This is a genomic window from Streptomyces sp. MUM 203J (assembly GCF_022414595.1).
Classification (GTDB): Bacteria; Actinomycetota; Actinomycetes; order Streptomycetales; family Streptomycetaceae; genus Streptomyces.
Window position 1 is genome coordinate 56541 of record NZ_JADWYO010000013.1, and the last position, 54480, is coordinate 111020.

The window sequence follows — 54480 nt, forward strand, 5'->3', positions numbered from 1 at the left end:
GGACGGTGACGAGCGACTCCCCGACGAGGACCGCGTCGGCCCCCGTGTTGGCGTAGGCGATCAGGTCGTGCGGACCCCGCACGCCGGACTCCGCCACCTTCACGACCGACGAGGGGATCTCGGGGACGACCCGCTCGAACGTGGAGCGGTCGACCTTCAGGGTCTTCAGGTCGCGCGCGTTGACGCCGATGACCCGAGCGCCCGCGTCGACCGCGCGCGCGACCTCCTCCTCGTCGTGGACCTCCACGAGCGGAGTGAGCCCGATGGACTCGGCGCGCTCGATCAGCGAGACCAGCGCGGGCTGGTCCAGCGCCGCCACGATCAGCAGGGCGAGGTCGGCGCCGTACGCCCGCGCCTCCCACAGCTGGTACGCGGTGACGATGAAGTCCTTGCGCAGGATCGGGATGTCGACCCGGGCGCGGACGGCCTCCAGGTCGGCCAGCGAGCCGCCGAAACGCCGCTCCTCGGTGAGGACGGAGATGACGGCGGCGCCGCCCGCCTCGTAGTCGGCGGCGAGACCGGCCGGGTCCGCGATGGCGGCGAGGGCCCCCTTGGAGGGGCTGGACCGCTTCACCTCGCAGATGACCTTGACGCCGTCGCCGCGCAGCGCGGCGACACCGTCACGGGCCTGGGGCGCCTTGGCGGCCCGCTCCTTGAGCTCGTCGAGGGAGACCCGCGCCTGCCGCTCCGCGAGGTCGGCGCGCACTCCTTCGATGATCTCGTCGAGCACACTCACGCGAGAGGCCCCCTTCCGGGAGGGTGTGATGCTGATCAGGCCGGACACCTCGATGGTATCCGCAGGGGCGCCCAGGACGCGCACCGGCGTCTCAAGGGGCGAGCACGGCGCCGAACGGCAGGTTCCGTACGACGCTGAAGACGGCTCCCGCCGCGCCCAGGCTCCACAGGGCGACGGGCGGCAGGTACAGCTCGAACCGTACCCCCCGCACGGCTCTGACCAGCCAGACCGTCATGACCACGAAGAACGCGAAGTAACCGGCGACGGCCATCGCATTGGCCGAGAACGCGGCGGCGAGGTCGCCGTGCACGAAGGCGTGCGCGCTGCGCAGGCCGCCGCAGCCGGGGCAGTACAGCCCGGTGAACTGGAGCAGGGGGCAGACCGGGTAGTGGCCGGGCTCGTTGGGGTCGACCGCCCCGACGTACGCCCAGGCGGCGGCGACCCCGGCGAGGATGCCCGCCGGTGCGGCGAGGCGGCGGGCGAGCGGGGGTGGTGCGGCGGCGTTCGTGGTGGCGTCCATCCGGCGATTGTGACCGCTGGTACGGGGCGGCGCAGCCCGGCCGGTACGGAAGACGGAGCTGCCGTACGGGTGGAGGAGGGGAGGGCGCAGCCCGGCCGTGCCGGACCGCGCCCCGCACCGCTGTGGCCCACTCGGTGGGCCGGGAGGTGCCGGTGGGTCAGGAGGCGAGCTGGGCCCTGGCGGCGCTCTCACGGAGCTCGCGCTGCTCGTCGCTCTCCTTGGCCTTGCCGAGACCCATCATCTTCATGATGAGGCCGACGACCCCGCCGAGCACCACGATGCCCATGCCGGCCCAGAACCCGAGCGGGTTGTTCGCCACCATGAGCACACCGGCGACACAGAAGCCGATGAAGGAGATGGTGACACCGGTCCAGGCGGCCGGGGTGTGTCCGTGGGCGCTGCCCGCCATGAGTTGCTCCTCGTTGATGTTGCTCTGTGGTGAGGCCCCGCCGAGTGCGGACGCTCGTCGCCATTGTTCCGCACGCGCGCGGGCGGGGTGATCCGGGGGTGCCGGTGCGCGCGTCGGGGCGCGTGGTGCACGGGCCCGGTCAACCCCGTCCGCCGGGGGCACCGGTCTCGTCGGGGTCGGTGGGGTCCTCGCCCCGGTCCAGGGCCTTCCACAGGTCCTCGGGCCGGTCTGGGCCGGTGGTCCGGCGGCGGACGGCCCGCGCGCGGGGGCCGCCTTCGCGCTCGTACCGGCCGGACATGGTGGGCCAGGCGGAGCCGTACCGCAGGGCGATCAGCCCGGCGGCGAGGATCAGCAGGGCGGCGGTGCCCGCGACGGCCGGCCAGGCCGTCTGGGTGAGCGTCCCGACTCTGGCAGCGGTGTCACCCGTGGTGCGCGCGGCCTCGGCGTCCAGGGCCGCGCTGTCGGAGCCGCCCAGGAAGGCCGCCAGGGACGCGCCCGCGCCGCTCAGGGCCAGCAGCAGGGCGACCAGGCGGCGGCCCGGGCCGCGGGCCGCGAGGACGGCCACCAGGGCGGCGAGGCCGACGATGGCGAGGGCGGTCGGGGCGCCGGTGACCTCACCGCCGGCAGCGTCGAGGCTGATGCTCCCGCCGGTCGCCGTGACCGTGCCCCTGGTCCAGGTCTGGCCGGAGGCGAGGAGGACGACCGTGGCGCCGAGGGCGCCGAGCAGCAGGGCGACGGCGAGGCTGCGGCGGCCGCCGGTGGCGACCGCCGCGTCACCCGCGCGCGTGGGACGGGGCTGGGGTACGGATGCGGCACTCACGCCCCCCACTATCCCCCATGCCTCCGCGAGTGCGACGGTCAGACCCGGTTCATCCGATTGGCGGTGTGTACGGCGCGGAGCACGGCCGCCGCCTTGTTGCGGCACTCGGTGTCCTCGGCCACCGGGTCGGAGTCCGCGACGACGCCCGCGCCCGCCTGGACGTAGGCGGTGCCGTCGCGCAGCACGGCCGTACGGATGGCGATGGCCGTGTCGGAGTCGCCCGCGAAGTCCAGGTAGCCGACGGCACCGCCGTACAGGCCGCGCCTGCTCGGCTCCAGTTCCTCGATGATCTGCATGGCGCGCGGCTTGGGCGCACCGGACAGGGTCCCGGCGGGGAAGCAGGCGGTCAGCACGTCGAAGGCGGTGCGGTCGGGCGCGACCCGGCCGGTGACGGTCGAGACGATGTGCATGACGTGCGAGTACCGCTCGATGGACATGAAGTCGACCACCTCGACGGAACCCGGTTCGCAGACCCGGCCCAGGTCGTTGCGGGCGAGGTCGACGAGCATGAGGTGCTCGGCGCGCTCCTTGGGGTCCTCGACGAGTTCGTCCGCGAGGGCCTGGTCCTCCTGCGGGGTGGCGCCGCGGGGGCGGGTTCCGGCGATGGGGTGGACCATGGCGCGGCCGTCCTCGACCTTGACCAGTGCCTCGGGACTGGACCCGACGACGTCGAACCCGTCGAAGCGGAACAGGTACATGTACGGGGACGGGTTGGTGGCCCGCAGGACCCGGTAGACGTCCAGGGCACCTGCCGTGCAGGACGTCTCGAACCGCTGCGAGGGCACCACCTGGAAGGCCTCACCCGCGCGGATGCGCTCCTTGATGTCCTCCACGGCGTCCTGGTAGGCCGCCCCGCCCCACAGGGCGGTGGACTCGGGCAGCTCGGACGGCGGCAGGGCGGCCGGAGCGGAGGGGACCGACCGGGTGAGGTCGGCCTGCATCGCGTCCAGCCGGGCGACGGCGTCGGCGTAGGCCTCGTCGACTCCGGTCTCCAGGTCGTTGTGGTTGATCGCGTTGGCGATCAGCAGGACCGTGCCGTCCCAGTGGTCCAGGACGGCCAGGTCGGAGGTGAGCAGCATGGTCAGCTCGGGCAGCCGCAGGTCGTCGGTGCCGTGCTCTCCGATGCGCTCCAGGCGGCGCACGATGTCGTAGCCGAGGTAGCCGACCATGCCGCCGGTGAACGGCGGCATGCCGGAGGCCAGGTCGTGCGGGGTGTGGAGGGCGGCGACCGTGGCGCGCAGGGCCTCCAGCGGGTCGCCGTCGACGGGGACGCCGACGGGCGGGACGCCGAGCCAGTGGGCCTGGCCGTCCCGGACCGTGAGGGTGGCGGCGCTGCGCACCCCGACGAAGGAGTACCGGGACCAGGAGCGGCCGTTCTCGGCTGACTCCAGGAGAAACGTGCCGGGGCGTTCCGCGGCGAGCTTGCGGTAGAGGCCGACCGGGGTGTCGCCGTCCGCGAGCAGGCGGCGGCTGACGGGGATGACACGGCGGTCGGCGGCCAGCTTGCGGAAGGTCTCGAGGTCCATGGCGCCCGACCCTACCGACCGAGGGGGAGCACGTCGGCGTCGAAGCAGGTCCGGGCGCCCGTGTGGCAGGCGGCACCGGTCTGGTCGACCTTGACGAGGACGGTGTCGGCGTCGCAGTCGAGGGCGACGGACTTGACCAGCTGGACGTGCCCGGAGGTGTCGCCCTTGACCCAGTACTCCCGGCGGCTGCGGGACCAGTAGGTGCAGCGGCCGGTGGTGAGGGTGCGGTGCAGGGCCTCGTCGTCCATCCAGCCCAGCATCAGCACCTCTCCGGTGTCGTACTGCTGAGCGATGGCCGGGACCAGCCCGTCGGGGCTGCGCTTGAGGCGGGCGGCGATGGCCGGGTCGAGATTGCTGGTCATGCGGCCATTGTGCCGCGCCCGGCGGGGCGGTCCGCGCCGCGTCCACTGGGCGGACCGGCCCCGGCGGCCGTACGCTGGCGGACATGTCGACCCATGCGAAGCGTGAACGACTGCTCCTTGCCGATCTGTTGGAGGCCGCTGGACCGAACGCACCCACCCTCTGCGACGACTGGTCGACCCGTGATCTGGCGGCCCACGTGGTGGTGCGGGAGCAGCGCCCGGACGCGGCCGTGGGGGTGCTGGTGAGCGCGCTGCGGGACCGGATGGAGCGGGTCCGGACGGAGTTCGCGGCGAAGCCCTACGAGGAACTGGTGCAGATGATCCGGAGCGGGCCGCCGCGGATGTCGCCGTTCTCCCTGAAGCAGGTGGACGAGGGGGCGAACACCGTCGAGTTCTACGTCCACTCCGAGGACGTGCGGCGGGCCCACCCCGACTGGAGCCCGCGGGAGGTGGACCCGGTGTTCGCGGACGCGCTGTGGACGCGCCTGGAGAAGATGGCGCGGCTCGCGGGGCGGCGGTGCCCGGTGGGCCTGGTCGTCCGGCGGCCGAACGGCCAGACGGCCGTGGCGCACCGGGGCACGCCGGTGGTGACGGTGACCGGAGAGCCGGGGGAGCTGGTGCTGTTCCTGTACGGGAGGCAGTCCGCGGCGCAGGTGGAGCTGGAGGGCGACAAGGACGCGGTGGCCCGGGTGATGGAGGCGGGACTGGGCGTCTGACCCGGCGCGAGGACGGGGGTCCGGGGAGAGCCCCCGGACCCCGTCACCGGACCGGGTGGCCCGCCTCCCGCAGCGTGGACTTCACGTCTCCGATGCGCAGGTCGCCGAAGTGGAAGACCGACGCCGCCAGCACCGCGTCCGCGCCCGCGTCGATCGCCGGGGCGAAGTCGGACAGCCGGCCCGCGCCGCCCGAGGCGATCACCGGCACGGTGACCTCGCGGCGCACCGCCGTGATCATCTCCGTGTCGTAGCCGTCCTTCGTGCCGTCCGCGTCCATGGAGTTCAGCAGGATCTCGCCGGCTCCCAGCCCGGCGGCCCGGTGGGCCCACTCGACCGCGTCGATGCCGGTGCCCCGGCGCCCGCCGTGGGTGGTGACCTCGAAGCCGGACGGGGTTCCCTCCGCGCGCCGGGCGTCCACGGACAGCACCAGCACCTGGCGGCCGAAGCGCTCCGCGATCTCCCGGATCAGTTCGGGCCGGGAGATCGCAGCGGTGTTGACGCCCACCTTGTCCGCGCCCGCGCGCAGCAGCCTGTCGACGTCCTCGGCGCTGCGCACCCCGCCGCCGACGGTCAGTGGGATGAAGACCTGTTCGGCGGTGCGGCGCACCACGTCGTAGGTGGTCTCGCGGTTGCCGGAGGACGCGGTGATGTCGAGGAAGGTCAGCTCGTCGGCGCCCTCGGCGTCGTACAGCTTGGCCATCTCGACGGGGTCCCCGGCGTCCCGCAGGTTCTGGAAGTTGACGCCCTTGACGACCCGGCCGTTGTCCACGTCCAGGCAGGGGATGACTCGTACGGCGAGCGTCACGACACGGCTCCTCGGAATGCTTCCAGCTCTACTTCCACCATGATGCGCGGGTCGACGAAGCCGGACACCACGACCAGGGTGGTCACCGGACGGACGGCGTCGAAGAACTCCTTGTGGGCACGGCCCACCTCGTCCACGTCCCGCGCGTGGGTCACGTACATCCGGGTGCGGATCACGGACCCGGCGCCCAGCCCGAAGGCGCCCAGCGCCTCGACGGCGTGTGCGAAGGCCGCCCGGGTCTGCTCGTACGGGTCGCCCTCGCCGTGCAGGACCTCGCCCTCGAAGGCGGTGGTGCCGCCGACCAGGACGCGGTCGCCCGCCGCCACGGCGCGGGAGAAGCCGAAGGGCTCCTCCCAGGGGCTGCCGCTCCGCACCCGCCGTACGGCGCCGTCCGGCGCCGTCACGGCGCCACCGCCGCCAGCGCCTCCTGCAGCGTGAACGCCTTGGCGTACAGCGCCTTGCCGACGATGGCGCCCTCCACACCCTGCGGGACGAGCCCGGCGATGGCGCGCAGGTCGTCCAGGGAGGAGACGCCGCCGGAGGCGACGACGGGGCGCTCGGTGGCCGCGCAGACGTTCTTCAGCAGCTCCAGGTTGGGGCCCTGGAGGGTGCCGTCCTTGGCGATGTCGGTGACGACGTACCGGGCGCAGCCCTCGTTGTCGAGGCGCTCCAGCGTCTCGTACAGGTCGCCGCCGTCGCGGGTCCAGCCGCGTCCGCGCAGGGTGGTGCCGCGGACGTCGAGGCCGACGGCGATCTTGTCGCCGTGTTCCGCGATCACCTCGGCGACCCACTCGGGGGTCTCCAGCGCGGCGGTGCCGAGGTTGACACGGGTGCAGCCGGTGGCGAGGGCCGCGGCCAGGGAGGCGTCGTCGCGGATGCCGCCGGACAGTTCGACCTTGATGTCCATGGCTCCGGTGACCTGCGCGATCAGGTCGCGGTTGGTACCGGTGCCGAAGGCGGCGTCGAGGTCGACGAGGTGCAGCCACTCGGCGCCCGCGCGCTGCCAGGCCAGGGCCGCCTCCAGCGGGGAGCCGTAGGACGTCTCCGTGCCGGACTCGCCATGGACGAGCCGTACGGCCTGGCCGTCCCGGACGTCGACGGCGGGGAGGAGTTCGAGCTTGGTCATCTCAGCGGTCCTAGCGTCTAGCGGAGTTCGAAGAAGGCGAAGAAGACGGGATCAGAAGGAGCGGAGCCAGTTCGTGAGCAGCTGGGCTCCCGCGTCGCCGGACTTCTCCGGGTGGAACTGGGTCGCCCACAGGGCGCCGTTCTCGACGGCGGCCACGAACCGCTCGCCGTGCTCGGCCCAGGTGACCTTGGGGGCGCGCATGGCGGGGTTGGTGATCTCCAGGTTCCAGTCGGTCACCGCGTACGAGTGCACGAAGTAGAACCGGGCGTCGGCGTCGAGTCCGGCGAATAGTTCGCTGTTCTCGGGCGCGTCGACGGTGTTCCAGCCCATGTGGGGGACGACGGGGGCCTTGAGGGGGCCGACCGTGCCGGGCCACTCGTCGAGGCCCTCGGTCTCGACGCCGTGCTCGACGCCGCGCTCGAACAGGATCTGCATGCCGACGCAGATGCCCATGACGGGGCGACCGCCGGCGAGCCTGCGGCCGACGATCCAGTCGCCGCGGGCCTCCTTGAGGCCGGCCATGCAGGCGGAGAAGGCTCCGACGCCGGGGACGAGGAGTCCGTCGGCGTTCATGGCCTTGTCGTAGTCGCGGGTGATCTCCACGTCGGCGCCCACGCGCGCGAGGGCCCGCTCGGCGGAGCGGACGTTGCCGAAGCCGTAGTCGAGGACGACGACGTTCTTGGCGGTGGTCATTCCGGTCACTCCCAGATTCCCTGGATCCGCAGGACACCGGCGACCAGGCACATCGCGGCGGCGCCGGCGAGCAGGACGACGACGCCCTTGGGCAGCTGCTGCCTGCCGAAGGAGTACGCGCCGCCGGCCAGGAACAGGCCGACGGCGATGAGGATGGTGGACAGCCCGGTCACCGCGTCGCCTCGTTCGCTTCTCCGCACGCCCGGCGCACCTGTGCGGCCGTCGGCGTCCGCTGGCCGGTGTCCCGTCCGTCTCCCGCCACCGCCCGCAGCCGACCGCGCTGCGCGCAGGCTGCTCCGGTCCGTGCGTCGCTCACAGGGCGCCCTTCGTCGACGGGATGATCCCGGCCGCGCGGGGGTCGCGCTCCGAGGCGTAGCGCAGGGCGCGGGCGAGGGCCTTGAACTGGCACTCCACGATGTGGTGGGCGTTGCGCCCGTACGGGACGTGGACGTGCAGGGCGATCTGCGCCTGGGCCACGAAGGACTCCAGGATGTGCCGGGTCATCGTCGTGTCGTACGAGCCGATCATCGGCGCCATGTTCTCGGGCTCGGTGTGCACGAGGTAGGGGCGGCCGGAGAGGTCGACGGTGACCTGGGCGAGGGACTCGTCCAGCGGGACGGTGCAGTTGCCGAAGCGGTAGATGCCGACCTTGTCCCCGAGGGCCTGCTTGAAGGCGGCCCCGAGGGCGAGGGCGGTGTCCTCGATGGTGTGGTGCGAGTCGATGTGCAGGTCGCCGTCGGTCTTGACCGTCAGGTCGAACAGCCCGTGGCGGCCGAGCTGGTCCAGCATGTGGTCGTAGAAGCCGACTCCGGTCGACACGTCGACCTTGCCGGTGCCGTCGAGGTCGATCTCGACGACGACGGACGTCTCCTTGGTGGTGCGCTCGACCCGTCCTACGCGGCTCATGAGCTCTGCTCCTTCTTGACTGCGCGAACCGCATCCAGGAACGCGTCGTTCTCTTCGGGCGTGCCGGCGGTGACCCGCAGCCAGCCCGGTACGCCGTTGTCGCGGACGAGGACACCCCGGTCGAGGATCTTCTGCCACGCCCGGTGGGTCGCCCCCTCGCCGTCGAACCGCCCGAACTGGACGAAGTTGGCGTCCGACTCGGTGACCTCGTAGCCGATGCCGCGCAGCTCCGTGACGAGCCGGTCCCGTTCGGCCTTGAGCTGTTCGACGTACCCGAGCAGCGTATCGGTGTGTTCGAGTGCGGCGAGCGCGGTGGCCTGGGTGACGGCGGACAGGTGGTAGGGCAGGCGGACCAGCTGCACGGCCTCGACGACGGCCGGGTGGGCGGCGAGGTAGCCGAGGCGCAGTCCGGCGGCGCCGAAGGCCTTGGACATGGTGCGGGAGATCACCAGGTGGGGGCGGCCCTCGATGAGCGGCAGCAGGGACGCTCGGTGGCTGAACTCCACGTACGCCTCGTCGACCACGACCAGGGACGGCTTGGCGGCCTGGGCGGCCTCGTACAGGGCGAGGACCGTGTCGGCGCCGACGGCGGTGCCGGTGGGGTTGTTGGGCGAGGTGACGAAGACGACGTCGGGCCGGTGCCGGGCGACCGCCTCGGCGGCGGCGGTGGCGTCGAGGCCGAAGTCCTCACGGCGGGGGCCGGAGATCCAGCCGGTGCCGGTGCCGCGCGAGATCAGGCCGTGCATCGAGTACGAGGGTTCGAAGCCCATCGCGGTCCTGCCGGGCCCGCCGAAGGCCTGGAGGAGCTGCTGGAGCACCTCGTTGGAGCCGTTGGCGGCCCAGACCTGGCCGGTACCGACCTCGTGCCCGGTGGTGCGGGTGAGGTAGCGGGCGAGCGCGGTGCGCAGTTCGACTGCGTCCCGGTCGGGGTAGCGGTTGAGGCTGCGGGCGGCCTCCCGGACGCGCTCCGCGATGCGCTCGACGAGCGCATCGGGCAGCGGGTACGGGTTCTCGTTGGTGTTGAGGCGTACGGGGACGTCGAGCTGGGGCGCGCCGTAGGCGGACTTGCCGCGCAGCTCGTCGCGGATGGGCAGGTCGTCGGGCCGGAGGTCCGCGGGGTTCTGGGAGGTCACTGCTGCGGCACCTTCCATCCGAACCGCGCCTTCATGGCGGCTCCGTGCGCGGGCAGGTCCTCGGCCTCCGCGAGGGTGACCACGTGGTGGGTGACCTCCGCGAGCGCGTCGCGCGTGTAGTCCACGATGTGGATGCCGCGCAGGAAGGACTGGACGGACAGGCCTGAGGAGTGGCAGGCGCAGCCGCCGGTGGGCAGCACGTGGTTGGAGCCGGCGCAGTAGTCCCCGAGGGAGACCGGCGACCAGGGGCCGACGAAGATCGCGCCGGCGTTGCGGACGCGTTCGGCGACCGCGGCGGCGTCGGCGGTCTGGATCTCCAGGTGTTCGGCGCCGTACGCGTCGACGACACGCAGGCCCTCCTCCAGTCCGTCGACGAGGACGATCGCGGACTGCTTGCCGCCGAGCGCGGGCAGGATGCGGTCATCGACGTGTCTGGTGGCGGCGACCTGCGGCTCGAGCTCGCGCTCGACGGCATCGGCCAGCTCGGGCGAGTCGGTGACCAGGACGGCGGCGGCGAGCGGGTCGTGCTCGGCCTGGCTGATCAGGTCGGCGGCGACGTGCACGGGGTCGGCGGTGGCGTCGGCGAGCACGGCGATCTCGGTCGGGCCCGCCTCGGTGTCGATGCCGATGCGGCCGGTGAAGTAGCGCTTGGCCGCGGCGACCCAGATGTTGCCGGGGCCGGTGACCATGTTCGCGGGGGCGCAGGTCTCGGTGCCGTACGCGAACATGGCGACGGCCTGGGCGCCGCCGACCGCGTACACCTCGTCGACGCCGAGCAGCGCGCAGGCGGCGAGGATGGTCGGGTGCGGCAGGCCGCCGCACTCCTGCTGCGGCGGGGAGGCGAGCGCGACGGACTCCACGCCGGCCTCCTGGGCCGGGACCACGTTCATGATCACGGACGAGGGGTAGACGGACCGCCCGCCCGGTGCGTACAGGCCGACGCGCTCGACGGGCACCCACTTCTCGGTGACGCTGCCGCCGGGTACGACCTGGGTGGTGTGCGGGGCGCGGCGCTGCTCACGGTGGACGGTCCGGGCGCGCCGGATGGACTCCTCGAGGCCGGCGCGTACGGCGGGGTCGAGTTCTTCCAGGGCACGGGCCAGTGCGGAGGCCGGTACGCGGACCTGGTCCAGTTTCACGCCGTCGAACCGTTCGGCGTAGTCGATCAGCGCGGCGTCTCCCCGATGATGTACGGCCTCGCAGATGGGCCGCACCTTCTCCAGGGCGGCCTCGACGTCGAACTCGGCTCGGGGCAGCAGGTCGCGGAGGGCGCCGCCCTTCGGGAGGGCGTCACCGCGCAGATCGATTCGTGAGATCACAGGTCAATTCTCGCAGACGGTTTCCCGCCGCTGGTCGCCCGTATCACTGGCTGATACACGCCACAGCGCCCCGGACTGTCACACCTGACCGTTAGCGTTCAGTCAGTCACACAGCGGGAAGAACGGCTGTACGAACCGCTGGGTGTGCGGCAGTGAGGGGGCGGCGGTGACCGAGGGGCAGGCGGGGCGGGACCAGGAGGACACCGATGTGCCCGGTGGCCTCACGCCCGCGGAGCTGACGATGTGGCGGGCGTTCCGGGTCGGCACGTGGTGCGACCTGGCCGAGGAGCATCCGGTGCTCGACGACCCGTTCGCACCGCGTCCCTGGCCGGAGGGACGGCGGGTGCGGGCGGAGGTGGTGGCGCGGCTGCTGCTGTCCGGGCCGCCCGCGCAGGCGGGCAGGGTGCCGGCGCTGAAGCTGCGCGGTGTGGTGGTCACCGGGACGCTGGATCTGGCGGGCGGGCACATAGGGCCGTACGTGGAGTTCCGGAGGTGCCGGTTCGAGGAGGAGGTGGTGCTGCCCGAGTCCCGTTTCAAGACGCTGCGGATGGTGGGCTGTGCGATCCCCCGCCTGGAGGGGGCGAGGCTGCACACGGAGGGGGACCTGCACCTGCCTCGCTGCCGGGTGGACCGGGGCGTGCGGCTCACCGACGCGCAGATCGGCACGGACCTGCTGATCAGCCAGATCCATGCGGAGCCGGACCGGCGCGGCAGGGCGATCGTCGCGGACGGTCTGTCGGTGGCACAGGACCTGCAGGCCGAGCTGATCGAGACGTACGGGGAGTTCAGCCTGCGCGGCGCGAAGGTGGGCGGCTCGCTGAGTCTGCGCGGCAGCAGGCTGCGCGGGGCGGAGGGGCGGAGAGCGTTGAACGCCCCGCAGCTCTCGGTGGAGCGGACGCTGTACATGACGTACGCATGGGTGAGCGACTCCGTGGGCGGGCCGGGCGACTCGCTGGGGGGTACTCCGCCGTACGGGCTGGGCGACGTGCACACGCCGATGCGGGGGACGCGGATGCGGGCCTTCGAGTGCCACGGGGCGGTGCGGCTGGACGACGGACGGTTCCAGGACGCGGTCGACCTGCGGCACGCCCGGTTCCTGCTGTCGTCGGCCCGCAAGGAGGAGCTGTCGATGCGCCGGATCGTCACGCCGGAGCTGCGGTTCATCTGCGAGCGGCCGGAGGAGGGACGGGTGGTGCTGAACGGGGCGAAGGTGGTGACGCTGGTCGACCAGGCGGTGAGCTGGCCGGGCCCGGGCGGGCTCGCGCTGAGCGGCTTCGTGTACGAGAACCTCGTGCCGTACGGGCCGTTCCCGCTGTCCCGGCGGCTGGAATGGGTGGCGGCGGCGACCCCGGAGTACGGGCCGGAGCCGTATGAGCGGCTGGCGACGGTGCTGCGGGCGAGCGGGGAGGACGCGGACGCCCGGGAGGTGCTGCTGGCCAAGCAGCGGCGGCGCCGCGAGACACTGCCGCTGGCAGCGAAGCTGTGGGGCTACCTCCAGGACTGGACGGTGGCGTACGGCTACCGGCCGGGGCGGGCGATGGTGTGGATGGCCGTGCTGTGGGCGGCCGGTGCGCTGGCCTTCTCCTGGTACGAACCGGTGCCGATCAAGGACGACGAGGCGCCGCACTGGAACGGGGCCCTGTACACGCTGGACCTGCTGCTCCCGGTGATCAACCTGGGGCAGGAGGGCTACTGGCGGATGCCGGGCGGATGGCAGTGGCTGTCGGCGGGGCTGGTCCTGGTCGGCTGGATCCTGGCCACGACGGTGGCGGCGGGCGCGTCCCGACTGCTGCGGCGAAGCTGAGCGAGCGGGCACCACGAGGGGGTGACCGGCCCGGGAAGCCGGCCCCGGGGAGGCGCGGGCGCCACCGGCGGGGGGGCCACGAGGGCCCGGACACCGGGGGCACGGGCTGCGGGCACTCCGGGTCGAGGGGCGATCGGGGCCGGGGGCGGAGTCACGTCGCTCGGGCGGCCACAGGGGCCCGGAGGCCAGGAGTGTCCCGGGACACCACGGGGCCCGGGGCCGCGGCGGCCCTCGTGTCCTCAGCGAGCCCGCTCACGCCCCGGGGGGGCCACAGGCCACGGGGACGTGGGAACGAGGCACCGCGGAGGAAGAGCGGAGGCGGAACCACGGGCCGCGGGCGACCACGCTCACCGAGTCCCCGGACGCCGCCACGACGCGGGCACCGCGAGTGCCCGCATGTGGTGCGGGGTCCCGGAGGCCGCAGGCACACGGGAACCACCGGTGCCACGGGCCCGGGGGCGCTGCGGCCCGGGTGCCGCGGGGGTCCTCGCACGCGGCATGGCAGCCCGCCACCACCCGCCGCGGGGCCCGGGAACCACGGGGGCGCCATGTGTGATCGGGGCGGCCATTAGGCTTGGCCGCTGTGACCACCGCTCGCCTGCCCCTCTTCCCGCTGAACGCGGTGCTGTTCCCGGGCCTCGTCCTGCCGTTGAACGTCTTCGAGGAGCGGTACCGCGCCATGATGCGCGAGCTTCTGACGGCCGACGAGTCGCAGCCCCGCCGCTTCGCCGTGGTGTCGATCCGCGACGGGCACGAGGTCGCGCGGACCGCACCCGGCCTGCCCGACCCGACGGCGCTGCCGGAGAAGGGCCCCGCGGCCGGCTTCGGGCCCGACCCGATCACCTCGTTCCACCGGGTGGGGTGCGTCGCGGACGCGGCGACCATCCGGGAGCGGGCGGACGGCGGCTTCGAAGTGCTGGCGACCGGCACGACCCGCATGCGGCTGCTGTCGGTGGACGCGAGCGGCCCGTTCCTCACAGCGGAGCTGGAGGAGCTGCAGGAGCGGGAGGGGGAGGGTGCCGGCGCGCTCGCGGAGGGTGTGCTCAGGGCCTTCCGCGCCTACCAGAAGCGGCTGGCCGGGGCCAGGGAGCGGTCCCTGGCGACGAGCGCCGAGCTCCCCGACGAGCCGTCGGTCGTGTCGTACCTGGTCGCCGCGGCGGCGGTGCTGGACGGCCCCACGAAGCAGCGGCTGCTGGAGTCCCCCGACACGGCGACCAGGCTGCGCGAGGAGCTTCGGCTGCTGCGCGCCGAGACGGCGCTGCTGCGGCACCTGCCGTCGCTGCCCGCGGTGGATCTGACGCAGAACCCGACGAACCCGAACTGAGCGGAGGACGGCGGACGGTGGCGAAGAAGACGAGGAAGCAGTCGGCGGGAACCCCGGCGACGGTGGCGCTGACCGCCGCGGGCACGCCGTTCACGGTGCACACCTACGCGCACGACCCGGCGTCCGCGTCGTACGGCGAGGAGGCGGCGGAGGCGCTGGGCGTGTCGCCGGACCGGGTGTTCAAGACCCTCGTCGCGGACGTGGACGGCACGCTGACCGTGGCGGTGGTGCCGGTGGCCGGCCATCTGGACCTGAAGGCCCTGGCGGCGGCGGTGGGCGGCAAACGGGCGGCGATGGCCGACCCGGCGGCGGCCGAGCGCACGACCGGCTACGTCCGGGGCGGCATCTCCCCGCTGGGCCAGCGGAAGCGCCTCCCGACGGTCCTGGACGCGTCGGCCTCCCACCACGAGACGATCTGCGTCTCGGCGGGCCGCCGGGGCGTGGAGGTGGAGGTGTCGCCGCGTGATCTGGCGGCGCTGACGGGGGCGGTGCTGGCGGAGATCGGCCGGGGTTAGGGGATCGGGCGGTTCGCCTGCACCCGTATGGCGCCCGCCCGTCACGCAGCGGGATCCCGGCGGCCGAGGGTGTCGCCCGGGGAGCCGGAACGGCCGCGAGCTGAGCCGGCGGCGTTCGTCGCGGTGTGCCCGCCTCGTCGCCATGCCGGGTCTGGGTGGCGGTGGCGGTCCCGGACGGCCGGCGCACGTCGGTCCCGCCGGTGGCGGAGCGGCTGCCGAACGGATCCGCGCAGACCTCGCAGCGGTCCGCGAACGGGTCGGGGCCGCTCGTGGGCCGGGGCACCGCCGGAACGGGCCCGACCGGCGTCCGGGAGCACACTCCCCCGAGGTGCGGAAGAAAGGGGAGGTCCGGAGGCACTGCCCCGGTTCGGGAAAGGGACGGGGTGGGGTGGGGGCTAACCGACCGGCGGCCCGCCCCAGGGCTCCGGGTCCCGGATGGTGAACAGCGCCGTCAGGCCCAGGTGCGTGACCATCGCCGCGACCGGCCACGCCAGCAGCGCCCCGTAGGCCCGCAGCTCCAGCGGCGCGTCGAACACGACCCCCTCGCCCACCGCCTCGGCATGGGCGACCACATCCTGGGTCGGCCCCAGCAACGTGCCCGTACCCCAGCCCAGCAGCGACCCCAGCAGCCCGCCCAGCGCGAGCCCCACGACGACGGCGACGCCGCCCTGCCGCCGCGCCAGGTACACCCCGGCCGCGGTGACGACCCCGAAGCCCAGCGCGAGCAGCACGAAGACACCGTCCGCGCCGACCGCGCTCTCCCCTTCCGTCTCCTTCAGCAACACGGCCGTGCCGTTCGAGACGAGCGGGATACGCGGCGCCAGCCACACCCACAGCAGGCCCAGCAGGAAGCCCGTGACGGCGACCGCGAGCAGCACCAGGGCGCCGGTCCGTACCTCGGCGGTCATGTCCGGCGCCGGTGCCTCGCCCTCGCCGTGCGGATACGCGGCCCCGGGACGGCGCGGCGGCCAGCCGGCCGGGCCGTCGTTCGGAACGTCAGGGTTCTCGTGGTGCACGTCGTCACTCGGTGGCTGGTGGGGTGGGGTCAGGGGTGCCGTCACTCTGTCATCCTGCCAGGCGACGACCGGGCCCGCCTCAACGGAGCAGCGCTCAACGGACCGCCGCCCTGCGGTACGCCCAGGTCGCGACCGCCAGCGAGGCGACACCGACGGCCGCGCAGACCGACAGGTCCAGGACGACAGCCGTCCAGTCGGGGTGGGCGTCGAAGGTACGGGCGAGGGCCTCCACCCCGTATGTCGACGGCAGCAGGTCCCGCGCCCAGTCCACCGGCCCCGGCAGCCGCTCGGGCGGCAGCACCCCGAGCAGCAGCGCGGCCGACATGCCGAGCTGGCCGAGCAGCGTGGCCAGCTCCGGTCGCGGCGCCAGCAGCCCGAGCGCGGCGCCCAGACCGGCGAGCGCGGCACCGGCCAGCGGCACCACGGCGGCCAGCACCCACAGGTGGGTGAGCGGCAGCCCGAACAGCAGGGAGCCGACGACGGCCGTGACCGCCGTGCCGGGCGCCGTGAAGGAGGCGTACGCCCCGGCCGCGCCGAGCACCACGGCGGCGGGCGGCACGGGCAGGGTGGCGTAGTGGTCGAGCCCCCCGCTGGCCCTCAGCTGCCCGAAGTACTGGGCGAGCAGGTTCAGCGCGACGAACGCGACGACGAGGACGGACGACCCGGCGACCACCGCACGGGCCTCGGCGCCCCCGTCGACGACGCCACGCATCAGGACCATGATCCCGACGGACTGGAAGGTGGCGACGAACAGCAGCGGGATCCGGGCGACGCGGGCCCGGGAGAGCTGGGCCCGGTACACCGCGGCGAGCGCGGGCAGCAGCCGGGCCCGCGGGGCGAGCGGCGCGGCGGAACGCTCACGTACCGCGGCGGCGGCCGGTCTCGCGGCCCCCGCCGAAGGCGCCTCCACAGGCAAGGTGCTCACAGTTCCTCTCTCCCGTTCTCGTACCCGGCCCGTACAGGGTGCCCGGGTCGGCCGAGCCACCCTGGGCGTCCTGGGCACTCCAGCCGTCCATACGGCCCGGGGCGCCCTGCTCGTTCAGGCCGCTCCGGTCGTCGCGTCCGCCCGAGCCGTCCGCGCAGGCCTCGGAGCCCCGGGAGCCGGGAGCACCCCGGCTCCGCAGCCCGACCCGGCCGTCCACCGTGCCCCGGTGCCACGCCGACGTCCCGCCCCGTCACGCCTTGACCAGCCCCTTCGCCGTCTCGCCGCCGAGTGCGAGGTACACGTCCTCCAGGCTGGGCGTGGCGAGGGTGAAGTCGTCGAGGGCGGCGAAGGCCGCACCGCCGGTGACCGCGGCGACCGCCGCGCGGGCCTCGTCGGGAGAGAGGCGCAGGACCCAGCGGCGGCCGGACTCGTGGGCGGAGGCGCGCAGCGCGGCCACCTCGGGGACGTCGAGCGGGGCACGCTCGCGCCACACGAGATCGACGCGGACCTCGTCGGCCACGCGTTCCTTCAGCCCGGCCGGACTGTCGCAGGCGATGACCCGTCCCCGGTCCAGCACGGCGACCCGGTCCAGCACGGTCTCCGCCTCGATGACGTTGTGGGTGACCAGCAGCACGGTCGTTCCGTGCTCGGCGCGCCGCCGGTCGAGGGCCGCCCAGACGGCGCGACGGGCCACCGGGTCCATGCCCGTGGTCGGCTCGTCGAGGACCAGCAGAGGCCGCTCCCCCACCAGCGCGGCGGCGACGCAGGCGAGCCGCCGCTGGCCGCCGGACAGTCTCCTGAGAGGCCGGGAGGCGAGCGGCCCGAGCCCCAGTTCGTCCAGGACGGCGTCCCGCTCGGCGCGCGCGTCGCGGGCGGTGAGGCCGCGCAGCCGCCCGGTGGTCTCGGCGGCCAGGGCGACGGTCAGCTCGTCGAGCGCGGTGGATTCCTGGCCCAGGTACGCGATGAGGCGGGCGGCCCGTTCCGGGTGCCGTACGAGGTCGTGCCCGAGCACCTGGACGGTGCCGGAGTCGGGGCGCATCAGCCCGGTGAGCTGGCGGACGAGTGTGGACTTTCCGGCACCGTTGGGGCCGAGCAGGCCGAAGACCTCGCCGCCCCGCACCTCCAGGCCGACCCCGTCGGTGGCCCGCACCTCGGGGGTGGCGGGCGCTCCGCGCCTGCCGCGCGCGGCGGGGTACGTCTTCACCAGCTCCCGCACCACGCACACCGTACTCACGAGGGACGAGCCTAAGGGGTCGGACGGCCCCGGCTGCGCGCGGGTCGGCCCCTGGCGGGCCGCTACTGCGGGGCCGACGTGCTTCCGCCTCCTCCTGACCCGCTGCTCCCGGCAGTGTTCGCGGCTGCGGCGCGGACGTCGATCTCGCGCCAGAATCCGGCCCGGATGGCGTAGCGGTCGTGCTCGTCGATCTGGTCGTCCTTGTGGGCCAGGAGGCCGAAGCGGGCGGCGTAGCGGAGGAGTTCGCCGTCGATGCGGTGCGGGATGCGGGGATACATGCTGGACAGGTTGTCCACGTGGTGGGACTCGGGGAGCCGGTCCATCCAGCGGCGCGCGAAGACCTGGCCGACCTCGAAGGGATCGCCGCCGACGGTGGTGATGTCCTCCTCGCGGTCGGCCCAGCGCTGCTCCGCGCTGGTGAGCTGGGCGAGGGTGGGAAGGGAGGCGGTCTCGGCGGGTTCGCCCAGGGCACCGGGGCGGTCGATCCAGCCCCGGTCGGAGGACCACCGGAGGGTCGCGTTGGCGGGGGCGGGGGCGGACTGGTGGCCGGGGGCGCGCAGTCCGGCCAGGTCCTTGGGGGTGGGAACGCCCCTGGGCGCGCCGACGGCGGCGGAGGTGCTGCCGGAACCGGAGGAGGTGCCGTCGGCGGCCGCACCGTCGGAGGGGGCGGTGCCGGAGGCGGGGGCGGTGTCTCTCGGTGGGGTGCCCGGGGGGTGGGTCGGGGTGCCGTTGCCGGAGCCGCCGCGTTCGCCGGAGGCGGCGAGGGCGGACTCGGGCAGCGGCGCGGCGAGGATCGCGGCGATCTCGGGACGGGGCGCGGGAGGCGGGGCGCAGGGCCCGGTGAGGTCCTTGGCGCGGACGGCGCGGGTGATCCAGGCCCGGTCGAGGACGCGTCGCTCGTCGGCTTCCGCGACGAGGTCCTCCGACTGGTTGTAGTCCCCGTCGGCGGCCTGCACGGCCCACAGGTGCACGGCGACGCCGTGTTCCTTGGCGGACATCAGGCCGGGCAGCAGGTCGCCGTCGCCGGTGACCAGCACCACGTCGGAGCAGGCGCGGTTGCGGGCCAGCTCGGTCAGTTCGGCGTGCATGGCGGCGTCGACGCCCTTCTGGGCCCAGCGTCCGTCGCTTCGGGTCAGGGCGCCGAGCCGGACGGTGACCCGGGGCATGACGCGCAGCCTGCGGTGCTCGGGCTGCGGGACGCGGTCGGGGGCGCCGTCGAACCAGTAGATCCGCAGCAGCGGCTGCCGGGTGTCGGCCTCGGCGCCTTCCCGCAGTGCGTGGACGAGGGCGGCGTGGTCGACGGTGATCCGGGAGCGCGCCGGCTCCCCGGCGATGAGGCTTGCTGCGGCGCCGAGCAGATAGCCGGCGTCCACGAGCACGACGCAGCGGTCCACGTGTTCCACCCTCTTTCGGGAACCTCGGGATCGGGAGGTTGCTTCGGGTTTCCTTCGAGTCTGCCCGACTACCGGAGTCTTAACGGCCGGAACGCGATCTTCGGCGTGGCGCCTCACCGTACGCGTTCGGCGGCGTTCTGACCACGCCTTCGGAGCACCTCGGGGACGAACGCCGCGTGACCACGCTCCGTAGTGATCCAACATGCGGGGTTTGTACGGGTGTGTGAGGCTGACAGCGGCCCTGGCCCCTAGCACCCCCCACAGGAGGCACCACCATGGCCAAGAACAAGAAGCAGGACCGAAGTCAGAAGGGCGCGTCGCAGGCCGAGCGGGAGGCCCAGCAGGCGAAGAGCGCGTCGATGGAGGAGCGGGCGAAGAGCGCCGTGGAGGCGACTCCGGGCGATGTCGCGCGCAAGCACCGGGAACGCCGCTTCGGCCACAACTGACGCGCCCGGAAGACGTACGCACGCCAGAGGGGCGCGCCCGTGGGTGACGGGCGCGCCCCTCTGGTGTGTCCGCGCGGGGGGTACGGGGCCGGGGGTCAGCCCGCGAGGCAGGACGGCCCGAGCAGCCCCTTGAGGTCGCCGTAGAGGGCGGGGTCGGGCTGGACCCGGTGCCGGTCGAGCCGCAGGACGGTGGTCTTGCGGGGGCCCTGCAGCTTGATCCGCACCTCGGTGTTGCCCTTGTGGTGGGTGAGGATCTCCCCGAGGCGGCTGACCATGGGCGGGGTGACCTTCAGGGCGGGGATGGTGATGGTGACGGGCGCGTTGGTGCCCGCGTCGCTGAGGTCGGGGACCATCAGCTCCATGGCGACGAGCCGGGGGACGTCCTCGCGCTTGTCGAGCCGTCCCTTGACGAAGACGACCGCGTCCTCGATGAGCTGGGTGGAGACCAGCTGGTACGAGGCGGGGAAGAACATGCAGTCGATGGAGCCCGCCAGGTCCTCGACGGTGGCGATGGCCCAGGCGTTGCCCTGCTTGGTCATCTTGCGCTGGAGCCCGGAGATGATGCCGCCGATGGTGACGATGGCGCCGTCGGAGAGGTCCGCGAGCTGGGCGATGGAGGCGTCGGCCTTGTCGGTGAGGATGTGCTCGATGCCGAACAGGGGGTGGTCGGAGACGTAGAGGCCGAGCATCTCCCGCTCCTGGGCGAGCAGATAGGCCTTGTCCCACTCGTCCTCGGAGAACTCGACGTCGAGGCCGAAGCCGGGCTCGCTGCTGGTCTCCTCCCCCATGCCGCCGAAGAGGTCGAACTGCCCGATCTCCTCCTTGCGCTTCACCGCGACCACGTTGTCGATCATCGGCTCGTGCTGGGCGACGAGGCTCTTGCGGGTGTGGCCCATGGTGTCGAAGGCCCCGGCCTTGATCAGCGACTCGACGGTCCGCTTGTTGCAGGCGACGACCTCGGCCTTGTCGAGGAAGTCGGGGAAGGAGGAGTACTTCCCCTTCGACTTGCGGGTCCTGATGATCGACTCGACGACGTTGGTGCCGACGTTCCGCACGGCGGAGAGGCCGAAGAGAATCACGTCGTCGCCCTGGGCGGCGAAGTTCGGCTCCGACTCGTTGACGTCCGGCGGGAGGACCTTGATCCCCATGCGGCGGCACTCGTTGAGGTAGACGGCCGACTTGTCCTTGTCGTCCTTGACCGAGGTGAGCAGCGCCGCCATGTACTCGGCGGGATGGTTGGCCTTGAGGAAGGCGGTCCAGTAGGAGACGAGTCCGTACGCGGCGGAGTGCGCCTTGTTGAAGGCGTAGCCGGCGAAGGGGACCAGCACGTCCCACAGGGCCTGGATGGCCTCGTCGCTGAAGTCCTTCTCCCGGGCGCCCTTCTGGAAGAGGACGAAGTTCTTCGCCAGCTCCTCGGGCTTCTTCTTGCCCATGACGCGGCGGAGGATGTCGGCTTCACCGAGCGAGTAGCCGGCGATGATCTGGGCGGCCTTCTGCACCTGCTCCTGGTAGACGATCAGGCCGTAGGTGACGTCCAGGACCTCCTTGAGCGGCTCCTCCAGCTCGGGGTGGATCGGGGTGATCTCCTGCTGGCCGTTCTTGCGCAGCGCGTAGTTGGTGTGCGAGTTCATGCCCATCGGGCCCGGCCGGTAGAGGGCCGAGACGGCGGAGATGTCCTCGAAGTTGTCGGGCTTCATCAGCCTCAGCAGGGACCGCATGGGGCCGCCGTCGAACTGGAAGACGCCGAGGGTGTCGCCGCGCTGGAGCAGCTCGAAGGTCGTGGGGTCGTCGAGCGGGAGGCTCAGGAGGTCGATGTCGATCCCCTTGTTGGCCTTCACCATCTTGACGGCGTCGTCCATGATCGTGAGGTTGCGCAGGCCGAGGAAGTCCATCTTCAGCAGGCCGAGCGACTCACAGCTCGGGTAGTCCCACTGGGTGATGGTGACGCCGTCGGTGTGCCGCACCCAGACCGGGACGTGGTCGGTGATGGTCTCGCTGGACATGATCACGCCGGCGGCGTGCACACCCATCTGGCGGACCAGGCCCTCCACACCGCGGGCGGTGTCGATGACCTTCTTCACGTCGGGCTCGTTCTCGTACATCCCCCGGATCTCGCCGGCCTCGCCGTAGCGCGGGTGCTGGGGGTCGAGGATGCCGGAGAGCGGGATGCCCTTGCCGAGCACGTCGGCGGGCATGGCCTTGGTGAGCCGGTCGCCCATCGCGTAGGGATAGCCCAGGACGCGCGCGGAGTCCTTGATCGCGTTCTTGGCCTTGATGGTGCCGTACGTACCGATCTGGGCGACCTTGTCGGCGCCGTACTTCTCGGTGACGTACCGGATGACCTCACCGCGCCGGCGCTCGTCGAAGTCGATGTCGACGTCGGGCATGGAGACGCGCTCGGGGTTGAGGAACCGCTCGAAGATCAGGCCGTGCGGGATGGGGTCGAGGTCGGTGATGCCCATGGCGTACGCCACGATCGAGCCCGCCGCGGAGCCTCGTCCGGGGCCGACGGCGATGCCGTTGTTCTTGGCCCACATGATGAAGTCGGCGACGACGAGGAAGTAGCCGGGGAACCCCATCTGGATGATGACGTCCATCTCGTACTCGGCCTGCTTCTGCCGGTCCTCGGGGACGCCGCCCGGGAAGCGGCGCTCCATGCCGCGGCGCACCTCCTCCTGGAACCAGGTGACCTCGGTGTAGCCCTCCGGGATGTCGAACTTCGGCATCAGGTCGCGCTTCTCGAACATCCCGGCGGTGTCGACCTGCTCCGCGACCAGGAGCGTGTTGCGGCAGCCCTCCTGCCAGGCGTCCGAGGAGTCGATGGCGTACATCTCGTCGGTGGACTTGAGGTAGTAGCCGGTGCCGTCGAACCTGAAGCGGTCTGGGTCGGAGAGGTTCTTGCCGGTCTGGATGCACAGCAGGGCGTCGTGGGCGGTCGCCTCGTGCGCGTAGGTGTAGTGCGAGTCGTTGGTGACCAGGGGCGGGATGCCGAGTTTCTTGCCGATCTCCAGCAGGCCGTCGCGGACCCGGCGCTCGATCTCGATGCCGTGGTCCATCAGCTCCAGGAAGTAGCGGTCCCTGCCGAAGATGTCCTGGTAGTCGGAGGCCGCCTTGAGGGCCTCGTCGAACTGGCCGAGGCGCAGCCTGGTCTGGAGTTCTCCGGAGGGACAGCCGGTGGAGGCGATCAGGCCCTCGGACCACTGGGCGATGGTCTCCTTGTCCATCCGCGGCCACTTCTGGAGCCAGCCCTCGGCGTACGCGTCGGAGGAGAGCCGGAAGAGGTTGTGCAGGCCCGTGGCGTTCGCGGCCCAGATCGTCTTGTGGGTGTAGCCGCCGGAGCCGGAGACGTCGTCGCGCTTCTGGTGCGGCTGGCCCCAGGTGACCTTGCGCTTGTTGCGCCGGGACTCGGGGGCGACATAGGCCTCGATGCCGATGATCGGGGTGACCCCGGCCTTCTTCGCGGAGTGGAAGAAGTCGTACGCCCCGTGGAGGTTGCCGTGGTCGCTCATGGCGATATGGGTCATGCCCATCTCGTTGCAGGCGTTGAACATGTCCTTGAGCCGCGCGGCACCGTCCAGCAGGGAGTACTGGGTGTGCACGTGAAGGTGCGTGAACGGCGGCTTCGACACGGTTGCGGCCTCCGGGGGTCCTGGGCTTGCGGAGATGAGGGGTCAGCTCGGAAGTCTACGGCTCCGCAGTGACACCGGAGGCGCGCCGCGATCCGTAACGGTCACATTCCGGGCCGCCGCCGGGGGCCCGTTTTTAGGGGGCCCTTACACGCGCGCGTGGCACACTCTCGGACTGATGGAAGACATGGCCGGGACCCAGCTGAGGGGGGTGCGGGCGGCGTTCTTCACGGCGCTGGTCGTGACGCTGTCCGTCGCCTCCCATGTGCTGCTGTCCGGTGTGCCGCTCCCGCTGACCGCCGTGCTGGCGGTCGCCGGGGTGGTGTTCGCCGCGGCGTACGCGCTGGCCGGGCGGGAGCGCGGCTTCTGGGCCATCGCGGGCCTGCTGGTGCCGCTCGAACTGGCGGCCGACACGGTCTTCACCGTCGGCCAGGACACCTGTTACGGCCCTTCGGGCGGCCCCGTGGCGGGCTCGCTGCGGGCGGTCGGGCTGGACGTGCTGTGCGGCGACGCGGTGGGGACGCCCCTGCCGGGGGTCGCCGTGCCGGACTCCGCGGTGGCCGCGCTCGTGCACTCCCCGGACCCGGCGGTGCCGTGGCTGCTGCTCACCGCCCATGCCGCGGTCGGGCTGGCCGCGGCCGGCTGGCTGCGGCGCGGTGAGGCCGCGCTGGCCCGGCTGCTGCGCGCGGTGGCGACGCTGACGTTCAGCCCCCTGCTGGTCGCGTGCGCGGTGGTGGGCGCGGCGGTACGCGGCGACGGCGGGCCGCGGGGCGGGGCCGTACGCGGGCGGGAGCGGGCCCGGGTGTCCCGGGCCCGCCTGCTGGTGCATTCCGTGGGGCGGCGGGGCCCGCCGTACCGGGCCGCTCTCACCTGAGCGTCCGCCCCGGAGCCGTGCCGCGGCTCCGGCGGACCCGTACGGCATCACCCCACCGACGTTTTCCTGAGACGGAGAGACATCACCATGAGCGCACGCAACAGCAGGGCCAACAAGGCCGCGGCACGGGAGCGCCTGCGGCAGGAGCGGGAGCTCCAGGCGAAGCGCGACAAGCGCCGCCGTCAGCTCACGGTCGGCCTGGTCGGCCTGGGCGTCCTGGCCCTCACCGGCGGCATCGGCTACGCGGTCGTCCAGGCCAACAAGCCGGCCCATTGGGAGGCGGCGAGGAACCAGTCGCTGGTGAAGCCCGCCAACACCTCGGGGGAGAACGGCACCACGATCGTCATCGGCAAGAAGGACGCCGAGAAGACCCTTGAGATCTACGAGGACGCACGCTGTCCGGTCTGCGCGGGCTTCGAGCAGGCCGTCGGCGACGAGCTCCACAAGGATGTCAAGGAGGGCAAGTACAAGCTCCAGTTCGTCGGCGCCACGTTCCTGGACGGCGACGACCTGTCCGAGGACAGGGTCGGCGCCTACGGCGAGGGCTCGAAGAACACGCTCAGCGCGCTGGGCGCGGCTCTCGACGTGAGCACCGACGCCTTCCTCGACTACAAGGCGGCGTTGTACTCGGCCGAGTTCCACCCGGAGGAGTCCGACGACAAGTTCAAGGACGACGCCTACCTGATCAAGGTGGCGGACACCGTGGACGCGCTCAAGGACAACAAGGAGTTCCGGAAGAACGTCGAGGACGGCACGTTCGACCGGTGGGCTCTTGAGATGTCGAAGAAGTTCGCGGAGAGCGGCGTAAGCGGCACGCCGACGCTGAAGATGGGCGGCGACAAGCTCACGGCCGAGGGCACGGACAACCCGCCGATGACCGTGGCCCAGTTCCGCGCGGCGGTGGACAAGGCGCTGGCCAAGTAGCGCGGACGGAGGCCGGGAACGGCGTGCCGGACGGCGGACGGACCGGACGGCACGCCGCGGTCCCGTGACACGGGCCGCGGACGCTCCCGAAGGGGATCACCGGCCCTCGCATGTGAGGGGGCCCGGACGCTCGACCACGCGTTCTGACCACACACGGGGCCGGGCACCCATGAGAGGAGAACTCGTGATCCCGCAGAAGGAAACCATTCATGTCATGACCATGACTGATTTTGCCCGCCACCGGGACCACCCCGGCCATCGCCGCCAGGAACGACCACGCGTTCACCACGGGCTCCGGGCCCGGCGGGCGGGCGGAACTCCGGGCGGGCGGCGAGCACATCGGGACCTGCGGCATCCGGGCGACCCCGAGGGCACGAAGGTGACCACCAAGGCCCGCCTCAGGGACGGCGCGAAGGGCGTCCCCGGATTCTGCGGCTCCAGCCGGAACGGCGCGGCCGGCGGACGCGGGGACGGCCGCCGCGGCGGGGGAGGCGGCGTCGCGGAGACGCCGGACGGCCCCGGCCCGCCGACGGCTTCCGCTCCGGTGGAGCCCAACCCGCGGCCCGTTTCCGGCGAACGGACCTCGACCACCCGGCCAATTCCTTCACCGAGGGCTTACTCGTCGGTAATGTGACAGGTAGTCTGACCGGCCGTGACCAGTCGAAACACCCTTCCTTCCGCTGCCCCCAGCCGCCGCACGCTCGTCAAGGCCGCAGCCGTCACGGCTGTCGCGGCGCCCGCTCTCGTCGCCGCCGCCTCCCCCGCCGCGGCGGACGGCCACGCCCCCGCCTTCCTCCACGGAGTCGCCTCCGGTGACCCGCTGCCCGACGGCGTCCTGCTCTGGACCCGCGTGACGCCCACGCCCGACGCCGTGCCCGGTTCCGGCAAGGGCCCCGACACCGAGGTGAGATGGGAGGTCGCGGAGGACAAGGCGTTCTCCCGCACGGTCGCCCGCGGCGCCGTCACGGCGACCACCGCGACGGACCACACCGTGAAGGTGGATGTACGGGGCCTCCGCCCGGAGACCTCGTACTGGTTCCGCTTCGCGGCCGGCGACTCCTCCACCGGCGTCGCCGAGACCCTGTCACCGGCCGGCCGGACGCGGACCACCCCCGTCTACGACGCCGCCGTGCCCGGCATCCGGTTCGGCGTGGTCTCCTGCTCCAACTGGGAGGCCGGCCACTTCGCCTCGTACCGCCACCTCGCGGCCCGCGCCGACCTGGACGCGGTGCTCCACCTCGGCGACTACATCTACGAGTACGGCACCGGCGAGTACCCGAAGACCAGGCACGTCCTGCGGGCACACGAGCCGCGGCACGAGATCGTCTCCCTCGGCGACTACCGGACCCGGCACGCCCAGTACAAGTCGGACCGCGACCTCCAGGCACTGCACGCCGCCCACCCCGTCATCGCGATATGGGACGACCACGAGTTCGCCGACGACACGTGGTCGGACGGGGCCGACAACCACAGCCCGGACAGCGAGGGCGCCTGGGCGCAGCGCATGGCGGCGGCCAAGCGCGCGTACTTCGAGTGGATGCCGGTACGGACCTCCACGGAGGGCACGGTCTACCGGCGGCTGCGCTTCGGCAGGCTGGCCGATCTGCACCTGCTGGACCTGCGCTCGTTCCGCGACCAGCAGGTGCGGACCGGCAGCGGCAAGGTCGACGACCCGGAGCGGACGATCACGGGCCGCGCCCAGCTCGACTGGCTGAAGGCCGGGCTGGCGTCCTCGGACGCCTCCTGGAAGCTGGTGGGCACCTCGGTGATGATCTCGCCGGTGGCCTTCGGCTCGCTGCCGTCCCATCTGCTGGGGCCGGTGGCCGAACTGATGGGGATTCCGTCCGGCGGGCTGGCCGTCAACACGGACCAGTGGGACGGCTACACGGACGACCGCAGGGAGCTGCTGACGCACCTGAAGGACCGGGGGGTGCGCAACACGGTCTTCCTCACCGGTGACATCCACATGGCCTGGGCGAACGACGTGCCGGTGACGGCGGCGACCTACCCGAAGTCCGCCTCGGCGGCCACGGAGTTCGTGGTGACCTCGGTGACCTCGGACAACCTGGACGACATCCTGCACGTCCCGGCGAACACCGCCTCCTACATCGCGTCGGCGGCCATCAAGGCGGCCAACAGGCACGTCCACTGGATCGACATGGACCACCACGGGTACGGCGTCCTGGACGTGACGGACCAGCGGTCGCAGATGGACTACTACGTACTGTCCGACCGCGAGGACCCGGCCGCGTCGTCCAAGTGGACCCGCTCGTACCGGACGCTCAGCGGTACACAGAAGGTCGAGCGGGTGTACACGCCGGTGCGCTGAGCCTACGCAAGGGCGCTTTTCAGCCATACACCGGCGTGTTAACCGAAGATCACAGACGGATGGCGGGCGGCGTGTTCCGGAGATCGAATCCGGACACACCGCCCGCTCGCGTCAGCGCACACGTTACGTACACGTCTCAACTACCGGACCCGGCAGAAGGATTTCTTCCTGTTGTCTCCATTCCCCCAACGATTGATTGGGCTGGAACGCTCCTCCTCCAGTTCTGACATGGCCACGTAATCTCCTCGGCCGGTGGTGAGGAGAGCCCTCCCACAGCCCCCCGCGAGGAGTCACCCATGCGTGCTCTTGCACGAATATCGCCGCGTACGCACCGCCGCGTCCTCGGCGCCACGGTCCTGGCCGGAACCCTGGCCCTGGCCCCCTTCTCCGCCCCCACCGGAGCCTCCGCCGCCACGACTTCGGCCGCCGCCACGGCCGCCGAGGAGTGCCTCGACGACGACCACGGCACGAGTGCCGGCGCCCGTGTCGCACGTCCTCAGGGTGACGTCCACAAGCACGAGCCGAACGACGTCACCGCGGCCAAGGCCGAGGCCATGGAGGCCGACCTCAAGAAGAAGCTGAAGGACGCCAGGTCCCAGGGCCGGGACAGCGGGCGCTTCGGCTCGGCCGCCGCCGAGGCCGCCGCGACGAGCATCCCGGTCTACTTCCACGTCGTTCACGACGGCACCAAGGGCAAGCTCTCGGCCACCGACATCAACGCCCAGATGTCCGTGCTGAACTCCGCCTTCGGCGGCCAGGGTGACGGAAACACCGACTCCGGCTTCCAGTTCACGCTGGCCGGAACCACCTACACGGACAACGCCGCCTGGTACAACCTCTCCTCCGGTTCCGCCGAGGAGAAGGCCATGAAGTCCACGCTCCGCCAAGGCGGCGCGAACGCCCTGAACTTCTACACCGCCAACCTGGGCGGCGGGCTGCTCGGCTGGGCGACCTTCCCGTCCTCGTACAGGTCCAGCCCGGACATGGACGGCGTCGTCGTCCTCGACGCCTCGCTGCCCGGCGGTTCCGCGGCCAACTACAACCAGGGCGACACCGCCACGCACGAGGTCGGCCACTGGATGGGCCTGTACCACACCTTCCAGGGCGGCTGTAACGGCAAGGGCGACTACGTGGACGACACCGCGGCCGAGAAGAGCCCGGCCTACCAGTGCCCCGAGGGCCGTGACTCCTGCACCCGCAAGGCGGGCGTGGACCCGATCCACAACTTCATGGACTACACGTACGACGCCTGCATGTACCAGTTCACCTCGGGCCAGGTGCAGCGGATGCAGGACCACTGGATCGCGTACCGCGCCTCCTGACCACGCATGACATCCCCTTGATGTCCCCGGACGGTCCGGCCGCCACTGCGGCCGGACCGTCCGTCGTGCACAGGGACCGCTCGGGGGGCTACAGACTCTCCAGGAACGCCAGGCTCGTCGCCCAGGTCCGCTCGGCCGCCCGCTCGTCGTAGTCCGGCAGGTCCGGGTCGGTGTACAGATGCCCGGCCCCCCGGTACCGGTGCATCTCCACCTCGGCACCGCCCTCCCGCATCTTCAGGTACCAGGAGTTCAGCCAGTCGTCCGGCTCGTAGGCGTCCGGGTCCGCGACATGCAGCTGCACCGGCAGCCCGTCCACGGAGTCGTCCTCCGACACGTCGTAGGTGCCGTGCAGCAGGAGCAGCCCTCGCCGCTTCTCGTCCGCCGCGGCCAGGATCTGGGCGAACGCGGCGCCCAGCGAGAACCCGGCGTAGACCAGGCCCTTGTCCGAGTGCGGGGCGGAGGCCACGACGGCCCTCCGGAGCAGCTCGTCCCAGCCGATCCGGTCCTTGATCGCCATACCCGCCTCCGCCGTACCGGCGGTCTCGCCCTCGTAGAGGTCGGGCACATGCACCTGGTGCCCGGCGGCACGCAGTCGCTCCGCGGCGGCGTGCACTGCCGGGCGCAGCCCGTACACCGAGTGAAACAGCATGATCTCCATTCGGTCATCCTGCCACTCCCGGTCTAGCGTTCGGGGTCATGGAGAACGTTCTGCGTCCGTTGATCGTCCTTGGCGGTTCGGTCCTGCTCACCCTGCTGGTCGGCTGGGTGACCGACCGGCTACTGCGCAGGGCCGACGCCCGCCACCCCGAAACCCCGCTGTGGGACCTGCTGCGCCGCTGCCGTCTGCCGCTCCAGCTGGTGCTGCTCCTCGCCCTGTTGCGCGGTTCCTACCGGCAGACCGAGTGGCAGCTCGTCGACGACCACCAGGTCGGCATCGAACGCACCCTGACCATCCTGCTCATCGGCGCCGGCGCCTGGCTGGTGATGGGCATCGTCTCGGCGGTGGTCGAGGCGACCTACGCCCGGTACGAGGCGGCCTCCAGCGACCTGGGGCGGGTGCGCAGGGTCCGGACCCAGATCACGCTCATCATGAGGATCGTCACGGCCGTCGTCGCGGTGGTTGCGGCCGCGGCGATGCTGCTGACGTTCCCCGATTTCCGGGCGATCGGCACGTCCGTGCTGGCGTCGGCGGGCCTCATCGGCATCGTGGCCGGTGTGGCCGCGCAGTCCACGCTGAGCAACGTGTTCGCCGGGTTCCAGATCGCGTTCGGGGACATGGTGCGGATCGGGGACACGGTGGTCGTGGACGGCCACTGGGGTGTCGTGGAGGAGGTGACGCTGACCTTCCTCACGGTACGGACCTGGGACGAGCGCCGGATCACCATGCCGGTCACGTACTTCACCAGCAAGCCCTTCGAGAACTGGTCCCGGGGCGGCCCCCAGATCACCGGCGCGGTCTACTTCCAGCTCGACCACGCGGCGCCCGTCGCCCTCATGCGTGAGCGGCTCCGCGAACTGCTCCAGCAGTCCCCGCAGTGGGACGGGCGCGGCTGGTCGCTGGTCGTCACCGACACCACGCCGAGCACCATGGTGGTACGCGCCGTGGCCACGGCGAAGGACTCCGACGACCTGTGGACCCTCCGCTGTCACGTCCGGGAGGAACTGATCACCTGGCTCTCCGCCCACCACCCTTACGCCCTCCCCCGCGTCGCCACGATGCCCGCCCCGGAACGGGGCGAACCGGACAGGACTCCGCACCGGAACGACTGAGACCCGGGGACTCCGCCCCGTGCCCGTCGCTCCCCGGGCACGTCAGGCCGCACCCGGCGTTCGTGAGCGGGCGCCGGGGCACCCCCGGATCGAAGAGCTCAGGGACGGAGCGGCACGCGCGCAGCGGAAGGGCTCCCGGCGTCGGCACGGCACGGGTCCGGGGAGGCATCCGGCTCGTGACGCCGGACACGTGGTCCGTCAGAGGGCGCGGCGCATCGCGCGGTGAGGGATGCCCGCGTCCGGGTAGACGTCGCCGTACGGCACATACCCGAGCCGCTCGTAGAAACCCAGCGCCTGCGTCTGCGCGGACAGCTCCATCACGGTCAGCCCGCGAGCCCGCCCCGCGTCCTCGATCCCCCGGACGAGCGCCGCGCCCACCCCGAGCCCCCGCGCCGCCCGGGTCACGGCGAGCCGCCCCAGCGCGCCCAGCCCCTCGGTCGCCGCGATCGGCTCGGGCGCGTGCCCGCCGTACAGCAGCCGCGCCGTGCCCAGCGCGACGCCGTCCTCGGTGCGCACCGCGCAGATGTGCAGTGCCTGTGCGTCGTACGCGTCGAACTCCAGCTCCTCGGGCACGCCCTGCTCGACGACGAACACCTCGCGGCGCACATCGAACGCCGTCTCCAGGTCCGTACCGGTACGGACCTCCCTCAGGGCGAAGGTGCGGTCCCTCATGCGCTCTCGGCCGCGATCGTGTCCAGCGCGTGCCGGAGGTCGTCCGGGTAGGAGCTCTCGAACTCCACCCAGCGCCCGTCCGAGGGGTGCTCGAATCCCAGCCGCACCGCGTGCAGCCACTGACGTGTCAGCTTGAGCCGCTTGGCGAGCGTCGGGTCGGCGCCGTAGGTCAGGTCACCGACACAGGGATGGCGGTGAGCCGACATGTGGACCCGGATCTGGTGGGTGCGGCCGGTCTCCAGCTTGATGTCGAGCAGGGAGGCGGCGCGGTACGCCTCGATCAGGTCGTAGTGCGTGACGGACGGCTTGCCGTCGGCGGTGACCGCCCACTTGTAGTCGTGGTTCGGATGCCGCCCGATCGGTGCGTCGATCGTGCCGCTCAGCGGGTCCGGGTGGCCCTGCACGAGCGCGTGGTACCGCTTGTCGACGACCCGCTCCCGGAACTGGGACTTCAGCAGCGTGTAGGCGCGCTCGGACTTGGCGACCACCATCAGCCCGGACGTTCCGACGTCGAGCCGGTGCACGATGCCCTGCCGCTCGGCGGCACCGGACGTCGAGATGCGGTACCCGGCCGCGGCGAGACCGCCGATCACGGTGGTGCCGGTCCAGCCGGGGCTCGGGTGGGCGGCCACGCCGACAGGCTTGACGATCACGACGATGTCCTCGTCGTCGTGGACGATCTCCATGCCTTCCACGGGCTCCGCGACGATCTGCACGGGCGCGGGCGCGCCGGGCATCTCGACCTCCAGCCAGGCACCCCCGGTGACCCGCTCGGACTTGCCGACGACGGCGCCGTCCACCAGGACCTTCCCGGCCGTGGCCAGCTCGGCCGCCTTCGTACGGGAGAATCCGAACATGCGGGCGATGGCGGCGTCGACGCGCTCGCCTTCGAGGCCGTCGGGAACGGGCAGGGTGCGGATCTCGGGAATCGTGCTCACCCGTCGAGTATGCCTTGTCGGCCGACTCACCCGACCAGCCCTGTGGACAACCTCCCGGCCTCCCGGCCCGGGCTCAGTCCTTGTGGACGGTGCCGTCCGGGTCCAGGCCGCGGAACGAGAGGATCACGATCAGGAAGCCACCGCAGACGATCGCGGAGTCCGCGAGGTTGAAGACGGCGAAGTGGGCGGGCGCGATGAAGTCGACGACCGCGCCTTCGAACACGCCTGGTGCCCGGAAGATCCGGTCGGTGAGGTTGCCGAGCGCGCCCCCGAGGAGCAGACCCAGCGCGACGGCCCAGGGCAGGCTGTAGAGCTTGCGGGCCAGCCGTATGATCACGACGATCACCGCGGCCGCGATGATCGTGAACAGCACGGTGAAGGCCTCGCCGATCCCGAACGCCGCGCCCGGGTTGCGCACCGCCTCCAGCTTCAGCAGGCCGTCGATGAGCACGATCGGCTCGTGGTGCTCCAGCCGGGCCACGACGAGCATCTTGCTGCCGAGGTCCAGCAGGTAGGCCACGACGGCCACGGCGAGCAGTGCCACGACCCGCCGCCTGCCCCTGGGCTGCTCGGCAGGCGCGCCGGCCTCGTCGTCCACATCCGGCGTACCGATGACGTGTTCCGCCTCTGCCACGTGAGTCCCTCAACCTAGGTTCCTGACTGTGACGAGGGTACGGCACACACGTACGGGTCAGCCTCGCCGCTCCTGCTTCTGCTTGTCCTCGACACACAGCGTGGCCCGGGGGAACGCCTGCATCCGCGCCTTGCCGATGGGCCTGCCGCACACTTCGCACAGGCCGTATGTGCCGGAGTCGAGGCGCTGGAGCGCGTGCTCGGTCTGTTCAAGGGTGGCGCGGGCGTTGGCGGCCAGCGCCATCTCGTGCTCGCGGGTGATGTTCTTGGTACCGGTGTCGGCCTCGTCGTGGCCCGCCCCGTCCCCGGAGTCCCGCATCAGCCCGGTCAGCGCGGCCTCGGAGGCGGCGATCTCCTGCTGGAGGCGCAGCACCTCGCTCTCCAGCTCGGCGCGGGCCTCCGCGACCTCCTCGGGCGTCCACGGCTCCTCGCCGGGCCGTACGGCGAGCTCCTCGGGCGCCGTTCCGGCGATCCCACGCGCGGGGGGCACGCCCGCGCCGGCCGCGCTCACGTCCGCCGTCTTCTTCGCTGCCACCGTCCGGTCTCCTGTCTGCTCCACGTCGGCCGCGGCTGCGGCCCTGCGCGCGGGCTCGCCGCCCGCGCCCTTCCCGCCCGCCGGGGCCTTCCTGGGGGCGGTCTTCCTCCGAGCCGGGCGCCTGACGGGTTCGGCGCCCGCGCCGGCCCCGGCCCCCGTCCCGGCCTCCTTCTCCCGGGAGGCCGCTTTCCGGGCGGTCGTCTTCTCGGCGGCGGTCGTCTTCTTCGCCGTGGTCTTCGCTGCGGCGGCCTTCCGCGTGGCCGTCTTCCCGGAGGCCGCCTTCTTGGCAGCCGCCTTCTTGGCGACGGCCTTCGTGGTCGCCTTCTTCGCCGTGCTCGCCGTCGGCGCCCCCTCCGCCGCCTCGGCCGCGGCCGCCCTGCCTGCGGCGGCCTTCTTCGCCGTCGCCTTCCGCGCCGCCGCGCGCGTGGCGTCGGTCCCGCCGGTGCCGGGGTCCTCCGCGGCGCGCTTCCTCGTGGCGGCCTTCCGGGCCGCACCCCGCGCGCCGCTGCCGGACGCCGCCTCGGACTCCGCGGCGACGGGACCGGACGTGGCCCCGGCGCGGCTCCGGGACGCGGCCGACGTGCTCTTCCGCGGGCCGCCCGGCTCGGCCGGTTCCGCGGGCGCCGTTCTGCTGACGGCGGTCTTCTTCGCCACCATGCCGCGGCCCCTTCACATATTGTGATCTTGCTCGCGCACCGTGCTGGGACGATAAATCGGCCCAGGCCCGGCGGCAACGGGACGCGCCGCCGGTCCGGCGCGGGTCTGCCGGGCACGGCGGGCCCTAAGGGGTTGTGCCCAGTTCCCAGGCCGGTCATCACGTGGTTGCCCCATCCGGGCGGACCTGGTCCCGTATGCCCATTCGGGTCACGCCGCGCGGCCCCCGGAATATCCGGTCGGCCGGTGTCCGTGCGGGCCCGTACACTGTGGGGGTCCCCCTGCTCGAGCGGAGCCGAGAGCTTGGGGGAGCAGCGAAAGGCGTGGATGGGGACGAGTAGCGTCGCACGCAGCCATGAGCGACCCGGGGACGGTGCGAGCCCGGGGGCCAGCCCGATGTGAAGCATCACCCCGGAGCCGCCGGAAGAAAGCCTTGGACGTGGGCGTCGCCCGCGGCCCGAGGCGAGTAGAACCGGCATCGTGACCCGAATGAGGGGGTTCCGGGCGGCGCCCGGGGCCAAGGAGGGTGGTACCGCGGGAGCGCACACGGGCTCTCGTCCCTCCGACGGAACGAGAAGCCTGTCCGCCGGAGGATCCGATGTCGCAGTACCGCCAGGTACCCGCCCAGGTCGACCTGCCCGCCCTTGAGCACGCCGTGCTCGACTTCTGGCGCGAGCAGAAGATCTTCGCCAAGAGCCTGGAGCAGTCCGAGGGGCGTCCCGAGTGGGTGTTCTACGAGGGCCCGCCCACGGCCAACGGCATGCCCGGCGCCCACCACATCGAGGCCCGCGTCTTCAAGGACGTCTTCCCGCGCTTCCGCACGATGCGCGGCTACCACGTGTCCCGCAAGGCCGGCTGGGACTGCCACGGTCTGCCGGTGGAGCTGGCCGTCGAGAAGGAGCTGGGCTTCTCCGGCAAGAAGGACATCGAGTCGTACGGCATCGCGGAGTTCAACGACAAGTGCCGCGCGTCCGTGTCCCGTCACACCGACGCCTTCGCGGAACTCACCACGCGCATGGGCTACTGGGTGGACCTGGATGAGGCGTACTGGACGCTGAACCCCGAGTACATCGACTCGGTGTGGTGGTCCCTGAAGCAGATCTTCGACAAGGGTCTGCTGGTCCAGGACCACCGGGTCGCCCCCTGGTGCCCCCGCTGCGGCACGGGCCTGTCGGACCACGAGCTGGCGCAGGGCTACGAGACGGTCGTCGACCCGTCCGTGTACGTGCGCTTCCCGCTCACCTCCGGCCCGCTGGCCGGTGAGGCGTCGCTCGTCGTCTGGACGACGACCCCGTGGACGCTGGTGTCCAACACGGCCGTGGCCGCACACCCGCAGGTGACGTACGTGGTCGCCACGGACGGCGACGAGAAGCTGGTCGTCGCGGAGCCGCTGCTGGAGAAGGCGCTGGGCGAGGGCTGGGAGCCCACCGGGCAGACCTTCACGGGCGCGGAGATGGAGCGCTGGGAGTACCAGCGCCCGTTCGAGCTGGTCGAGTTCCCGAGCCCCGGCGAGGGAACCGACGGGCGCAGCCCGGAGCGGGCGCATTTCGTCGTCAACGCCGACTATGTGACCACCGAGGACGGTACGGGTCTGGTCCACCAGGCCCCGGCGTTCGGTGAGGACGACCTCAAGGTGTGCCGGGCCTACGGCCTGCCCGTGGTGAACCCGGTCCGCGCTGACGGCACCTTCGAGGAATCCGTCGGGCTCGTCGGCGGCCAGTTCTTCAAGAAGGCCGACGAGGCGCTGACGAAGGACCTGGACGCACGCGGGCTGCTGTTCAAGCACATCGCGTACGAGCACAGCTACCCGCACTGCTGGCGCTGCCACACGGCGCTGCTGTACTACGCACAGCCGTCCTGGTACATCCGCACCACCGCGGTCAAGGACCGGCTGCTGGAGGAGAACCAGGCGACCAACTGGTTCCCGGACTCCGTCAAGGAGGGCCGCTTCGGGGACTGGCTGAACAACAACATCGACTGGGCGCTGTCCCGCAACCGCTACTGGGGCACGCCGCTGCCGGTCTGGCGCTGCGAGGACGACCACCTGACCGTCGTGGGCTCCCGCGCCGAGCTGGGCGGGCTGGCCGGGCGCGACCTGTCGGACTTCGACCCGCACCGCCCGTTCATCGACGAGGTGACCTTCGACTGCCCGCAGTGCGCGAAGTCCGCCGTCCGCGTGCCCGAGGTCATCGACTGCTGGTACGACGCGGGCTCCATGCCGTTCGCTCAGTGGGGCTACCCGTACAAGAACAAGGAACTCTTCGAGAAGCGCTTCCCGGCGCAGTTCATCTCTGAGGCCATCGACCAGACACGTGGCTGGTTCTACACGCTGATGGCGATCGGCACGCTGGTCTTCGACAAGTCGCCGTACGAGAACGTGGTCTGCCTCGGTCACATCCTGGCCGAGGACGGCCGGAAGATGTCCAAGCACCTGGGCAACATCCTCCAGCCGATCCCGCTCATGGACCAGCACGGCGCGGACGCGGTCCGCTGGTTCATGGCGGCCGGCGGCTCTCCCTGGGCGGCCCGCCGGGTGGGGCACGGCACGATCCAGGAGGTCGTGCGCAAGACGCTCCTCACGTACTGGAACACGGTCGCGTTCCAGGCCCTGTACGCGCGCACGTCGGGCTGGGCCCCGTCCGAGGCGGACCCGGCACCGGCCGGGCGCACGGTCCTGGACCGCTGGCTGCTGAGCGAGCTGCACGCGCTCACCGACCAGGTCACCCAGGCGCTGGAGGCGTACGACACCCAGCGGGCCGGCAAACTGCTGTCGGCGTTCGTCGACGACCTGTCGAACTGGTACGTGCGCCGCTCGCGGCGCCGGTTCTGGCAGGGCGACAAGGCGGCGCTGCGCACCCTGCACGACGTGGTCGAGACGGTGACACGGCTGATGGCCCCGCTGGTCCCGTTCATCACCGAACGCGTCTGGCAGGACCTGGTCGTGCCGGTGACCCCGGGCGCGCCGGAGTCGGTGCACCTGTCGGCCTGGCCCGAGGCCGACCTGGGCGCGATCGACCCGGAGCTGTCTCAGCAGATGGCCCTGGTGCGGCGGCTGGTCGAGCTGGGCCGCGCCACGCGCGCGGAGTCGGGTGTGAAGACCCGTCAGCCGCTGTCGCGGGCACTGGTCGCGGCGGCCGGGTTCGAGGCGCTCTCCCCCGAACTGCACACGCAGATCACGGAGGAGCTGAACGTCTCCTCGCTGGCGTCGCTCTCCGAGGTGGGCGGCTCGCTGGTCGACACCACGGCGAAGGCCAACTTCCGGGCGCTGGGCAAGCGGTTCGGCAAGCGGGTCCAGGACGTCGCCAAGGCGGTCGCGGCGGCGGACGCGGCGGCGCTGTCGCGTGCACTGCGGGACGGCGAGGCCACGCTCCAGGTCGACGGGGAGACGATCACACTGGCTCCGGACGAGGTGATCATCACCGAGACACCCCGTGAGGGCTGGTCCGTGGCCTCCGACGCGGGCGCGACGGTCGCGCTGGACCTGGAGATCACGCCGGAGCTGCGGCGGGCGGGCCTGGCCCGTGACGCGATCCGGCTGATCCAGGAGGCCCGGAAGAACAGCGGGCTGGACGTCGCGGACCGGATCGCGCTGCGCTGGGAGTCGGCGGACGAGGAGGTCGCGTCGGCGCTCGTGGACCACGCGGGGCTGATCGCGGACGAGGTGCTGGCGACGGACTTCGCCCGTGGGGAGGCCGACGAGTCGTACGGCGCCCCCTTCACGGACGAGCCGCTGTCCCTGACGTTCCGCCTCCGCAAGGCGTAACCGACTCCGTGGGGGCTCGTCGCCCCCACACTCCGGGAAGCCCCGGGCCGTTCCGGCCCGGGGCTTCCCGCTGTCTCCCCGCCCCGCCCTCCCGGCTGTGCTCGATTCGCGGCTCCGCCGTGTGCGGGCTCCGCTCCCAGCCCCCGTCATCGCCGCCGGGCTCTGCGAGCCGGAATCGCCCCGGAACGGCAACTTCCCCCTCGTACGCCGGGCGGGCTTCGCTTCCGGGCACCGCGAAGGGCCGGGGCCCGGGACCGTACGGTCCCGGGCCCCGGCCCTGTCAGCCTGCCGACGGCTGCGTCAGTTGTCGTCCTCGTCGATGAGGAAGCCCCGCATCGGAGACGGCGCCTGCTGCATCGGCTGCGGCGCCTGCGGCCGGACCGGTGCCATCGGCTGAGTCATCGCCGGCGACATCTGCTGCTGGCCGCCGTACGACGGGCCGTTGCCCATCCCGGGCGGGCCGCCCATGGGCTGGTTGCCACCGTACGAGGGGCCGCTCGTGCCCGCCGACGCCATAGAGGGGGACGGCGGCAGCGAGGGTGCGGAGGACGGGGTGCGCGGCGGCGCCAGCGACTCGTCGCCCTGGCTCTCCAGCTGACGCAGCTGGCTCTCCAGGTACGACTTCAGCCGCGTGCGGTACTCACGCTCGAAGCCACGCAGGTCCTCGACCTTGCGCTCCAGCGTGGCGCGGGCGGACTCCAGGGAGCCCATCGCGACGCGGTGCTTCTCCTGCGCGTCCCGCTCCAGCGCGTCGGCCTTGGCGCGGGCGTCCCGCTCCAGGCCCTCGGCGCGCGAACGGGCCTCACCGACGATCTTGTTGGCCTCGGCGCGGGCCTCCGCGATCGCCTGGTCGGCGGTCTGCTGTGCCAGCGACAGCACACGCGCGGCGCTGTCGCCGCCCGGGCCCTGCTGCGGCATCCCCGGACCGCCCATGGGGCCGCCCATCGGACCGCCCATGGGGCCGCCCTGCATGGGGCCGGGGCCGTGCGGGCCCTGCGGCCCGCCGTGACCGGGACCGGCCGGCAGCTGAGGCGCGCCACCCGGCAGCTGGGGCGGACCCATCTGCGGCTGCTGCGGCTGCTGCTGGACCGGGGGTCCGGATATCCCGGCGGGCACCGGAGCGCCGCCGGGCCCCTGAGGACCACCGGGGCCCTGGGGTCCGCCCTGACCGCCCGGGCCCTGAGGGCCGCCGGGGCCCTGCGGACGCTCCTGCTGCTCCGGAGGCTTGCGCATGGCCTGCTGCTGGTTCTGCGCGGCGGCGCGCGTGGCGGCCGCCAGCTTGGCGCGCAGGTCCTCGTTCTCGCGGAGCAGGCGCGTCAGCTCGGCCTCGACCTCGTCGAGAAAGGCATCGACCTCGTCCTCGTCATAGCCTTCTCGGAGGCGGACGGTCGTGAACTGCTTGTTCCGCACGTCCTCGGGGGTCAGCGGCATCTCTTCTTCACCTCTACGTAGTCGTCGGCAGTCGGCAGGACCGGATCGCTCACACCCTCATCGCGAAACTACCCACGATGTTGAGCAGGATGTACACGATGATCATCAGAACGAAGAAGGACAGGTCGAGTGCCACGCTCCCGAGACGCAGCGGTGGGATGAACCGCCGCAGAAGCTTCAGTGGTGGATCGGTGACAGTGTAGGTGGCCTCCAGAACGACCACCATCGCCTTGCCGGGTTGCCATGAACGGGCGAACTGGAAGACGTAATCCATGACCAGCCGGAAGATCAGCACGACCATGAAGCACGCCAAGGCGATGTAGATCACCTGTAGTACGACGCCCATGCCCCGCTTCCCTCTCCCCTGGCTCTCGTCTTACCGGCCTTCCGGCCGGGCCGTTCCGGTCTCGCTGTCCCTGCTGTGGTCTCAGCTTTGGTTGAAGAATCCGCCCTCTGCGATGCGGGCCTTGTCCTCCGCCGTAACGTCGACGTTAGCAGGCGACAACAGGAACACCTTCTGCGTCACGCGCTCAATGCTGCCATGGAGCCCGAACACCAGACCGGCGGCAAAGTCGACAAGTCGCTTCGCGTCCGTGTCGTCCATCTCGGTGAGGTTCATGATCACCGGCGTGCCCTCGCGGAAGTGTTCCCCGATGGTACGGGCCTCGTTGTAGGTCCTCGGGTGCAGGGTGGTGATGCGGTAGGGCTCCCGCTCGGACACGACCTTGGGCATGATCACCGGTGCGTTCTTCTCCAGGCTCGGGCGTTCGGGTGTGATGGACGCCACGGGGGCGATCCGTGCGGGCCGGCCACTGTCCGCGGGGAGCGCGACGGGCTCACGCGGGGCCGGCGGCTGAGGCACCGGAGCATGCACCGGCTCCTCGCGCTCCACCTGGTGGGGGGGCTGGTGACGCCGCCGGTCGCGCTCCGGCTCCGGATCGAGCTCGGGTTCGAAGTCGTCATCGGGGTCGAAGCCCCGGCCGTCGTACCCATCGTCCTCCACGAGGCCGAGGTAGACCGCCATCTTGCGCATCGCGCCGGCCATGCTCTGAGTCCTCCGCTCTGTGGTGGATCGGCAACGTCAGGTCGCGCCTGCGATCCACTCGGCCCGTCCGCCATCGGGCGGAAATGACCATATTTTCTACTGTGGTCCGACTTGCTTCGCGACGTTACCCGAGCTGGGGACGGACTCCGAGTACCGCCGTGCCGATGCGCACATGTGTCGCCCCGGCCGCGACGGCGTCCTCAAGGTCCGCACTCATCCCCGCCGAGACCATGTTCGCAGCCGGATGGGCCGCGCGCAGGCGAGATGCCAATTCCACCAGCCGCTCGAACGCGGCCCTTTGACGTCCGGCGTACGGCCCCGCCAGCGGAGCCACCGTCATCAGTCCGCGCAGCCGCAGCCCCCGCGCCGCCTCGATCGCGTCGGCCAGCTCCCCGACCCCGTCGGGCGCGACACCCCCGCGGTCGCCACGCGCGCCCGACTCCGCGTCAAGCGCCACCTGCACCAGGCAGTCCAGCTCCCGCCCGGCCTGCTCAGCGGCCGTCGACAGCGACGAAACCAGCCGCAACCGGTCGACAGACTGCACAACCTGGGCATAACCGGCCACCGACTTGGCCTTGTTGGTCTGCAGCTGGCCGACGAAATGCCAGGTCAGATCGAGGTCGGCACAGGCCGAGGCCTTGGGACGGGCGTCCTGGTCCTTGTTCTCCGCGACATGACGCACCCCCAGCTCGTGCAGCAGCCGGACGTCGCTCGCGGGGTAGGTCTTGGTGACCACGACGAGGGTCACCTCCTCCCGCCTGCGTCCGGCGGCGGCGCAGGCCCGGGCGATGCGCTCCTCCACCCGCGCCAGGTTCCGCGCGAGCTCCGTCTTACGGTCCGTCACCTGTCGTTCCCCTCGGCCCAGACATATCCGGCGAGCCGTCCGGTCGCGCGGTCGCGGCGGTACGAGAAGTGGTCGGCCGACTCACGGGTGCAGACGTCCGAGGCACTCCGGTTCCGGACGCCCAGCCGCTCCAGCTGCGCGTGAACCCCGGCGACCACGTCGACTGCCGGGGTTCCCCAGCTCGTCCCGGCGTGGGCGGCCGGCTCTACGGCGGCGACCTCGTCCCGCATGGCCGCGGGCACCTCATAGCAGCGACCGCAGACGGCGGGGCCGGTCCTGGCCGTCATCCGAGCGGGCTCGGCGCCCAGTGTGATCATGGTCTCCACGGTCGCGGCGACTACGCCCGCCACCATGCCGGGGCGGCCCGCGTGCGCCGCCGCGACCACACCGGCGACCGGGTCGGCCAGCAGGACGGGGACACAGTCGGCGGTGAGCACCGCGAGCGGAAGTCCGCGCCGGGCGGTCACCACCGCGTCACCTTCCGGAACGTCCGCTTCCGCGGGCCGGGGTCCGTCGACCACATGGACGGTCCGGCCGTGGACCTGGTTCATCCACACGACCCGCGCCGGGTCGACACCCAGAGCGCGGGCGGCGAGCCCCCGGTTGGCGAGGACGGCGGCCGGTTCGTCCCCGACCGCGCCGCCCAGGTTCAGCTCCTCGTACGGAACGGCGCTCACCCCGCCCCACCGGTCGGTGAAGGCGAAGTGCGCGCCGTCCACGATCTCGTGCTGCCCTATCACGCAGGGATCACTTCAGGAAGTCCGGGACATCCAGCTCTTCGGCCTGGGAGTCCTGGTAGGGGCGGGTCGTGGGGATGGCCGCCGGGGCGACCTGCGAGAGCGGGGTCTCGTTCACCGCGGGGGCCGGCTCGGCCGGGGCGGCCGGGGGCTCCTCGCGCACCGGGACCGTACCCAGGCCGCTGCTCGCCGGGCGGGCGGGCTCGGCGGGGCGGGCGGGCGCCGGGGCGGACGGCTCCTCGCGCTTCGCGCCGGCCGAGGCACCCAGGACGTTGTCGCGGCGGGCGGGCGGCTGGCCGCCGTCGAATCCGGCCGCGATGACCGTGACCCTGACCTCGTCGCCCAGGGCGTCGTCGATGACGGCACCGAAGATGATGTTGGCCTCGGGGTGGGCGGCCTCGCTGACCAGCTGGGCGGCCTCGTTGATCTCGAACAGGCCCAGGTCGGAGCCTCCGGAGATGGAGAGCAGCACGCCCCGGGCGCCGTCGATGGAAGCCTCCAGCAGCGGCGAGGAGATCGCCATCTCGGCGGCGGCCACCGCCCGGTCGTCGCCCCGTGCGGAGCCGATGCCCATGAGCGCCGAACCGGCCTCGGACATGACCGACTTGACGTCGGCGAAGTCCAGGTTGATCAGACCGGGGGTGGTGATCAGGTCCGTGATGCCCTGGACACCGGAGAGCAGCACCTGGTCGGCGGACTTGAAGGCGTCGAGCACGCTGACCTGGCGGTCCGAGATGGACAGCAGCCGGTCGTTGGGGATGACGATGAGGGTGTCGACCTCTTCGCGCAGGGCGGCGATGCCGTCCTCCGCCTGGTTGGCCCGGCGGCGCCCCTCGAAGGTGAAGGGGCGCGTGACCACGCCGATGGTGAGCGCGCCCAGCGAACGCGCGATGCGCGCCACCACCGGTGCGCCGCCGGTGCCGGTGCCGCCGCCCTCGCCCGCCGTCACGAAGACCATGTCGGCCCCCTTGAGGACCTCCTCGATCTCCTCGGCGTGGTCCTCGGCGGCCTTCCGCCCGACGTCCGGGTTGGCGCCGGCGCCCAGTCCCCGGGTGAGTTCGCGGCCGACGTCCAGCTTGACGTCGGCGTCGCTCATCAACAGCGCCTGTGCGTCCGTGTTGATGGCGATGAACTCGACACCCTTGAGACCGACCTCGATCATTCGGTTGATGGCATTGACACCACCGCCGCCGACACCGATGACCTTGATGACTGCGAGGTAGTTCTGCGGTGCTGCCACGTCGAAGGCCTCTCGCCTCGATTAACGGGCCGCCGCTGCGCGCTGCCTGGCGCGCCGCGACGACGGATGCCGATGGGACGGTCCCAAATGCCGACCCAAACCCTAACGTTGAAGTTTAGGGTTACCAGTGTGCCTGCTCCCTGGACTCTTCCGAACAGGACACTAAGTCGACAAGCGGCGCACGTTCAACGAACACGCCGAACCTCCCGTTTTTCTTTTCACCCTATGTGATCACCCGGGTTGCTGACCAACCAGGGTGCTGGTCAGGGCAGATGTGCGTCAACTCCGCGACGCGGCGGGGGCGCTCGGGGCGCTCACATCGAAGTGTCCCGCTTTGGGCGCCGCCTTCATCAGTGCGACCAGCGCACGCTCCTTCGCCTCACCCTGCCCGGCGCTCCCCCAGAACACCGTGCGGTCGCCGGCCAGCTCCAGCGTGACGGAGTCGTACGAACGGACGCGGACCGAGGTCACCTGGCGGGCGAGGCCGGCAGGCAGTCCGGTCACCACGCGGACCGCCTCGGCGGTGAGCCGCCCGCCTCCGAAGCGACGCCTGCCCGGGGAGTCGCCGGTGTCGAGCCGGAGCAGCGGGACGTCGCGGGGGGCGGTGACAGAGGTCGCGAACCGTACGGCCCCGGCGTCCACTTCGGTGTATTCGCCACCTTGTTCGACCACCAGGACCGGGACGCGCTCGGCCACTTCGAGACTGATCGTGCCGGGCCATGAGCGCACGACGTCGACCGAGTCGATCCGGGGGAGTTCGCGGCGCAGCCGCTCCTCGATGGCGCCGGTGTCGACGGAGGCCAGCGGCGATCCCACGGGCACGGCGGCGACCTGTTCGACCTGCCGGGGCGTCAGGACCCGCGTTCCGGAGACGGTGACGTTCTCGGCGCGCAGCCAGGAGGAGCCGTACAGGGCCCAGAGGACGCCGCCGGCCAGGGCGAGGAGGGCAGACCCGAGCAGGATCAGCCGGAGGCGGGAACGTGTCCTCCGGTCCTCCGGTCCGGCTTCACCGGAACCGCGGGAGCCCCGGGCTCTCCCGGGGCCCCGGGAGCCGGACCGGCCCGACGACGTGCCCGCGGACGGCTTCGATGCGCCGCGCTCGGTGGTCGTCGGTCCGGCCATGCTCCCTGCCTTCTCACGCCTCTCGGCGTGCTGCTCGCGTCCGGGCAGTCACGCCCGGTTGGCGGCGATCGCCTCGTAGACCATGTTCACCAGCAGCTGGTCGGCGTCCCGGCGGCCGAACTCGGCGGCGGCGCGGGACATCTCGTACAGCCGGTGCGGGTCCGCGAGCACCGGGAGGACGTTCCCGTGCACCCACTCCGGGGTCAGCTCGGCGTCGTCGACCAGCACACCGCCGCCGGCCTTGACCACCGGCTGGGCGTTGAGCCGCTGCTCGCCGTTGCCGATCGGCAGCGGGACGTACGCGGCGGGAAGCCCGACGGCGGAGAGTTCGGCGACGGTCATCGCGCCCGCACGGCAGAGCATCATGTCCGCCGCGGCATACGCGAGATCCATACGGTCCACATACGATACCGGGACGTACGGGGGCATTCCCGGCATGTTCTCGACGTGTGGCAGTTCGTTCTTCGGGCCGACCGCGTGCAGCACCTGGATACCCGAGCGCTGGAGCGCCGGAACGGCCTGCTGGATGACCTCGTTGAGACGGCGGGCGCCCTGCGAGCCGCCGGAGACCAGCAGCGTCGGCAGGTTCGGGTCGAGCCCGAAGGCGGCGCGGGCCTCCGGGCGGACCCGGGCGCGGTCCAGGGTGGCGATGGTGTACCGCAGCGGGATGCCGATGTAGCGGGCGTTCCGGAGCTTGCTGTCGGGCGTGGCGACGCCGACCCCGTGCGCGTACCGGGAGCCGATCTTGTTGGCCAGGCCGGGGCGGGCGTTCGCCTCGTGGACGACGATCGGCACGCCGAGCCGCTTCGCGGCCAGATAGCCGGGCAGGGCCACATAGCCGCCGAAGCCGACGACACAGTCCGCCTTGGTGCGCTCCAGGACCTGCTCGGCGGCCTTGATCGTGCCGCGCAGCCGGCCCGGCACGGTGATCAGCTCGGGGGTGGGCTTGCGTGGCAGCGGTACGGCAGGGATGAGCGCCAGCTCGTAGCCCCGCTCGGGCACCAGCCTGGTCTCCAGACCCCGCTCCGTACCGAGGGCCGTGATCCCCACGGAAGGGTCCTGCCTGCGCAGGGCATCCGCGAGGGCGAGCGCGGGCTCGATGTGGCCGGCGGTCCCCCCGCCGGCGAGTACGACATGCACCGAAATTCACCGCTCTCCGGACGGGCGCTTCCTCACGCGCCGTCTCATCGACATCCAACTCACCCCGGCCCTTCCGCCCGGTCCGGGCTTCCGCATGGCCAGAGCCGCCTTCGCGGCGGGCTCGTCCCGCGCGAACGCGATCAGCAGCCCGACAGCGAACATGGTCGGCAGCAGGGCGGAGCCTCCGTAGGAGAACAGCGGGAGCGGGACACCGGCGATCGGCAGCAGACCGAGCACCGCACCGATGTTGACCACGGCCTGGGCCGTGATCCAGGTGGTCACGCCTCCCGCGGCGTACCTCACGAAGGGGTCCTCCGTGCGTCCGGCCACGCGGATACCCGCATAGCCTAGAGCCGCGAACAGGGCGAGCACCGACAGCGTCCCCGCCAGCCCCAGTTCCTCCCCGGTGATGGCGAAGATGAAGTCGGTGTGTGGTTCGGGGAGTTGGCCCCATTTTTCCACACTTGCCCCCAGTCCGGAACCGAACCATCCGCCGGACGCCAGAGCATAGATGCCGTGTACGCCCTGCCAGCACAGGTCCCCCGGCCCCGGGTCGGTGGCGCCGAGGCAGCCGATCCTGGCCATGCGGGTCGGGCTGGTGCGGATCAGGGTCACGCCGATGGCCCCGGCCACCGCGAGGACGCTCACGAAAAGCCGGGTCGGGGCGCCCGCCAGCCACAGCAGCCCGAAGAGGATGGCGGTCAGGATGATCGCCGTCCCCATGTCCCCGCCCATCATGATCAGGCCGAGCAGCAGGAAGGCTCCCGGGACGAGCGGCACGAGCAGGTGCTTCCACTGGGTCAGCAGCCGCTTGTCCTGTTTGCGGGCCAGCAGGTCGGCGCCCCACAGGATGAGCGCCAGCTTGCCGAACTCGCTGGGCTGGAGCTGGAACGGGCCGCCCAGGTGGATCCAGTTCTGGTTGCCGTTGACCTCGCGCCCTATCCCGGGGACCTGGACCAGCACCATCAGGAAGACGGTGCCCATCAGCAGCGGATAGGCCAGGGCGCGGTGCAGTCTGACCGGCATCCGGGAGGCGGTCAGCAGCAGGACGGCGCCGATGGCGGCGGCGAGGAACTGCTTGCGGAAGAAGTAGGTGGCGGGCAGGGACAGCTCCAGCGCCTTGATGATCGACGCGGAGTAGACCATGACGAGCCCGAGGACGGTGATCAGCAGGCTGGCGCCGAGGATGACGTAGTACGCGGTGAGAGGGCGGTCCCAGGCGCGCCGGGCCCGCTCGTACGCTCGCCGCACCCGTCGGCCGCGCGGAGGGCGCCCCGGCCCCGGGGCTCCGCCCCCGGTGTCCCCCCGGCGCGGGGCCGGTGCCCTGCGGGGGCCGCTGGTACGCGTGCGCAGGGCCAGTCCGGCGAAGGCGGGGGCCCTGTCCCCGGACCCCTGCCGGACGGACTTCCCCGAGCTGTCCGAGGGGGTCACGACGACGGGGGTACGGGGACGGAGCCCCCAGAACCGCGCGGCGAGCAGCATGATCGCGTCCCCCTCCAGTCGGGTCCGGCGGCACCGGACCGGGTGGGTCAGGCGTCGCGCTCGGCGGCGACGTCACGGACCGCGTCCGCGAACGCCTCGCCCCGCTTGTTGTAGTTGACGAACATGTCCATCGAGGCGCAGGCCGGGGCCAGCAGGACCGTGTCGCCGGGACGGGCGAGGGCCGTCGCTTCCCGGACCGCCGCCGCCATCGCCCCAGTGTCGGTCCGGTCGAGGTCCACCACCGGCACCTCGGGGGCGTGTCGCGCGAGGGCCTCACGGATCAGCGCGCGGTCGGCGCCGATGAGGACGGCGCCCCGCAGCCGGGCCGCCGACTTCTGGACCAGTTCGTCGAACGTGGCGCCCTTGGCGAGGCCGCCCGCGATCCAGACGATCGGGTCGTAGGAGGCCAGCGACGCCTCCGCCGCGTGCGTGTTGGTGGCCTTGGAGTCGTCGACGTACGAGACCCCGGCGATCTCCTCCACGTACTCGATGCGGTGCGGGTCGGGGCGGAAGGCCCGCAGACCGTCCCGCACCGCCGCGGGCTCCACGCCGAAGGCGCGGGCGAGGGCCGCCGCGGCCAGGGCGTTGGCGATGTTGTGCGGGACCGGCGGCCGGACGTCCGCGACCTCGGCCAGTTCCTGCGCCTGCTTCTGGCGGTCCGGGACGAAGGCGCGGTCCACCAGCAGGTCCTCGACGACACCGACCTGGGACGGGCCGGGTGTGCCGAGGGTGAAGCCGATGGCGCGGCAGCCCTCCTCCACGTCGGCCTCGCGCACCAGGTCCTCGGTGGCCTTGTCGGCCGCGTTGTAGACGCAGGCGACCGTGTTGCCCTCGTAGGCACGGCCCTTGTCGGCGGCGTACGCCTCCATGGAGCCGTGCCAGTCGAGGTGGTCGGGGGCCAGGTTGAGGACGGCCGCCGAGTGGGCGCGCAGGGACGGAGCCCAGTGGAGCTGGTAGCTGGACAGCTCGACGGCGAGGACGTCGTACTCCTCCTCGCCGAGGACCGCGTCCAGCAGGGAGACGCCGATGTTGCCGACGGCGGCGGTCCTCAGCCCGGCCGCCTCCAGGATGGAGGCGAGCATCCGGACGGTCGTCGTCTTGCCGTTGGTGCCGGTCACCACGAGCCAGGGCGCGGGATTCCGGCCGCCGCGGCCGCGCAGCCGCCAGGCCAGTTCGACATCGCCCCACACCGGGACGCCCGCCGCCTCAGCCGCGGCGAACAGCGGCTTGTCGGGGCGCCAGCCGGGAGCGGTGACGATCAGGTCGGTGCCGGACGGGAGCGTGTCGCCGTCGCCCAGGCGGACCGTGATCCCCTCGGCCTCCAGTTCCGTCGCCTGGGCGCGGGCGCGCGCGTCGTCGCCGTCGTTGACGACCGTGACCCGCGCGCCCAGCCCCTGCAGGACGCGGGCGGCGGGGACGCCGCTGACGCCCAGGCCCGCGACGGTCACCTGCCTGCCGGACCAGTCCTGGATCTCGCTGCTCATTACTTGTCGGCTGCCCATCCCGCGTAGAAGAGCCCCAGACCCACGATGACGCACATGCCCTGGATGATCCAGAACCGGACCACGACGAGGACCTCGGACCAGCCCTTGAGTTCGAAGTGGTGCTGGAGCGGCGCCATCCGGAAGACCCGCTTGCCGGTCAGGCGGAAGGAACCGACCTGGATGATCACGGAGAGGGTGATCAGGACGAAGAGGCCGCCGAGGAGCGCGAGCAGCAGCTCCGTGCGGGAGGTGATGGCGAGGCCGGCGAGGGCGCCGCCGAGGGCGAGCGAGCCGGTGTCGCCCATGAAGATCTTAGCGGGCGAGGTGTTCCACCACAGGAAGCCGAAGCAGGCCCCCATGAGCGCGGAGGCGACCACGGCGAGGTCGAGCGGGTCACGCACCTCGAAGCAGGCGTTCGGGTTGGTCAGGGTCTGCGCGTTGAGGCAGGACTCCTGGAACTGCCAGAGCCCGATGAAGGTGTACGCGCCGAAGACCATCACCGAGGCGCCGGTGGCCAGGCCGTCCAGACCGTCCGTCAGGTTCACGCCGTTGGACATGGCCAGGATCATGAACAGCGCCCAGACCACGAACAGCACCGGGCCGATGGACCAGCCGAAGTCGGTGATGAACGACAGCTTGGTGGAGGCGGGCGTCAGGCCCTGCTTGTCGGAGAACTGGAGCGCCAGCACGGCGAAGGCGATGCCGACGATCAGCTGGCCGGCCATCTTCGCCTTGGCCCGCAGGCCCAGCGAGCGCTGCTTGACGATCTTGATGTAGTCGTCGAGGAAGCCGACGAGGCCCATGCCCGCCATCAGGAACAGCACCAGCAGACCCGAGTACGTCGGGTTCTCGCCGGTGATGACCTTGGCGAGGGCGTACGCGATCAGCGTGGCCAGGATGAAGGAGATACCGCCCATGGTGGGCGTGCCCTTCTTGCCTGCGTGACCGCGCGGACCGTCGTCACGGATGAACTGCCCGTATCCCTTGCGGGCCAGAAGCTTGATCAGCAGCGGCGTACCGATCAGGGTCAGGAAGAGCCCGATGGCTCCCGCGAAGAGGATCTGCCTCATCGGCCGGTGACCTCGCCCTCGGTGGTGTTCTCCAGCAGGGCCGCGGCGACCCGCTCAAGACCGACCGACCTGGATGCCTTCACCAGCACGACGTCCCCTGGCCGCAGTTCCCTGCGCAACAGGTCGATCGCCGCCTGCGCGTCGGACACGTGCACCGACTCCTCACCCCACGAACCCTCGTTATATGCGCCCAGTTGCAGCCAGGACGCTTCCCTGCCCCCGACTGCGACGAGCTTGCTGACGTTGAGGCGGACGGCGAGCCGTCCCACCGCGTCGTGCTCGGCGAGCGCCTCGTCCCCGAGTTCGGCCATCAGGCCGAGCACCGCCCACGTCCGGCCCCCCTCGGCCCGTGCGGCCCCGCCCATGGCGGCCAGTGCGCGCAGGGCGGCCCGCATGGACTCCGGGTTCGCGTTGTAGGCGTCGTTGACGATCGTCACGCCGTCAGGGCGCTCGGTGACCTCCATGCGCCAGCGGGAGAGGGTGCCCGCCTCGGAGAGCGCGACGGCGATCTCGTGCACGGACATGCCCAGCTCATGGGCGACGGCGGCCGCGGCGAGCGCGTTCGACACGTGGTGCTCACCGTACAGGCGCATGGTCACGTCACTGCACCCGGAGGGTGTGTGAAGACTGAAAGAGGGGCGTCCGTTCTCTGTGAGCCGGACATTTTCGGCACGTACGGCCGCGTCTGCGGCCTCTCCGTACAGGACGACGCGCGCCTTCGTACGGTCGGCCATGCCCTTCACGAGCGGGTCGTCCGCGTTGAGGACGGCCACACCGCCCTCCTCGGCGGACGGCAGTGCCTCGACGAGTTCCCCCTTCGCCCGGGCGATCTGCTCCCGGCCGCCGAACTCCCCGATGTGCGCGGTGCCCACGTTGAGGACGAGGCCGATGCGGGGCGGGGTCAGCTCGGTGAGGTAGCGGATGTGGCCGACGCCCCGGGCACCCATCTCCAGGACCAGGTGCTGGGTGTCCTCGGTGGCGCGCAGAGCGGTCACCGGCAGGCCGATCTCGTTGTTGAGGTTGCCGGCCGGCCAGACGGTGGGGGCCTTTCGCTGGAGGAGCTGCGCGATGAGGTCCTTGGTGCTGGTCTTGCCCGCCGAGCCCGTCAGGGCGACGACCGTGGTGCCGAGCCGCTCGACGACGGCGCGGGCGAGTGCGCCGAGCGCGGCGGTGACGTCGGGCACGACGACGGCAGGCACGCCGACGGGGCGCGTGGCCAGGACGGCCACCGCTCCTGCGGCGACGGCGCGTTCCGCGTAATCGTGCCCGTCGGCGTGCTCGCCGGCGAACGCGGCGAAGAGGCTGCCGGGCCCGACCTGGCGGGAGTCGTAGACGACTGAACCGGTGACCTGAATGGCCGGATCCGGTATGTCGAACGTCTGCCCGCCGACGATTGCGGCGATCTCGGTGAGGGAGAGGGCGATCACTTCTTCATCCCCGACTGTTCTGGATGGCTTCCCGCAGGACCTGGCGGTCGTCGAAGGGGCGGACGATTCCTGCGATGTCCTGGCCCTGTTCGTGGCCCTTGCCCGCGACGAGCACCGTGTCGCCCGGCTGTGCGCGGGCCACGGCGGCGGCGATCGCGGCGGCCCGGTCCTCGAACACCGCGACCTCACCGCGCTCGTGGACCGGCACCTCGGCGGCACCGGCCAGCATGGTGGCGAGGATCGCCAGCGGGTCCTCCGAGCGCGGGTTGTCGGACGTGAGGACGGCGGTGTCCGCGAGCCGGGCGGCGGCGGCACCCATCGGGCCGCGCTTGGTGGTGTCCCGGTCGCCGCCGCAGCCGAGGACGATGTGCAGTCTGCCCTCGGTGACCTTGCGCAGGGAGCGCAGCACGGACTCGACGGCGTCGGTCTTGTGCGCGTAGTCGACGACAGCGAGGTAGGGCTGGCCGGCGTCGACGCGCTCCAGGCGGCCGGGGACACCGGGCACGGCGGCGATGCCGTCGGCGGCCTCCTGCGGGTCGATCCCGGCGACGGCCAGGGTGACGACCGCGGCGAGGGTGTTGGCCACGTTGAAGGGGCCGGGCAGCGGGGCCCGGGCGGTGATCCGCTCGTCCTTGGGGCCGACGACGGTGAACGTGCTCCCGAGCGGGCCGATCTCGGCGTCCTCGGCGCGCCAGTCGGCGTCCGGGTGGCCCTCGGCGGAGAACGTGACGACCGGGACCGTGGCCTCCTGCACCAGCCTCCTGCCGTACGGGTCGTCGAAGTTGACGACCCCCTGGCGGGAGCGGCCCGGGGTGAAGAGCTGCGCCTTGGCCTGGAAGTAGTCCTCCATGCCGGAGTGGAACTCCATGTGCTCCGGGCTGAGGTTGTTGAACACGGCGACGTCGAAGACGCAGCCGTCGACCCGGCCGAGGACCAGTGCGTGGCTGGATACCTCCATGGCGACCGCGTCGACTCCGCGCTCGCGCATGACGGCGAACAGGGCCTGGAGGTCGGTGGCTTCGGGGGTGGTGCGCTCGGACTTGATGCGCTCCTCCCCGATGCGGGTCTCCACGGTGCCGATGAGGCCCGGTTTGTGACCGGCCGCCTGAAGACCGCCCTCGACGAGGTAGGCGGTGGTGGTCTTGCCGGAGGTGCCGGTGATGCCGATCTGGAGGAGGTCACCGCCCGGGTGGCCGTAGATTCCGGCCGCGAGTTCGCCCATCCGGCCGCGCGGGTCCTCGACCGCGAGGACCGGCAGCCCGGTCTCGGCGGCGCGGTCGGCGCCGGCCGGATCGGTGAGGATCGCGACGGCGCCGAGCCCGGCGGCCTGGGCCGCGAAGTCGGCGCCGTGGACGCGGGCGCCGGGCAGCGCGGCGTACACGTCACCGGGGCGGACCGCCCGGGAGTCGTGAGTGATGCCGGTGACCTGCGGGGCTTCGGCGGTGGCCGGAGGGGCCTCGATGTCCAGCCGAGCCGCCAGTACGGCGAGGGGGGTGGGGCTGACCTGGACCGGGCGGGGCGCTCCCTGCGGTTTCGCGGGGACGTCCTGGCCGGTGCTTGGGGGCTGATCGGGGTGTGGCACGGCGGTGAGCGTACCGGGCGTACCCGTGATCGGGCTAAATGGGGCCGCGGGGCCCTGGTCGGTGCCGGGGCGTTCCCCGGGGCCGGGCGTGATCGTCGTCACTGACAGCTCCCTCGGTCAGGTACCAGGTGTGAACGTGACCGGCATGCGCGGGGGCTGTTTTCCGGTCGGTGCGGCGTGCAGGGTCTTCAGGGCGAACTCCATGACCTTCTTGAAGATGGGACCGCAGGTCTGGCCGCCGAAGACACTGCCCTTGGTGGGTTTCTGGAGGACGCAGTACACGGTGACCCTCGGGTCGTCGGCGGGGGCGAAGCCGGCGAAGGAAGCGGTGAAGCCCTCGTAACGTCCCAGCACGGGGTCGACGCGGTCGGCGGTGCCGGTCTTGCCCGCGATCCGGTAGCCGGGGATGGCGGCCTTGTTTCCGGTGCCCTCCTCGTCCTCGACGACCGACTCCAGCATTTCGGCCAGGGTCCTGGCGGTCTTCTCGCTGACGACCCGGGTCTTCTCGGGGGCCGGGGCGGGGGTGAAGCGGCCGTCGGGGCCGCGGGTGCCGCGGACCAGGACCGGCTCGATGCGTACGCCTCCGTTGGCGACGGTCGAGTAGACGGACGCGGCCTGCAGGGCGTTCACGGACAGGCCCTGGCCGAACGGGATGGTGAACTGCTGGGAGGTGTTCCACTTCTCCGGCGGCGCGAGGATGCCCGGGGTCTCGCCCGGGTAGCCGAGGCCGGTGGGGCTGCCGAGGCCGAACTTGCGCAGGTAGGAGTGGAGGACCTTGTTGGCCTCCGGCTGGGTCTTGCCGAGCTGCTGGGTGGCGAGGATGGTGCCGATGTTGGACGACTTGGCGAGAACGCCGTTGAGGGTCAGGTGCCAGGTGGGGTGGTCGATGTCGTCCTTGAAGAGCCGGTCGCCCGCGTGCAGCCGGTTGGGGACGACGACATGGGTGCCGGGGGCGGCCACGCCCTCTTCGAGGACGGCCGCCATCGAGATGACCTTGGCGGTGGAGCCGGGTTCGTAGGCGTCCTGGAGGGCGGCGTTGCCCATGGCGGCGGCATTGGCCTGGGACAGGTCGTTGGGGTCGAAGCCGGGGGCGTTGGCCATGGCGAGGATCTCGCCGGTCCTGGTGTCCTGGACGACGACATAGCCGCGGTCGGCGCGGGAGGCGGCGACCTGTTCGCTGATGGCCTTCTGCGCGGCCCACTGGATGTCCCGGTCGATGGTCAGCTCGATGTCGGAGCCGGGCACGGCCGGGGTCTCGCGGGCGTCGGCGGTGGGGACGCGACGGCCGCCGGAGTGGGCATAGGTGAGGGTGCCGTCGCGGCCCGCGAGTTCCTCGTCGAGCATGGACTCCAGGCCGCCCGCGCCGCGGCCCTCGGCGTTGACCCAGCCCAGTATCCCGGCGGCGAGGGTGCCGTTGGGGTAGATCCGCCTGGTGCTCTTCTCGCTCAGGACACCGGCGAGGACGCTGACACCGGGGCCGCCTTCCGTCTGGTCCTCGCGGGCCTTCTTGGCGAAGAGCCGCTTCAGGTCCTTGATCTGGTTCCACACCTGCGGGGTCTGCTTGCGGGCGAGGACGGCGTAGCGGGGGGCGGGCGGCGACTTGAGGGTGCGGACCAGGTCGGCGGGCTCCTTGCCGAGGATGGGGGCGAGGAGCGCGGCGGCCTGTTCGGGGGCGTCGGGGACCTTCGCCTGCTCGGGGGTGAACATCATCGGGTCTGCGGTGATGTCGTACGCGTCGACGCTGGTGGCGAGGATCCCGCCGGCCCGGTCGGTGATCACACCGCGCTCGGCGGACAGCTTGTGGCTGAGGTAGCGGTGCTCCTCGGCCTTGGCGGAGTACGCGGCGGCGTCGACGGCCTGGACCTGGAGCAGGCGCCCGACGAACACCAGCATGACGACGGTCAGCCCGATGCTGACGAGCCGCAGCCGCGGCCGGTGGTCACTGAGCCGCAGCCCCCCGCCTGCGGCCGGTCGGCGCGGAGGCTGCTGCCGGGTGCGGCGGGCCCCGGGCCGACCGGCGGCGGCGCCCCGGCCACCGGTGCCGTTCTCCCCTCCGACGTGCAGGAGCTCCTCGAGGGCGACGACGTTCGCGAGCGACAGCTGGCTG

The 54480-nt window shown here is 72.1% G+C and carries 50 protein-coding genes (1 of these 50 cut by a window edge); 12 read left to right on the forward strand and 38 right to left on the reverse strand.

The features are described 5' to 3' along the window. From trpC to hisI, 6 genes are all read right to left on the reverse strand, one after another. Positions 1-736 carry the 5' portion of an indole-3-glycerol phosphate synthase TrpC gene (gene trpC / locus I3F58_RS10175; protein ID WP_240107971.1) on the reverse strand. The gene continues 74 nt to the left of window position 1, outside the view, so only the first 736 of its 810 coding nucleotides appear in the window; the start codon lies at positions 734-736; its stop codon lies beyond the left edge, outside the window. Between the two features lie 91 nt (positions 737-827). After that, the gene (locus I3F58_RS10180; protein WP_240107972.1) at positions 828-1256 is read right to left on the reverse strand and encodes a DUF2752 domain-containing protein; all 429 of its coding nucleotides are present in this window, start codon (positions 1254-1256) and stop codon (positions 828-830) included. Positions 1257-1413: 157 nt separating this feature from the next. Next, the gene (locus I3F58_RS10185; RefSeq protein ID WP_240107973.1) at positions 1414-1665 is read right to left on the reverse strand and encodes an HGxxPAAW family protein; all 252 of its coding nucleotides are present in this window, start codon (positions 1663-1665) and stop codon (positions 1414-1416) included. Positions 1666-1804: 139 nt separating this feature from the next. Beyond that, on the reverse strand, positions 1805-2485 hold the full coding sequence (locus I3F58_RS10190) for a TIGR02234 family membrane protein (protein ID WP_374207940.1): 681 nt from the start codon (positions 2483-2485) through the stop codon (positions 1805-1807). Between the two features lie 38 nt (positions 2486-2523). Continuing rightward, on the reverse strand, positions 2524-4011 hold the full coding sequence (locus I3F58_RS10195; protein ID WP_240107975.1) for an anthranilate synthase component I: 1488 nt from the start codon (positions 4009-4011) through the stop codon (positions 2524-2526). An 11-nt stretch (positions 4012-4022) separates the two neighbouring features. After that, complete coding sequence (gene hisI, locus I3F58_RS10200) at positions 4023-4373, reverse strand: phosphoribosyl-AMP cyclohydrolase (RefSeq protein ID WP_240107976.1); 351 nt, start codon at positions 4371-4373, stop codon at positions 4023-4025. An 83-nt stretch (positions 4374-4456) separates the two neighbouring features. Between hisI and I3F58_RS10205 the strand changes: the two genes are divergently transcribed. Next, positions 4457-5089: a TIGR03085 family metal-binding protein gene (locus I3F58_RS10205; protein ID WP_240107977.1), complete on the forward strand. Its 633-nt coding sequence runs from the start codon at positions 4457-4459 to the stop codon at positions 5087-5089. A gap of 43 nt (positions 5090-5132) precedes the next feature. On the opposite strand, the gene hisF is transcribed toward I3F58_RS10205, so the two are convergent. The 8 genes from hisF to hisD all read right to left on the reverse strand — a co-directional run bounded on the left by hisF (position 5133) and on the right by hisD (position 11071). Continuing rightward, on the reverse strand, positions 5133-5894 hold the full coding sequence (hisF, locus tag I3F58_RS10210; protein ID WP_240107978.1) for an imidazole glycerol phosphate synthase subunit HisF: 762 nt from the start codon (positions 5892-5894) through the stop codon (positions 5133-5135). After that, positions 5891-6298 carry a RidA family protein gene (locus I3F58_RS10215; protein WP_240107979.1) on the reverse strand — a complete coding sequence of 136 codons (408 nt, stop codon included), beginning with the start codon at positions 6296-6298 and terminating at the stop codon, positions 5891-5893. The genes hisF and I3F58_RS10215 overlap by 4 nt, the downstream gene beginning before the upstream one ends. After that, entirely contained in the window at positions 6295-7020 is a 726-nt protein-coding gene (gene priA / locus I3F58_RS10220) for a bifunctional 1-(5-phosphoribosyl)-5-((5-phosphoribosylamino)methylideneamino)imidazole-4-carboxamide isomerase/phosphoribosylanthranilate isomerase PriA (RefSeq protein WP_240107980.1), read from the reverse strand. The genes I3F58_RS10215 and priA overlap by 4 nt, the downstream gene beginning before the upstream one ends. A 51-nt stretch (positions 7021-7071) precedes the next feature. Further along, positions 7072-7713 (reverse strand): imidazole glycerol phosphate synthase subunit HisH, encoded by a 642-nt coding sequence (gene hisH / locus I3F58_RS10225; protein ID WP_240108016.1) that lies wholly within the window; start codon positions 7711-7713, stop codon positions 7072-7074. Between the two features lie 5 nt (positions 7714-7718). Next, positions 7719-7913, reverse strand: coding sequence for a hypothetical protein (locus tag I3F58_RS10230; protein ID WP_240108023.1), 195 nt, complete (start codon positions 7911-7913; stop codon positions 7719-7721). Between the two features lie 112 nt (positions 7914-8025). Continuing rightward, complete coding sequence (gene hisB / locus I3F58_RS10235; RefSeq protein WP_240107981.1) at positions 8026-8619, reverse strand: imidazoleglycerol-phosphate dehydratase HisB; 594 nt, start codon at positions 8617-8619, stop codon at positions 8026-8028. Further along, positions 8616-9752 (reverse strand): histidinol-phosphate transaminase, encoded by a 1137-nt coding sequence (locus I3F58_RS10240; protein WP_240107982.1) that lies wholly within the window; start codon positions 9750-9752, stop codon positions 8616-8618. The genes hisB and I3F58_RS10240 overlap by 4 nt, the downstream gene beginning before the upstream one ends. Further along, entirely contained in the window at positions 9749-11071 is a 1323-nt protein-coding gene (hisD, locus tag I3F58_RS10245) for a histidinol dehydrogenase (RefSeq protein WP_240107983.1), read from the reverse strand. The genes I3F58_RS10240 and hisD overlap by 4 nt, the downstream gene beginning before the upstream one ends. Before the next feature lie 241 nt (positions 11072-11312). Here hisD and I3F58_RS10250 point away from each other — a divergent pair, with 241 nt between their 5' ends. The 3 genes from I3F58_RS10250 (at position 11313) to ybaK (ending at position 14714) form a co-directional block, all read left to right on the forward strand. Next, a complete protein-coding gene (locus tag I3F58_RS10250; protein WP_240108017.1) occupies positions 11313-12875 on the forward strand; it encodes an oxidoreductase in 1563 nt (520 codons plus the stop codon). Positions 12876-13458: 583 nt separating this feature from the next. Beyond that, positions 13459-14199 carry an LON peptidase substrate-binding domain-containing protein gene (locus tag I3F58_RS10255; RefSeq protein WP_240107984.1) on the forward strand — a complete coding sequence of 247 codons (741 nt, stop codon included), beginning with the start codon at positions 13459-13461 and terminating at the stop codon, positions 14197-14199. A gap of 17 nt (positions 14200-14216) precedes the next feature. Then, the gene (ybaK, locus tag I3F58_RS10260) at positions 14217-14714 is read left to right on the forward strand and encodes a Cys-tRNA(Pro) deacylase (RefSeq protein WP_240107985.1); all 498 of its coding nucleotides are present in this window, start codon (positions 14217-14219) and stop codon (positions 14712-14714) included. A gap of 395 nt (positions 14715-15109) precedes the next feature. Here ybaK and I3F58_RS10265 read toward each other — a convergent pair whose 3' ends face one another. From I3F58_RS10265 to I3F58_RS10280, 4 genes are all read right to left on the reverse strand, one after another. Further along, positions 15110-15775 (reverse strand): DUF2567 domain-containing protein, encoded by a 666-nt coding sequence (locus I3F58_RS10265; RefSeq protein WP_240107986.1) that lies wholly within the window; start codon positions 15773-15775, stop codon positions 15110-15112. A gap of 49 nt (positions 15776-15824) precedes the next feature. Beyond that, complete coding sequence (locus I3F58_RS10270) at positions 15825-16655, reverse strand: ABC transporter permease (RefSeq protein WP_374207941.1); 831 nt, start codon at positions 16653-16655, stop codon at positions 15825-15827. Between the two features lie 250 nt (positions 16656-16905). Then, entirely contained in the window at positions 16906-17880 is a 975-nt protein-coding gene (locus I3F58_RS10275; protein WP_240108019.1) for an ABC transporter ATP-binding protein, read from the reverse strand. A 71-nt stretch (positions 17881-17951) separates the two neighbouring features. Further along, positions 17952-19283 carry an NYN domain-containing protein gene (locus tag I3F58_RS10280; RefSeq protein ID WP_240107987.1) on the reverse strand — a complete coding sequence of 444 codons (1332 nt, stop codon included), beginning with the start codon at positions 19281-19283 and terminating at the stop codon, positions 17952-17954. Between the two features lie 275 nt (positions 19284-19558). Between I3F58_RS10280 and I3F58_RS10285 the strand changes: the two genes are divergently transcribed. Beyond that, entirely contained in the window at positions 19559-19729 is a 171-nt protein-coding gene (locus tag I3F58_RS10285; RefSeq protein ID WP_240107988.1) for a hypothetical protein, read from the forward strand. Positions 19730-19824: 95 nt separating this feature from the next. Here I3F58_RS10285 and dnaE read toward each other — a convergent pair whose 3' ends face one another. Beyond that, entirely contained in the window at positions 19825-23358 is a 3534-nt protein-coding gene (dnaE, locus tag I3F58_RS10290; RefSeq protein WP_240107989.1) for a DNA polymerase III subunit alpha, read from the reverse strand. A 184-nt stretch (positions 23359-23542) separates the two neighbouring features. On the opposite strand from dnaE, the gene I3F58_RS10295 reads away from it, so the two are divergent. The 5 genes from I3F58_RS10295 to I3F58_RS10315 all read left to right on the forward strand — a co-directional run bounded on the left by I3F58_RS10295 (position 23543) and on the right by I3F58_RS10315 (position 28804). Further along, positions 23543-24229, forward strand: coding sequence for a hypothetical protein (locus I3F58_RS10295; protein ID WP_240108020.1), 687 nt, complete (start codon positions 23543-23545; stop codon positions 24227-24229). Positions 24230-24316: 87 nt separating this feature from the next. After that, positions 24317-25153 (forward strand): thioredoxin domain-containing protein, encoded by an 837-nt coding sequence (locus tag I3F58_RS10300; RefSeq protein WP_240107990.1) that lies wholly within the window; start codon positions 24317-24319, stop codon positions 25151-25153. Positions 25154-25383: 230 nt separating this feature from the next. Continuing rightward, a complete protein-coding gene (locus I3F58_RS10305) occupies positions 25384-25536 on the forward strand; it encodes a hypothetical protein (protein ID WP_240107991.1) in 153 nt (50 codons plus the stop codon). Between the two features lie 269 nt (positions 25537-25805). Beyond that, positions 25806-27482 carry an alkaline phosphatase gene (locus tag I3F58_RS10310; RefSeq protein ID WP_240107992.1) on the forward strand — a complete coding sequence of 559 codons (1677 nt, stop codon included), beginning with the start codon at positions 25806-25808 and terminating at the stop codon, positions 27480-27482. A 296-nt stretch (positions 27483-27778) separates the two neighbouring features. Further along, positions 27779-28804, forward strand: a complete 1026-nt coding sequence (locus I3F58_RS10315; RefSeq protein ID WP_240107993.1) for a zinc metalloprotease — start codon at positions 27779-27781, stop codon at positions 28802-28804. Between the two features lie 88 nt (positions 28805-28892). Here the strand turns inward: I3F58_RS10315 and I3F58_RS10320 are convergent, their stop codons facing one another. After that, on the reverse strand, positions 28893-29462 hold the full coding sequence (locus tag I3F58_RS10320; RefSeq protein WP_240107994.1) for a dienelactone hydrolase family protein: 570 nt from the start codon (positions 29460-29462) through the stop codon (positions 28893-28895). A 38-nt stretch (positions 29463-29500) separates the two neighbouring features. Here I3F58_RS10320 and I3F58_RS10325 point away from each other — a divergent pair, with 38 nt between their 5' ends. Then, a complete protein-coding gene (locus I3F58_RS10325) occupies positions 29501-30574 on the forward strand; it encodes a mechanosensitive ion channel family protein (RefSeq protein WP_240107995.1) in 1074 nt (357 codons plus the stop codon). A gap of 198 nt (positions 30575-30772) precedes the next feature. On the opposite strand, the gene I3F58_RS10330 is transcribed toward I3F58_RS10325, so the two are convergent. The 4 genes from I3F58_RS10330 to I3F58_RS10345 form a co-directional block, all read right to left on the reverse strand. Next, complete coding sequence (locus I3F58_RS10330; RefSeq protein WP_240107996.1) at positions 30773-31246, reverse strand: GNAT family N-acetyltransferase; 474 nt, start codon at positions 31244-31246, stop codon at positions 30773-30775. Continuing rightward, the gene (locus tag I3F58_RS10335; protein ID WP_240107997.1) at positions 31243-32184 is read right to left on the reverse strand and encodes an RluA family pseudouridine synthase; all 942 of its coding nucleotides are present in this window, start codon (positions 32182-32184) and stop codon (positions 31243-31245) included. The genes I3F58_RS10330 and I3F58_RS10335 overlap by 4 nt, the downstream gene beginning before the upstream one ends. Positions 32185-32257: 73 nt before the next feature. Continuing rightward, complete coding sequence (gene lspA, locus I3F58_RS10340) at positions 32258-32818, reverse strand: signal peptidase II (RefSeq protein WP_240107998.1); 561 nt, start codon at positions 32816-32818, stop codon at positions 32258-32260. Between the two features lie 57 nt (positions 32819-32875). Next, positions 32876-34009: a TraR/DksA C4-type zinc finger protein gene (locus I3F58_RS10345; RefSeq protein WP_240107999.1), complete on the reverse strand. Its 1134-nt coding sequence runs from the start codon at positions 34007-34009 to the stop codon at positions 32876-32878. Positions 34010-34604: 595 nt separating this feature from the next. On the opposite strand from I3F58_RS10345, the gene ileS reads away from it, so the two are divergent. Further along, positions 34605-37769 carry an isoleucine--tRNA ligase gene (gene ileS, locus I3F58_RS10350; protein WP_240108000.1) on the forward strand — a complete coding sequence of 1055 codons (3165 nt, stop codon included), beginning with the start codon at positions 34605-34607 and terminating at the stop codon, positions 37767-37769. A gap of 300 nt (positions 37770-38069) precedes the next feature. Here ileS and I3F58_RS10355 read toward each other — a convergent pair whose 3' ends face one another. The 14 genes from I3F58_RS10355 to I3F58_RS10420 all read right to left on the reverse strand — a co-directional run bounded on the left by I3F58_RS10355 (position 38070) and on the right by I3F58_RS10420 (position 54437). Beyond that, positions 38070-39200 carry a DivIVA domain-containing protein gene (locus tag I3F58_RS10355; protein WP_240108001.1) on the reverse strand — a complete coding sequence of 377 codons (1131 nt, stop codon included), beginning with the start codon at positions 39198-39200 and terminating at the stop codon, positions 38070-38072. A gap of 49 nt (positions 39201-39249) precedes the next feature. Then, positions 39250-39546, reverse strand: coding sequence for a YggT family protein (locus I3F58_RS10360; protein ID WP_240108002.1), 297 nt, complete (start codon positions 39544-39546; stop codon positions 39250-39252). 81 nt (positions 39547-39627) lie between these two features. Then, positions 39628-40245, reverse strand: a complete 618-nt coding sequence (sepF, locus tag I3F58_RS10365) for a cell division protein SepF (RefSeq protein ID WP_240108003.1) — start codon at positions 40243-40245, stop codon at positions 39628-39630. Positions 40246-40369: 124 nt separating this feature from the next. Then, the gene (locus tag I3F58_RS10370) at positions 40370-41089 is read right to left on the reverse strand and encodes a YggS family pyridoxal phosphate-dependent enzyme (protein ID WP_240108004.1); all 720 of its coding nucleotides are present in this window, start codon (positions 41087-41089) and stop codon (positions 40370-40372) included. Continuing rightward, positions 41086-41829: a peptidoglycan editing factor PgeF gene (gene pgeF / locus I3F58_RS10375; RefSeq protein ID WP_240108005.1), complete on the reverse strand. Its 744-nt coding sequence runs from the start codon at positions 41827-41829 to the stop codon at positions 41086-41088. The genes I3F58_RS10370 and pgeF overlap by 4 nt, the downstream gene beginning before the upstream one ends. A gap of 7 nt (positions 41830-41836) precedes the next feature. Next, complete coding sequence (gene ftsZ / locus I3F58_RS10380; protein ID WP_240108006.1) at positions 41837-43066, reverse strand: cell division protein FtsZ; 1230 nt, start codon at positions 43064-43066, stop codon at positions 41837-41839. 279 nt (positions 43067-43345) lie between these two features. Continuing rightward, entirely contained in the window at positions 43346-44188 is an 843-nt protein-coding gene (locus I3F58_RS10385) for a cell division protein FtsQ/DivIB (protein WP_240108007.1), read from the reverse strand. Positions 44189-44236: 48 nt separating this feature from the next. Then, positions 44237-45328 carry an undecaprenyldiphospho-muramoylpentapeptide beta-N-acetylglucosaminyltransferase gene (gene murG / locus I3F58_RS10390; RefSeq protein WP_240108008.1) on the reverse strand — a complete coding sequence of 364 codons (1092 nt, stop codon included), beginning with the start codon at positions 45326-45328 and terminating at the stop codon, positions 44237-44239. 6 nt (positions 45329-45334) lie between these two features. Continuing rightward, positions 45335-46810 carry a putative lipid II flippase FtsW gene (ftsW, locus tag I3F58_RS10395; RefSeq protein WP_240108009.1) on the reverse strand — a complete coding sequence of 492 codons (1476 nt, stop codon included), beginning with the start codon at positions 46808-46810 and terminating at the stop codon, positions 45335-45337. 47 nt (positions 46811-46857) lie between these two features. After that, positions 46858-48294: a UDP-N-acetylmuramoyl-L-alanine--D-glutamate ligase gene (gene murD, locus I3F58_RS10400; protein ID WP_240108010.1), complete on the reverse strand. Its 1437-nt coding sequence runs from the start codon at positions 48292-48294 to the stop codon at positions 46858-46860. Further along, on the reverse strand, positions 48294-49364 hold the full coding sequence (mraY, locus tag I3F58_RS10405; RefSeq protein WP_240108011.1) for a phospho-N-acetylmuramoyl-pentapeptide-transferase: 1071 nt from the start codon (positions 49362-49364) through the stop codon (positions 48294-48296). Before mraY ends, murD begins: the two co-directional genes overlap by 1 nt. Then, entirely contained in the window at positions 49361-50791 is a 1431-nt protein-coding gene (murF, locus tag I3F58_RS10410; protein ID WP_240108012.1) for a UDP-N-acetylmuramoyl-tripeptide--D-alanyl-D-alanine ligase, read from the reverse strand. Before murF ends, mraY begins: the two co-directional genes overlap by 4 nt. 4 nt (positions 50792-50795) lie before the next feature. Continuing rightward, positions 50796-52475 carry a UDP-N-acetylmuramoyl-L-alanyl-D-glutamate--2,6-diaminopimelate ligase gene (locus tag I3F58_RS10415; protein ID WP_374207942.1) on the reverse strand — a complete coding sequence of 560 codons (1680 nt, stop codon included), beginning with the start codon at positions 52473-52475 and terminating at the stop codon, positions 50796-50798. A 15-nt stretch (positions 52476-52490) separates the two neighbouring features. Further along, positions 52491-54437, reverse strand: coding sequence for a penicillin-binding protein 2 (locus I3F58_RS10420; RefSeq protein WP_240108022.1), 1947 nt, complete (start codon positions 54435-54437; stop codon positions 52491-52493). Positions 54438-54480: the final 43 nt, after the last annotated feature.

Excerpts from the sequence above, each read along its gene's own strand:
- I3F58_RS10180 (WP_240107972.1), bottom strand. The coding sequence starts at position 1,256 with ATGGACGCCACCACGAACGCCGCCGCACCACCCCCGCTCGCCCGCCGC.
- I3F58_RS10185 (WP_240107973.1), bottom strand. The coding sequence starts at position 1,665 with ATGGCGGGCAGCGCCCACGGACACACCCCGGCCGCCTGGACCGGTGTC.
- I3F58_RS10195 (WP_240107975.1), bottom strand. The coding sequence starts at position 4,011 with ATGGACCTCGAGACCTTCCGCAAGCTGGCCGCCGACCGCCGTGTCATC.
- hisI (WP_240107976.1), bottom strand. The coding sequence starts at position 4,373 with ATGACCAGCAATCTCGACCCGGCCATCGCCGCCCGCCTCAAGCGCAGC.
- I3F58_RS10205 (WP_240107977.1), top strand. The coding sequence starts at position 4,457 with ATGTCGACCCATGCGAAGCGTGAACGACTGCTCCTTGCCGATCTGTTG.
- priA (WP_240107980.1), bottom strand. The coding sequence starts at position 7,020 with ATGACCAAGCTCGAACTCCTCCCCGCCGTCGACGTCCGGGACGGCCAG.
- hisH (WP_240108016.1), bottom strand. The coding sequence starts at position 7,713 with ATGACCACCGCCAAGAACGTCGTCGTCCTCGACTACGGCTTCGGCAAC.
- hisB (WP_240107981.1), bottom strand. The coding sequence starts at position 8,619 with ATGAGCCGCGTAGGACGGGTCGAGCGCACCACCAAGGAGACGTCCGTC.
- I3F58_RS10250 (WP_240108017.1), top strand. The coding sequence starts at position 11,313 with ATGTGGCGGGCGTTCCGGGTCGGCACGTGGTGCGACCTGGCCGAGGAG.
- I3F58_RS10285 (WP_240107988.1), top strand. The coding sequence starts at position 19,559 with ATGGCCAAGAACAAGAAGCAGGACCGAAGTCAGAAGGGCGCGTCGCAG.
- I3F58_RS10295 (WP_240108020.1), top strand. The coding sequence starts at position 23,543 with ATGGCCGGGACCCAGCTGAGGGGGGTGCGGGCGGCGTTCTTCACGGCG.
- I3F58_RS10300 (WP_240107990.1), top strand. The coding sequence starts at position 24,317 with ATGAGCGCACGCAACAGCAGGGCCAACAAGGCCGCGGCACGGGAGCGC.
- I3F58_RS10315 (WP_240107993.1), top strand. The coding sequence starts at position 27,779 with ATGCGTGCTCTTGCACGAATATCGCCGCGTACGCACCGCCGCGTCCTC.
- I3F58_RS10320 (WP_240107994.1), bottom strand. The coding sequence starts at position 29,462 with ATGGAGATCATGCTGTTTCACTCGGTGTACGGGCTGCGCCCGGCAGTG.
- I3F58_RS10325 (WP_240107995.1), top strand. The coding sequence starts at position 29,501 with ATGGAGAACGTTCTGCGTCCGTTGATCGTCCTTGGCGGTTCGGTCCTG.
- I3F58_RS10330 (WP_240107996.1), bottom strand. The coding sequence starts at position 31,246 with ATGAGGGACCGCACCTTCGCCCTGAGGGAGGTCCGTACCGGTACGGAC.
- I3F58_RS10345 (WP_240107999.1), bottom strand. The coding sequence starts at position 34,009 with ATGGTGGCGAAGAAGACCGCCGTCAGCAGAACGGCGCCCGCGGAACCG.
- ileS (WP_240108000.1), top strand. The coding sequence starts at position 34,605 with ATGTCGCAGTACCGCCAGGTACCCGCCCAGGTCGACCTGCCCGCCCTT.
- I3F58_RS10355 (WP_240108001.1), bottom strand. The coding sequence starts at position 39,200 with ATGCCGCTGACCCCCGAGGACGTGCGGAACAAGCAGTTCACGACCGTC.
- I3F58_RS10360 (WP_240108002.1), bottom strand. The coding sequence starts at position 39,546 with ATGGGCGTCGTACTACAGGTGATCTACATCGCCTTGGCGTGCTTCATG.
- sepF (WP_240108003.1), bottom strand. The coding sequence starts at position 40,245 with ATGGCCGGCGCGATGCGCAAGATGGCGGTCTACCTCGGCCTCGTGGAG.
- I3F58_RS10385 (WP_240108007.1), bottom strand. The coding sequence starts at position 44,188 with ATGGCCGGACCGACGACCACCGAGCGCGGCGCATCGAAGCCGTCCGCG.
- ftsW (WP_240108009.1), bottom strand. The coding sequence starts at position 46,810 with ATGCTGCTCGCCGCGCGGTTCTGGGGGCTCCGTCCCCGTACCCCCGTC.
- murD (WP_240108010.1), bottom strand. The coding sequence starts at position 48,294 with ATGAGCAGCGAGATCCAGGACTGGTCCGGCAGGCAGGTGACCGTCGCG.
- mraY (WP_240108011.1), bottom strand. The coding sequence starts at position 49,364 with ATGAGGCAGATCCTCTTCGCGGGAGCCATCGGGCTCTTCCTGACCCTG.